General features: G+C 53.1%; 54 protein-coding genes, 1 tRNA gene, 1 pseudogene and 1 riboswitch (2 of these 57 running past the window's edge). Of the genes and pseudogenes, 33 read left to right on the forward strand and 23 right to left on the reverse strand.

Annotation, left to right across the window (positions count from 1 at the left end; genetic code table 11):
• The 3 genes from KJB30_RS05750 to KJB30_RS05760 form a co-directional block, all read right to left on the reverse strand.
• Nucleotides 1–124 carry the 5' portion of a GGDEF and EAL domain-containing protein gene (locus KJB30_RS05750; RefSeq protein ID WP_214296988.1) on the reverse strand. 2,750 nt of this gene lie to the left of the window's left edge, so the window shows 124 of its 2,874 coding nt (coding positions 1–124); it begins with the start codon at nucleotides 122–124; its stop codon lies off the left edge, out of view.
• Nucleotides 125–189: 65 nt separating this feature from the next.
• The gene (locus KJB30_RS05755; protein ID WP_214296989.1) at nucleotides 190–1,089 is read right to left on the reverse strand and encodes a phosphate/phosphite/phosphonate ABC transporter substrate-binding protein; all 900 of its coding nucleotides are present in this window, start codon (nucleotides 1,087–1,089) and stop codon (nucleotides 190–192) included.
• Nucleotides 1,090–1,289: 200 nt separating this feature from the next.
• Entirely contained in the window at nucleotides 1,290–2,441 is a 1,152-nt protein-coding gene (locus KJB30_RS05760) for an alpha/beta hydrolase (protein WP_214296990.1), read from the reverse strand.
• Nucleotides 2,442–2,801: 360 nt separating this feature from the next.
• Here KJB30_RS05760 and KJB30_RS05765 point away from each other — a divergent pair, with 360 nt between their 5' ends.
• From KJB30_RS05765 to KJB30_RS05800, 8 genes are all read left to right on the forward strand, one after another.
• Nucleotides 2,802–3,539 carry an SDR family oxidoreductase gene (locus KJB30_RS05765; RefSeq protein WP_214296991.1) on the forward strand — a complete coding sequence of 246 codons (738 nt, stop codon included), beginning with the start codon at nucleotides 2,802–2,804 and terminating at the stop codon, nucleotides 3,537–3,539.
• Between the two features lie 77 nt (nucleotides 3,540–3,616).
• The gene (scpC, locus tag KJB30_RS05770; RefSeq protein WP_214296992.1) at nucleotides 3,617–5,179 is read left to right on the forward strand and encodes a succinyl-CoA:acetate CoA-transferase ScpC; all 1,563 of its coding nucleotides are present in this window, start codon (nucleotides 3,617–3,619) and stop codon (nucleotides 5,177–5,179) included.
• A gap of 100 nt (nucleotides 5,180–5,279) precedes the next feature.
• Nucleotides 5,280–6,578: an acetate/propionate family kinase gene (locus tag KJB30_RS05775; protein ID WP_214296993.1), complete on the forward strand. Its 1,299-nt coding sequence runs from the start codon at nucleotides 5,280–5,282 to the stop codon at nucleotides 6,576–6,578.
• 97 nt (nucleotides 6,579–6,675) lie between these two features.
• The gene (locus tag KJB30_RS05780; RefSeq protein ID WP_214296994.1) at nucleotides 6,676–7,170 is read left to right on the forward strand and encodes a PaaI family thioesterase; all 495 of its coding nucleotides are present in this window, start codon (nucleotides 6,676–6,678) and stop codon (nucleotides 7,168–7,170) included.
• Between the two features lie 263 nt (nucleotides 7,171–7,433).
• Nucleotides 7,434–7,898, forward strand: a complete 465-nt coding sequence (locus KJB30_RS05785; protein WP_214296995.1) for a MarR family winged helix-turn-helix transcriptional regulator — start codon at nucleotides 7,434–7,436, stop codon at nucleotides 7,896–7,898.
• On the forward strand, nucleotides 7,895–9,889 hold the full coding sequence (locus KJB30_RS05790; RefSeq protein WP_214296996.1) for an FUSC family protein: 1,995 nt from the start codon (nucleotides 7,895–7,897) through the stop codon (nucleotides 9,887–9,889). The genes KJB30_RS05785 and KJB30_RS05790 overlap by 4 nt, the downstream gene beginning before the upstream one ends.
• Nucleotides 9,877–10,218 carry a DUF1904 family protein gene (locus KJB30_RS05795; RefSeq protein WP_214296997.1) on the forward strand — a complete coding sequence of 114 codons (342 nt, stop codon included), beginning with the start codon at nucleotides 9,877–9,879 and terminating at the stop codon, nucleotides 10,216–10,218. The genes KJB30_RS05790 and KJB30_RS05795 overlap by 13 nt, the downstream gene beginning before the upstream one ends.
• A gap of 17 nt (nucleotides 10,219–10,235) precedes the next feature.
• Nucleotides 10,236–11,438 carry an MFS transporter gene (locus KJB30_RS05800; RefSeq protein ID WP_214296998.1) on the forward strand — a complete coding sequence of 401 codons (1,203 nt, stop codon included), beginning with the start codon at nucleotides 10,236–10,238 and terminating at the stop codon, nucleotides 11,436–11,438.
• A 14-nt stretch (nucleotides 11,439–11,452) separates the two neighbouring features.
• Here KJB30_RS05800 and KJB30_RS05805 read toward each other — a convergent pair whose 3' ends face one another.
• From KJB30_RS05805 to KJB30_RS05820, 4 genes are all read right to left on the reverse strand, one after another.
• The gene (locus KJB30_RS05805) at nucleotides 11,453–12,085 is read right to left on the reverse strand and encodes an SOUL family heme-binding protein (RefSeq protein WP_246545521.1); all 633 of its coding nucleotides are present in this window, start codon (nucleotides 12,083–12,085) and stop codon (nucleotides 11,453–11,455) included.
• Nucleotides 12,082–12,507, reverse strand: coding sequence for a DUF1499 domain-containing protein (locus tag KJB30_RS05810; RefSeq protein ID WP_214296999.1), 426 nt, complete (start codon nucleotides 12,505–12,507; stop codon nucleotides 12,082–12,084). Before KJB30_RS05810 ends, KJB30_RS05805 begins: the two co-directional genes overlap by 4 nt.
• 29 nt (nucleotides 12,508–12,536) lie before the next feature.
• Complete coding sequence (locus tag KJB30_RS05815) at nucleotides 12,537–12,746, reverse strand: hypothetical protein (protein WP_214297000.1); 210 nt, start codon at nucleotides 12,744–12,746, stop codon at nucleotides 12,537–12,539.
• 286 nt (nucleotides 12,747–13,032) lie between these two features.
• Nucleotides 13,033–13,108: transfer RNA gene (locus KJB30_RS05820), tRNA-Asn, on the reverse strand.
• Nucleotides 13,109–13,428: 320 nt separating this feature from the next.
• On the opposite strand from KJB30_RS05820, the gene KJB30_RS05825 reads away from it, so the two are divergent.
• The 12 genes from KJB30_RS05825 to KJB30_RS05880 all read left to right on the forward strand — a co-directional run bounded on the left by KJB30_RS05825 (nucleotide 13,429) and on the right by KJB30_RS05880 (nucleotide 27,218).
• A complete protein-coding gene (locus tag KJB30_RS05825; protein ID WP_214297001.1) occupies nucleotides 13,429–13,845 on the forward strand; it encodes a cation transporter in 417 nt (138 codons plus the stop codon).
• 16 nt (nucleotides 13,846–13,861) lie between these two features.
• Complete coding sequence (locus tag KJB30_RS05830; RefSeq protein WP_214297002.1) at nucleotides 13,862–14,323, forward strand: DUF2318 domain-containing protein; 462 nt, start codon at nucleotides 13,862–13,864, stop codon at nucleotides 14,321–14,323.
• Nucleotides 14,323–15,483 (forward strand): ABC transporter permease, encoded by a 1,161-nt coding sequence (locus KJB30_RS05835; RefSeq protein WP_214297003.1) that lies wholly within the window; start codon nucleotides 14,323–14,325, stop codon nucleotides 15,481–15,483. The genes KJB30_RS05830 and KJB30_RS05835 overlap by 1 nt, the downstream gene beginning before the upstream one ends.
• 257 nt (nucleotides 15,484–15,740) lie before the next feature.
• Entirely contained in the window at nucleotides 15,741–16,412 is a 672-nt protein-coding gene (locus tag KJB30_RS05840) for an ABC transporter ATP-binding protein (RefSeq protein ID WP_214297004.1), read from the forward strand.
• 21 nt (nucleotides 16,413–16,433) lie between these two features.
• Complete coding sequence (locus KJB30_RS05845) at nucleotides 16,434–17,552, forward strand: two-component system sensor histidine kinase NtrB (RefSeq protein ID WP_214297005.1); 1,119 nt, start codon at nucleotides 16,434–16,436, stop codon at nucleotides 17,550–17,552.
• Nucleotides 17,549–18,946, forward strand: a complete 1,398-nt coding sequence (locus KJB30_RS05850) for a sigma-54-dependent transcriptional regulator (RefSeq protein WP_214297006.1) — start codon at nucleotides 17,549–17,551, stop codon at nucleotides 18,944–18,946. The genes KJB30_RS05845 and KJB30_RS05850 overlap by 4 nt, the downstream gene beginning before the upstream one ends.
• 205 nt (nucleotides 18,947–19,151) lie before the next feature.
• Nucleotides 19,152–20,537 (forward strand): TolC family protein, encoded by a 1,386-nt coding sequence (locus tag KJB30_RS05855; protein ID WP_214297007.1) that lies wholly within the window; start codon nucleotides 19,152–19,154, stop codon nucleotides 20,535–20,537.
• A 23-nt stretch (nucleotides 20,538–20,560) separates the two neighbouring features.
• Complete coding sequence (locus tag KJB30_RS05860; protein ID WP_214297008.1) at nucleotides 20,561–21,931, forward strand: efflux RND transporter periplasmic adaptor subunit; 1,371 nt, start codon at nucleotides 20,561–20,563, stop codon at nucleotides 21,929–21,931.
• An 80-nt stretch (nucleotides 21,932–22,011) separates the two neighbouring features.
• Entirely contained in the window at nucleotides 22,012–22,446 is a 435-nt protein-coding gene (locus tag KJB30_RS05865; protein WP_214297009.1) for a GxxExxY protein, read from the forward strand.
• Nucleotides 22,443–25,580: an efflux RND transporter permease subunit gene (locus KJB30_RS05870; protein ID WP_214297010.1), complete on the forward strand. Its 3,138-nt coding sequence runs from the start codon at nucleotides 22,443–22,445 to the stop codon at nucleotides 25,578–25,580. The genes KJB30_RS05865 and KJB30_RS05870 overlap by 4 nt, the downstream gene beginning before the upstream one ends.
• A gap of 177 nt (nucleotides 25,581–25,757) precedes the next feature.
• A complete protein-coding gene (locus tag KJB30_RS05875) occupies nucleotides 25,758–26,225 on the forward strand; it encodes a hypothetical protein (protein WP_214297011.1) in 468 nt (155 codons plus the stop codon).
• A 138-nt stretch (nucleotides 26,226–26,363) separates the two neighbouring features.
• Complete coding sequence (locus KJB30_RS05880; RefSeq protein ID WP_214297012.1) at nucleotides 26,364–27,218, forward strand: GerMN domain-containing protein; 855 nt, start codon at nucleotides 26,364–26,366, stop codon at nucleotides 27,216–27,218.
• Between the two features lie 153 nt (nucleotides 27,219–27,371).
• Here KJB30_RS05880 and KJB30_RS05885 read toward each other — a convergent pair whose 3' ends face one another.
• The 3 genes from KJB30_RS05885 to KJB30_RS05895 form a co-directional block, all read right to left on the reverse strand.
• Nucleotides 27,372–29,648: a heavy metal translocating P-type ATPase gene (locus KJB30_RS05885; RefSeq protein ID WP_214297013.1), complete on the reverse strand. Its 2,277-nt coding sequence runs from the start codon at nucleotides 29,646–29,648 to the stop codon at nucleotides 27,372–27,374.
• An 83-nt stretch (nucleotides 29,649–29,731) separates the two neighbouring features.
• On the reverse strand, nucleotides 29,732–30,244 hold the full coding sequence (locus KJB30_RS05890) for a BCAM0308 family protein (protein ID WP_214297014.1): 513 nt from the start codon (nucleotides 30,242–30,244) through the stop codon (nucleotides 29,732–29,734).
• A 28-nt stretch (nucleotides 30,245–30,272) separates the two neighbouring features.
• Complete coding sequence (locus KJB30_RS05895; protein WP_214297015.1) at nucleotides 30,273–30,926, reverse strand: hypothetical protein; 654 nt, start codon at nucleotides 30,924–30,926, stop codon at nucleotides 30,273–30,275.
• 139 nt (nucleotides 30,927–31,065) lie between these two features.
• On the opposite strand from KJB30_RS05895, the gene KJB30_RS05900 reads away from it, so the two are divergent.
• The 7 genes from KJB30_RS05900 to KJB30_RS05930 all read left to right on the forward strand — a co-directional run bounded on the left by KJB30_RS05900 (nucleotide 31,066) and on the right by KJB30_RS05930 (nucleotide 40,902).
• Entirely contained in the window at nucleotides 31,066–31,719 is a 654-nt protein-coding gene (locus KJB30_RS05900) for a DUF5752 family protein (RefSeq protein ID WP_214297016.1), read from the forward strand.
• Nucleotides 31,716–32,954, forward strand: coding sequence for a glycosyltransferase (locus KJB30_RS05905; protein ID WP_214297017.1), 1,239 nt, complete (start codon nucleotides 31,716–31,718; stop codon nucleotides 32,952–32,954). Before KJB30_RS05900 ends, KJB30_RS05905 begins: the two co-directional genes overlap by 4 nt.
• Before the next feature lie 217 nt (nucleotides 32,955–33,171).
• Complete coding sequence (locus KJB30_RS05910) at nucleotides 33,172–34,212, forward strand: vitamin K epoxide reductase family protein (RefSeq protein WP_367618932.1); 1,041 nt, start codon at nucleotides 33,172–33,174, stop codon at nucleotides 34,210–34,212.
• A 389-nt stretch (nucleotides 34,213–34,601) separates the two neighbouring features.
• A complete protein-coding gene (locus KJB30_RS05915) occupies nucleotides 34,602–35,921 on the forward strand; it encodes a radical SAM family protein (protein ID WP_214297018.1) in 1,320 nt (439 codons plus the stop codon).
• 91 nt (nucleotides 35,922–36,012) lie between these two features.
• Nucleotides 36,013–39,054, forward strand: coding sequence for a PAS domain S-box protein (locus KJB30_RS05920; RefSeq protein ID WP_214297019.1), 3,042 nt, complete (start codon nucleotides 36,013–36,015; stop codon nucleotides 39,052–39,054).
• An 81-nt stretch (nucleotides 39,055–39,135) separates the two neighbouring features.
• Nucleotides 39,136–39,528 carry a bacteriohemerythrin gene (locus tag KJB30_RS05925; RefSeq protein ID WP_214297020.1) on the forward strand — a complete coding sequence of 131 codons (393 nt, stop codon included), beginning with the start codon at nucleotides 39,136–39,138 and terminating at the stop codon, nucleotides 39,526–39,528.
• A 230-nt stretch (nucleotides 39,529–39,758) separates the two neighbouring features.
• Nucleotides 39,759–39,835: riboswitch (cyclic di-GMP riboswitch) on the forward strand.
• Between the two features lie 161 nt (nucleotides 39,836–39,996).
• Nucleotides 39,997–40,902 (forward strand): C1 family peptidase, encoded by a 906-nt coding sequence (locus KJB30_RS05930; protein WP_214297021.1) that lies wholly within the window; start codon nucleotides 39,997–39,999, stop codon nucleotides 40,900–40,902.
• Nucleotides 40,903–40,990: 88 nt separating this feature from the next.
• Here KJB30_RS05930 and galE read toward each other — a convergent pair whose 3' ends face one another.
• From galE to KJB30_RS05945, 3 genes are read right to left on the reverse strand one after another with little or no spacing between them, the layout of a single operon-like run.
• A complete protein-coding gene (gene galE, locus KJB30_RS05935) occupies nucleotides 40,991–41,977 on the reverse strand; it encodes a UDP-glucose 4-epimerase GalE (RefSeq protein WP_214297022.1) in 987 nt (328 codons plus the stop codon).
• 59 nt (nucleotides 41,978–42,036) lie between these two features.
• Entirely contained in the window at nucleotides 42,037–42,807 is a 771-nt protein-coding gene (locus tag KJB30_RS05940) for a sugar phosphate isomerase/epimerase family protein (protein ID WP_214297023.1), read from the reverse strand.
• Nucleotides 42,800–43,852 carry a potassium channel family protein gene (locus KJB30_RS05945; RefSeq protein ID WP_214297024.1) on the reverse strand — a complete coding sequence of 351 codons (1,053 nt, stop codon included), beginning with the start codon at nucleotides 43,850–43,852 and terminating at the stop codon, nucleotides 42,800–42,802. The genes KJB30_RS05940 and KJB30_RS05945 overlap by 8 nt, the downstream gene beginning before the upstream one ends.
• A gap of 227 nt (nucleotides 43,853–44,079) precedes the next feature.
• Between KJB30_RS05945 and KJB30_RS05950 the strand changes: the two genes are divergently transcribed.
• The 5 genes from KJB30_RS05950 to KJB30_RS05970 are packed head-to-tail and all read left to right on the forward strand — an operon-like array spanning nucleotide 44,080 to nucleotide 48,600.
• Nucleotides 44,080–44,805, forward strand: coding sequence for a GntR family transcriptional regulator (locus KJB30_RS05950; protein WP_214297025.1), 726 nt, complete (start codon nucleotides 44,080–44,082; stop codon nucleotides 44,803–44,805).
• 2 nt (nucleotides 44,806–44,807) lie between these two features.
• On the forward strand, nucleotides 44,808–46,214 hold the full coding sequence (gene selA, locus KJB30_RS05955; RefSeq protein ID WP_214297108.1) for an L-seryl-tRNA(Sec) selenium transferase: 1,407 nt from the start codon (nucleotides 44,808–44,810) through the stop codon (nucleotides 46,212–46,214).
• Nucleotides 46,211–46,933, forward strand: a complete 723-nt coding sequence (gene ispD, locus KJB30_RS05960; RefSeq protein WP_214297026.1) for a 2-C-methyl-D-erythritol 4-phosphate cytidylyltransferase — start codon at nucleotides 46,211–46,213, stop codon at nucleotides 46,931–46,933. Before selA ends, ispD begins: the two co-directional genes overlap by 4 nt.
• Nucleotides 46,930–48,093, forward strand: a complete 1,164-nt coding sequence (locus tag KJB30_RS05965; protein ID WP_214297027.1) for an ATP-binding response regulator — start codon at nucleotides 46,930–46,932, stop codon at nucleotides 48,091–48,093. Before ispD ends, KJB30_RS05965 begins: the two co-directional genes overlap by 4 nt.
• Nucleotides 48,094–48,114: 21 nt before the next feature.
• Nucleotides 48,115–48,600 (forward strand): thioredoxin fold domain-containing protein, encoded by a 486-nt coding sequence (locus KJB30_RS05970; RefSeq protein WP_214297028.1) that lies wholly within the window; start codon nucleotides 48,115–48,117, stop codon nucleotides 48,598–48,600.
• Between the two features lie 288 nt (nucleotides 48,601–48,888).
• Here KJB30_RS05970 and KJB30_RS05975 read toward each other — a convergent pair whose 3' ends face one another.
• The 6 genes and pseudogenes from KJB30_RS05975 to KJB30_RS18625 form a co-directional block, all read right to left on the reverse strand.
• Nucleotides 48,889–49,737, reverse strand: a complete 849-nt coding sequence (locus KJB30_RS05975) for an FAD/NAD(P)-binding protein (protein WP_214297029.1) — start codon at nucleotides 49,735–49,737, stop codon at nucleotides 48,889–48,891.
• Nucleotides 49,738–49,819: 82 nt separating this feature from the next.
• On the reverse strand, nucleotides 49,820–50,854 hold the full coding sequence (locus tag KJB30_RS05980) for a 4Fe-4S dicluster domain-containing protein (protein WP_214297030.1): 1,035 nt from the start codon (nucleotides 50,852–50,854) through the stop codon (nucleotides 49,820–49,822).
• A 139-nt stretch (nucleotides 50,855–50,993) separates the two neighbouring features.
• Complete coding sequence (locus KJB30_RS05985; RefSeq protein ID WP_214297031.1) at nucleotides 50,994–51,917, reverse strand: ferredoxin family protein; 924 nt, start codon at nucleotides 51,915–51,917, stop codon at nucleotides 50,994–50,996.
• Nucleotides 51,918–52,131: 214 nt separating this feature from the next.
• Nucleotides 52,132–52,632, reverse strand: coding sequence for a hydrogenase iron-sulfur subunit (locus KJB30_RS05990; RefSeq protein WP_214297032.1), 501 nt, complete (start codon nucleotides 52,630–52,632; stop codon nucleotides 52,132–52,134).
• A gap of 57 nt (nucleotides 52,633–52,689) precedes the next feature.
• Complete coding sequence (locus KJB30_RS05995) at nucleotides 52,690–54,153, reverse strand: 4Fe-4S dicluster domain-containing protein (RefSeq protein WP_496198527.1); 1,464 nt, start codon at nucleotides 54,151–54,153, stop codon at nucleotides 52,690–52,692.
• A gap of 9 nt (nucleotides 54,154–54,162) precedes the next feature.
• Nucleotides 54,163–54,561, reverse strand: a pseudogene (locus KJB30_RS18625) (FAD-binding protein); the annotation flags it as partial.
• On the opposite strand from KJB30_RS18625, the gene KJB30_RS18630 reads away from it, so the two are divergent.
• Entirely contained in the window at nucleotides 54,466–54,684 is a 219-nt protein-coding gene (locus KJB30_RS18630; RefSeq protein WP_496198528.1) for a hypothetical protein, read from the forward strand. The pseudogene KJB30_RS18625 and the gene KJB30_RS18630 overlap by 96 nt on opposite strands.
• A 52-nt stretch (nucleotides 54,685–54,736) precedes the next feature.
• Here the strand turns inward: KJB30_RS18630 and KJB30_RS06000 are convergent, their stop codons facing one another.
• The 4 genes from KJB30_RS06000 to KJB30_RS06015 form a co-directional block, all read right to left on the reverse strand.
• Entirely contained in the window at nucleotides 54,737–55,132 is a 396-nt protein-coding gene (locus KJB30_RS06000) for a GxxExxY protein (protein ID WP_214297034.1), read from the reverse strand.
• A 31-nt stretch (nucleotides 55,133–55,163) separates the two neighbouring features.
• Nucleotides 55,164–56,051, reverse strand: a complete 888-nt coding sequence (locus KJB30_RS06005) for a CoB--CoM heterodisulfide reductase iron-sulfur subunit B family protein (RefSeq protein ID WP_214297035.1) — start codon at nucleotides 56,049–56,051, stop codon at nucleotides 55,164–55,166.
• A gap of 73 nt (nucleotides 56,052–56,124) precedes the next feature.
• Nucleotides 56,125–56,709, reverse strand: coding sequence for a 4Fe-4S dicluster domain-containing protein (locus tag KJB30_RS06010; RefSeq protein ID WP_214297036.1), 585 nt, complete (start codon nucleotides 56,707–56,709; stop codon nucleotides 56,125–56,127).
• Nucleotides 56,710–57,025: 316 nt separating this feature from the next.
• Nucleotides 57,026–57,671, reverse strand: partial view of an ammonia-forming cytochrome c nitrite reductase subunit c552 gene (locus KJB30_RS06015; protein ID WP_214297037.1) — the final stretch only. Its footprint extends 989 nt past the window's final position; the window shows 646 of its 1,635 coding nt (coding positions 990–1,635); its start codon lies beyond the right edge, outside the window — the gene reads right to left on this strand; its stop codon occupies nucleotides 57,026–57,028.

A 57,671-nucleotide genomic window follows, 5' to 3' on the forward strand; every position in this document is an offset into this window, starting at 1 on the left:
GGTGGAGTTGGATCAGCCTGCTGAGCATGGAAGTAACGTTTCCGGCGTACATCGTGGCAAAACACGCGCCCATAATAATCAGCAGGAAAACAGTCAGAAAGGACAGAATTATTTTCCGTCTCATAGCAAGGCCACCCTTTCACCAAATCACATTAAAAACACAACGCTTTCCATCCAACTCTGTCAGCCTTATTTGTTGCTGTTATCATATGTTTTTATGTCAATACCTGCTTTTGCAGCCATCTCGAAAACCGGCTTGTAATCTTTGGTGGTAGTCTCAATAAATTTTATTGCGCCAAACTGCTTCAGGACTTGTCTGCCCTCAGGCTCCTCATGCAGACGGAGCAGCACTGCCTTCAGTTTCTTCTTGAGCCCTTCATCGAGATCTTTCCTGACGCAGAGGCCATTTGACGGTACCCAGGCCGATCTGGCCAGAATCGTCAGTTCGCTGTCCACTCGGGGATCACTTTTTCTCATCCCCTCATAGATACTGTGCTTTGCTGCCCCCACCTCAGCCTTCCGGTTCAGTACCGCGCTGACAGCCGCGTCGTGGCTTCCTGAGAAAAACGTAGTACTGAAAAAATGAGTCGTGTCGGAAATACCGTTATCCCTCAAATATGCCAACGGGAAAAGGTATCCGGCAGATGTCGTCTTGTCGACATAGACCATTTTTCTGTTTTTCATATTCTGAATACCGTTAATTCCGCTGTCTTTTCGGACGAATAGGTAGCCTTGATAGGTAGAGGAACCATCGAGATTCATCGGCCGCGCAAGCGGAACAACGCCCAATTTACGAATTGCCAGGGCTCCTGTAAAAGACCCGAAAAACGCACCATCCATTTTTTCAGAGGCAAAAGAGTTGATGATGTTGCCGTATCTGCTCAGGATTGTGAACTCAATCCTGGTGCCGGTCTTTTTGGAGAGATATTCGCCGAGCAGTTGGAAGCGCTGTTTCTGCTTGAAAACATTCATCTCAGGCACGATACCGATCAGAAGTTTTTGCTGGCTTGGTTGTGCGAAAGAAGGGTGAGCTATGGAAAGAACAAAAGCGAGGAGACAGAAGAGCACAATGCTCGGAAGTGTTCTCATGAGTTATTACCTCTTTTGGAGTTTCCTGACCTTACCACACTTTAGATAAAGACCAAAAAACATTAAAGTTAGATTTTATAAATCAAAAGGGGTTGTTTTAAGGGGTTTTTTTAGCTTTGAGGGGGGAGTGGGATCTGGCAAGAAGTCATACTAAAAAGGGCAGGCTGATAACCCTGCCCTTTTTTAAGAAATTGAACAAGTCAGACCGTCAACTCCCACAGATTCAACCACTCACCCTTTTTCTTCCTCATGCGCCTGGTATCGTCAAAGGCCAGGCTGTCGGTGCTCTGGCGGATATCGTCATTGATATATCCGTTTAAATAGTAGCTGTGTTCGATCAGCCCTTCCCCTCTCACCACTGACGTGCAGTCGATTGTCTGGACTTTGGAGTTGAGCAGTGCCGGCCTGGCCACACCATCGGACCCCAGGCGTTCGGGATTTCCTTTCGTGTAATCCGATACATACATGGCCTTGTCCTGTCGATTGTAATAAATGGAAACAGTGCGCGCCAGTTCGGGAAGGCGCGCCAGTGGTTTGCCATCTTCAAAGCCATCTGCATCCACATCCGGAGCACACATGAAGATGTTTTCGAATATACGTGGCAGAGCCCTGCCACCTGAATTATCGGCAATTTTAGGCAAAGCTTCCTGCAGAGCGTAATTCCCCATGGAATGACACAGCATATGGATGTCCTGCCCACACGGATTGCCGTTTCGTTTGCAGATCTCCCGCAAGTAATCACGAAGTTTCAGAACGCCCCGGGCAAATGCCTTGCCGGATGCCTCTGCTTCCGTACGATCGGATTTGTAGGAGACAAAGGGTAGCGCCATGCCATCAGAGGGCCAGGAGAAAAGTACTACCCTCAGGCTCTGGGACTGGTCCCCAAGGGACGATGCATTCAGCCTGATCTGCAGGGCCAGCGCCGCCCCCACCGCCTCACTCCAGGAAACGTTGAAGCCATGGATGTACACCACTACATCAGTGGTTTTATCCATGAGCTGCTTCAAGTCTTCGAACATGGCACGGGAGCCGAGTTGAACCCCTGCCTGATGATCCTGATAAACCTCCTTGTCCGGTATGACCTCCTGATAGGCATCGATGATCATGTTGCCTTTGCTGCCGGCCTGCTTCCCAAGATATTCCGAAAGCGCAATGCCATCACCGACCCCATAGTCACCCGCAGCAGCCAGATGGTTCGCAACCGTTGCTCCATCAGCCTTCAGCTTCAGCTTACCGAAACGCAGGTTCTCCACTCCATCGTCGCTGAACTTCCTGCCATATCCGTTGGGATGCCAGCGGTCCTTGCCTTCGTGACTTCTGTTTGTGGCGAAAAATAACTCATAGGTTTCCATGGTCTGCTCCTGGTGGATAAGATGCCTGCTCTGGATATAAACAGGTAAAAAGAGTCTGACAGCCTTTTTTCGTCGAAAAAACATACAGGCAGTTTAAGTGACTGTAAATTAAAATTTTCAATAAATGGAACGCGATGCGCAGCGATTGCCGGCAGACTTTATGGCTTCAAAAAAACAACTCTTTGCTTCTCCACAAAAACTAATAGCAACATAATAGTTAGTATGCTATCTATTATATGTGAACATATCCAACACGAAAATTGATCGCAGTAATCTTCTCTACCATCTTGGACTCCTGACACTGTGCCGGCGCCAGGAGTTATTATTGGCTAATCGTTACAGAATAAAGGAGTTAAAGGGATGAATCTCAAAGATAAGATCGTTTTGGTGACAGGTGCCAACGGAGGTATCGGCGAAGCTTTGGTTAAGGCGCTGATCGATAAAAGCGTCGCGAAGGTCTATGCAGCAACGCGAAGCACCGCTGCGGTTGCGAATCTGGTTCAACAGCATGAGGGCCGGGTCGTCGCGCTCAGACTGGACATCACTGACGCATCCAGCGTTGCGGCAGCAGCGGAGCAGTGCCGGGACCTGGATCTGCTGATCAACAACGCCGGCGTCAACGGGTGTGAGAGCTTAATGGCGCCCGCCGGGATGGAAAGCGCCCGTGAGGAGATGGAGGTCAATTTTTTCGGCACCTTGGCAATGTGCCGGGCTTTTGCACCGCTGCTGGCCTCTCGTGGCGACGGGGCAATAGTGAATGTCTGCTCCATCATCGGCCTGGTCAATCTTCCGATAAATGGGACCTATTGTGCCTCCAAGGCTGCCGTCCACTCCCTGCTGCAAGGCATACGGGCCGAACTGGCTCCCCGGGGAGTCCGGGTTGTTGGGGTATATCCAGGACCTGTGGATACGAGGATGACAGTCGGCCAGGAGATGTCCAAGGCAACACCGGAACAAGTTGCAGCCGCTATTGTCGCAGGACTGGGAAACGGCGATGAGGATATTTTTCCCGATCCCATGTCGCTTGGTGTCCATGCCGGGCTGCAAAAGGACCCCAAACGGGTCGAAAAAGAATTTGCAGCAATGATTCCGGCCTGAGGGAACACTGTCATACGAAAGAGTCACCATGCTTTTAAAGCGCTGGGCAGGACAAAAAAAGATAAAGGAGTAAACACGTGTCTGTACTTCATGAGAGAATCAAAAGGACCAGTCTTCACGCAAAAATCAGAAAGGTTGAAGATGTCATCTCCATGTTTAAAAACGGGATGAATCTTGGGTGGTCGGGATTTACCCCCGCCGGTTATCCGAAAGCCGTGCCGATTGCCCTGGCGGATCATGTGGAGAAAAACAGCTTGCAGGGAAAACTGAAATTCAACCTGTTTATCGGCGCCTCCGTCGGTGTTGAAACCGAAGACCGCTGGGCCTCGCTCGACATGATCGACCGCCGCTGGCCGTACCAGACCGGCAAAAACATTCAAGCCGGCATCAATTCAGGTCGTATTCGCATGGGAGACCGGCATCTCTCCATGTTCGCCCAGGACCTGGGATACGGTTTTTATACCAAGGACAATGGCGGGCGCCTCGATATCGCCATCATCGAATGCTCCGCAATCATGGAGGACGGCAGCCTGGTTCTGACCGCCTCCTGCGGAGCAGTCCCGGAAATCGTCCAGATTGCCGACAAGATTATTATCGAACTGAACACTTCGCTCCCCAATTACGAAGGGCTGCACGATATCATCGAACCGATCAACCCGCCCCGTCGACTACCGTACCTGATCAGCCGTGTTGACGATCGGGCCGGCTCCCCCTACGTCCGCATCGATACCGATAAGATCGTTGCTATTGTGGAATCAACACTGCCGGACAATGGCCGTTCCTTCAGCGAATCAGACGAGACGTCCGACGCCATCGCCAACAACATCCTTGAATTTTTCCAGTTTGAAGTAAAGAACGGCCGACTGCCAAAGAATCTGCTGCCCCTGCAGTCCGGTGTCGGCTCGATTGCCAACGCGGTCATCGGCGGTTTAGCCAAAGGGCCCTTCAGCGGTCTGAATGTCTGGACCGAGGTACTGCAGGACACCATGCTCGATTTTATCGATTCAGGCAAACTCGACTTTGCCTCAACGGTCTCCCTGTCATTCTCGGTCGAAGGTTTCAAGCGCTTTTACGCAGATTGGGATAAATACAGCAAGAAGGTGATAATGCGGCCGCTCTCCATAGCCAATCATCCCGAACCAATCCGGCGTCTGGGCTGCATCGCCATGAACACCCCGGTCGAGTTCGATATCTACGCCCACGCCAATTCAACTCTGGTAGGCGGCACCCGGATGATCAACGGGATCGGCGGCTCGGGCGACTTCCTGCGCAACGCCTATCTGTCCATCATGCATACACCCTCGGCTCGGCCAACCAAAACCGACCCGACCGGTATCACCTGTGTGGTGCCGCATGTACCGCACGTTGACCATACCGAACATGACCTGGATGTGCTCGTCACCGAGCAGGGGCTGGCCGACCTGCGCGGTCTTGATCCAAAATCCCGCGCCCAGCTGATTATCGACAAGTGCGCCCATCCCGATTACAAACCGATCCTCCAGGAATACCTCGATATGGCAACCAAGGATTGTTTGGCAAGGAAGGCTGGACATGAACCGCAGCTGCTCGATCGGGTCTTCAAGATGCAGGTCAACCTGGCAAAGAATGGCACCATGAAAATCGATAATTGGGATCTGTAGCAACCTGCACATCATTCCCGCATGTCATTCCGGCTGTTTCGAGGGACATGCGGGAATGCACCCCCGTTTGTTCAAGAGCTGTGGGAACGCCAAAGAGTTTATGAAAATACTGACACTCAATTGTTGGAGTCATTCGATAAAATACCACCTCTTTTCCTGGGACGACAGAGCGTTGCTGGCCATGGGAACAGTCGAGCGGGTAGGCCTGGGCAGCTCGTTCATCAGCCAGCAGATTCCGGGCCGCGAGCTTTTTTGTATGGGGACGGAATATAACGACCACCAGAGTGCCCTAGCCCTGATTATCGCCACCCTGACAGACCCGCAGCAGGGTGTCATTGCAGACAGAGGGGAGATTTCAGCCGTAAGTCACCGGGTAGCGCATGGCGGCAGCCAATTCCGGCACTCGCTGCGTATTGACGACCAGGTCCTCGACTCCATCCGGAACCTGCAGCATCTGGCGCCGTTTCACTCGGTTCCCAACATCGCGGGCATCGAGGCCGCCATGTTTCACCTGCCTGCCATTCCCCACGTAGCGGTCTTCGATACCGCCTTCCACCTGTCCATGCCGGGCTGCGCTTACATATATCCTCTGCCATATGAATGGTACGAAAAGCACGGCGTCCGCCGCTACGGTTTCCACGGTCCGTCACACCTCTACCTTTCGCGGCGGGCGGCGGTACTTCTCGACAAACCGGTCTATACCTGCAACCTGATCACTGTCCACCTCGACCGGGGTGTCTCGCTGTGCGCCATCAGGAACGGCTTCTCCATGGATACCAGCATGGGAATGACACCTCTCGAGGGAACGGTCATGGAGACACGCTGCGGTGATATCGATCCCGGCATCCAGTTCTATATCATGCAGAAGATGAACCTTTCGGCGTGTGAGCTGGAACAGATCCTCAACAACAAAAGCGGCATATTCGGCATAACCGGACGGCACATGGAGCGGCAGCACTTTCTGAAGGCAGCCCTGGACGGGGACTCCCGCTGCAGATTGGCTCTCGATATAGAAACCTACCGCATCAGGAAATACATCGGATCATACCTGGCGATTGTCGGACCTCTGGATGCAATCGTTATTACCACGGGTTCAGGTGTGCCAGAATGGCCGGTAAGGGAGATGATGCTGGATGGACTTGATTGCTTCGGCATACAGCTCGACCGGGAGAGGAATCGGACAACTGGCTCGAAGCGGGAAGAGGTGGAAATCTCCGCTACCGACTCCCGGATAAGGGTCTTCGTCATTCCAACCAATGAAGAGCTTGTCCTTGCCGAGGATGCAGCAGCCATTCACTCCGGAGACTGTCACGACCACCTGCATTATGATTATTCCTTTGCCTGCGGCGACTTCGTTCCTTCTGTTTCCCTGGGGATAGGCACGGGTCTACCGTTATGAGACGTAGATGTGCATGCACGCCGGTATTGGAATCAGTACACCGTCAGACCAGGGAAGACAGTCACTTATCACATCACATTCATACGGAGCATCAGCAATGGATAAGACACATGCAAACAGTACATGCAGCAACAGACCAGATCTAAGGGGAGAAATTAATTGGATCCCATTCGATGCCGCTGCATTCGTCGGTTCTTCACTTCGTTTTGTTTCCGGCGATCCCGAAGGCAATCGTTTTAGAGTCAGCTATTATCTGGACTCAACTCAACATCTCAAGGCAAAGGTATGGTTCGGTCCTGAGACTGAGGGGCCTCCCGGCCACGCCCACGGTGGGGCAATGGCCGCTGTGGTGGATGAGGTACTGGGGCTGGCCGCCTGGGCTGCCGGGTATTCGATAGTGGTCGGCAATCTGAGCGTCAGTTTCCGAAACATGCTGCCGTTGCATAAGGTTGTCAGTGTGGAGACCAAGGTCGTATCCGCAGAGGGACGTAAAATAATGGTTCATGGCCGCATTTATTGCGAGAAAACTACGTATGCAGTTGGGGAATGTCTCTGTATCACCATTCAGCCCAAAAATATTAATATCAGATAGGTAAGGGAGTGGATTCGTGAAGTCGGAAAATTCATATGAATTTGAATGCGTTCATTGCGTCCATTCCAGCTTATTTCTCCCTTGTGGAAGAGCCTTCTTCTGGCTGGCCACAACTTGATTCACCTGCTGGTAAAACATTAATGTTTACGAGGCTAATCTAATGTAGGTGTTTTCCAGGAATTGATCGTAGAGCGGTGATCCACGCGATTGCGAGAACAGATAAACTAATAGCAACACAATAAATAGAGTGCTATCCATTATATATGAACATATCCAACACTAAAATCGATCGCAGCAACCTTCTCTATCATCTTGGACTCCTGGCACGGCGCTGGCGCCAGGTTCTGGATAGTGAATTGAATGCCGCCGGATTGACGGATGCCACCTGGCGTCCCCTGCTGCACCTCCACATCCTTGGTGACGGCGTTCGCCAGAAAGACCTGGCGGCATCTGTCGGCATTGAAGGCCCCTCCCTTGTCCGCCTTATCGATACCCTGGTAACCAAGGGGCTGATCCAGCGCTCTGAAGATGGTACGGACCGTCGAGCGAAACAGCTCTGCCTGACGCCGGAAGGACAGCTGATCGTTGCCAGGATCAAGGGAATCGTAATGCCTCTTGAAAACGAACTTCTCAGCTCCTTCAGCGACAGTGACATCGCCCGCTTCGGACATTTCATCCTCTCCCTGGAATCAACCCTAAATGACGTGCGGAGTCGTGTGAAGCGATGATGCATCGCAACCTGCAGCTGCTTTTTCGCCGCGAGTGGCCACACCTGGTCCTTGCCGCCCGCGGGACCGTTGCCGCCATTGCCGCCCTGGCAGTGGCAGTCCTGCTGAAACTGGAGTGCCCTTACTGGGCGGCAATGACTGCGCTGATAGTCATCCAGCCTACTCGCGGACTGCTCCTGGAAAAGAGCTTTTATCGGCTGATCGGCACAGCCGCCGGTTCAGTGGCGGGAATGATGATGCTCCTTTCCTCCCGGTCGCCGGCCATGCTAACGATCCTGCTCGCCCTCTGGCTAGGGGCATGCGTTGGTGCCGGCAACCTGCAGTACGGTCTCCGTTCCTATGGTGCCATGGTGGCCGCCTGCACCGGCGCCGTCATTGCCATGGCCGGCTACAACAACCCACCCCACCTGCACGACCTGGTTTTCGGAAGAATCGCCTGCATTGTCATCGGAATCGTCATCTCAACGACGGTGACCCTGCTCTTTTCCCATGGCCGCTCGAAACGCGAACTGCTGGACCGCCTGCGCAGGGTTACCATTCAGAATATCGAATGGGTGGCGCTGCTTGTGCGTGGAGGGAATGACAAGGAATTGATTGCCCTGCGGCAAGAGCTCCTTGTAGAGATCGCTGACATCGAAGGCACCGTGGATGCCGCCTGGGCCGGCTCTCTGGACCTCAAACGCAGGAAGCGCCATATCAGAGATCTGATCGTCTCGCTGCTGACCCTTTTGGAAGCCGGCAAACTGGCCGGTGATCATCTGGTCCGGCAGGATTCGCGCCTCGCACCCTGGCGAGGATCCCTTGCCCGGCACCTGGAAGACGTTGCACTGCACCTGGCCGAACAGGGATCAACCAGACCTGATATTACCGAGATGAGACTGGTTCTGTCCGAAACAAGTATCCGCGCCCCCCTGCTGGGTGAGACATTGGGTGAACTGATCAATGCACTACAACTCGTCATGGATGAGTGGGACACAACAACACCTCAAATCGAAAGACCGGCCAGTACCAGGTTCGTACGACACCGCGACTGGCAGGAGGCAGGGCGTGCGGCAATCCGGGCTGCGGCAGCCATATCCGCAGTCGGTATTGTCTGGCACATGACCGGTTGGGATGGAGCCCCACTCATGATGATGGCAACATCTATCATGGTCAGTATTTTCTCCACGCATGACCGCCCGTCAGTCATGCTTTCTCATATTTTCCGGGGGGCCTCGCTCGGCGTTGCAGCGGCCTTTCTCTGCCGACTGTTCCTGCTACCGGGAACCAGTAACACGCTCACCCAGGCGGTCATCATCGTTCCCTTTCTCATGGTCGGCATTGTTGCCCTCTCCCATCGCCGGACAGCTCTTGGGGCCATGGACTACCTGCTCTTTTTCCTGTTTGTCATGCAGCCGGGATTGCCCGCCGTCCCTCCACCTAGCAGCTTTGTGGCGGGCGGGTTCGCCTGCCTGGGAGGAATCGCTGTTGCCATCCTTGCTTTCCGCTTCCTCTTGCCGATCGATCCTGCCAGACGGCTGCGTTCAATCATGATCGCCATAGTCCACGATCTGAACAGTATGGCTGCAGCGGATTCACTCCTGCTGGTGGAGAAGTGTAGAGCCCGGACGCACCACAGGGTCCTGCGCATGCTCGCCAACGCCAGAAAACTGGATGAGGATCTAAATCCTATCGTGGAGGGGGGACTCGCAACCCTGGCCATCGGCAGGTACCTGCAACGGTTGAGAGAAGCCGAAAGGGCCGATGGAATTCCCCCGGAGGCATTGGGCGCCATCCGGGAATCCATGCTAAAGCTCATCGCGGCTATTCCGCAAACAAGAGAAATATTGTCGATACTGGAAGATGTCTCCACAACCCTCAGCAGGGCAGTGGAAGCCAATCACGCAAATTATGACTCATCAGTTCAGGCAGCCCTCCTGCACATTCGTGATGAACAACCTCCGGCGCAATTGCCGTTTGTTACGAGGAAAAATTGTCAATGCCATACCTGAGATTCAAAGGATTTGATGAAGAGTTTGTGCGACAGCAGGCACCGCTGTTCGTGGAGGAATTTTCCCGTGCAGCGGCCGTTCCACGGGAAATTGTAAAAGTTGAGCTGCTCAGCATCACGCAGATAACGCCTACGCCCCGCTCGCTCGAAATATATATGTTTCCGCGGACACAGGAAAAACATGACGCCATTGCTGCAACACTTCATGCCATTCTCAGCAGGCACGGTTGTGGGGATGTTCACATCTTCTTTGTTCTGCTCGCTCCCTCCCTGTACTACAAGGAAGGAATGCCTTTACAGGACATCAGCTGGCTGCCGGCAAGTTCTTGAACAGGAATGTTTACAACATGAATTCACGTAGAAATTCAACTGGCGGCTTGCTCCTGACCGCATGCATCATCAGCTTCGTCTGCTTCTTCGGTTCCTATATGCGGATTCCGATCGTCCCGCTGTTCGCCACGTCGCTCGGCGCCGACACGGTGCAGGTGGGAATGATAAACGGCGCGTTCATGCTGATGGCGGGTGCGCTCTCCATACCGTCGGGACTCATCTCGGACCGGCTTGGGCGCAGACTGCCGCTGCAGGGAGGAATGATCCTGCTAGCCGGTTCATCGTTTCTGCTCTACTGGTGCAGCAGCCCGTTACAGATGGCCGTCATTTATCTGCTGTTTGGTGTGGGGCTTTCAGCCTTTTCACCCACCCTCATGTCCTATGTGGCTGATGTCACACCGCCTGAGATGCTGGGGCAGGCCTACGGCTGGTATACCATGGCTTTGTACGGCGGCATGACACTCGGTCCGGCTGCCGGCGGCTTCCTTGGGACGGCACTTGGGCTGCGGCCGGTGTTCCTCGTTGCTGGCGGGTTGGTCTTCATCATGTTTTTCGTTGCGCTCTTCTTCCTTCCTACCCACCCGGCTCACGATCGTGATGGCCTGGCTTCGCCTGCCATCATGCCTTTACTGAAAAGCCTTATGAGCAATCGCCCGCTGGTGGCCTGTCTGGTCGCCACACTCGGCGGTTGTTTCGGCTTCGGTATGTTTGTCACCTTCATGCCTCTCTACATCCGGAGCCAAGGCATGACTACGGGGGCGGTGGGGTTCGTTTTTGCAACCCAGGCCCTGGCCAATGCACTTTCGCGTCTGCCTGCCGGTCGGCTCTACGATCGGGTAAAGAACCGGAGTCTCCTCGTAACCGGCGGGCTGGCTGTTTTTGCCCTGGCACTGGCAGCCTTCGGGCTCTGTCACTCGGTGGTGTCGCTGATGGCCGCTGCGGCAGTGATGGGGGTCAGCATGGGAGTAGCCTTCACGGTTATCTGCGCACTGATTGCCGATGTTGTACCGCGGGAAATGCGGGGACTCGCCATGGGATGCTACAACACCAGCGTCTATGCCGGCATGATGCTCTGTTCGGTTGGCATGGGGATGGTCATCAAAGGGGAGGGTTTTCGGGCCGGCTTTTTCCTGAGTGGTGCAGTGGGGATGATTGTACTATTGCTGTTCAGATTTCTTTATCGCCAACCTGCATCGGTCATATCCTGCATTCGATCATAGCGACTTTGGCAGTATCACTTATCACCTGCAGTCACCGGAATCATGATTTCGTTGCGACGCATAAACCAAAGAGTAAAAGGTGGGTTGTAACGAGCCCAGATCGGTTCACCGGTAACGGTGTAGCGGTTATCTTTGATCCATTTTTCCAGTTTGTCTTTGTTGAGCAGATACTTCTCCTCACTCCAGGAACCGGAATATCGAACGGCAGCCACCCGGCGACCGGGAACCTGCCGCAGCTTAATCTTTGGATCATCTGGAACAGGCAGGGTTTCCATGGTGAATGAGGCCGGCATCATGAAACTGACGGCCCACTTTCCCTGTATACTCTGCTGACTGACCGGAGCGGTCATGGCTATTTTCTCTCCCTCCTGTTCCTGCGAAACAGGAGCCGTCATAGTAATCTTTTTGCGAGATTTGTTGTCACCGGATATGTAGCGGAAAAGCGGTCTGAATGCCTTGTTACCGGCACCTTTCAAGTCGCCGTCGACAATGATCTCCGCCAGGATCTGGGGCGGGTAGTCGCGCAACTCGAAGATATCGTCGCTTTTCAGCAGAGTGTAGGGGGCTTCTTCAGTTGCCATGGCAATGGTCGCTCCTGTGAACAGCAGTAATAGTATGGCCGTGATCAATCCGATCAGTATATTCATGGTTTTACCTCCACCGGTGAAAATCCACGACGGATATTCTCCATACGGCTGCGGTTTTTGCCCAGATCCGAATACCCCAACCGCGATGAGGATCGGACGTGTATGACTCGCCCAGCCCTGTCCAGCAGAAATTCTCCATCGTCAACAAACAACATCGTTCGCAACTCGACCCGCAGATAGCCCGAACTTTCCTCGATAACAACAGTGTCGTTGCGCTGCACCAGAATCTGCTTCAGCCGTGCAAATGCGGCATCAGGATCGCCATTGAATGCCAGCGGTGCAATACTGTGCCGCTCATCGGAAGCCTGACTGGACACACAGTTGGGCGACGACGGACAGGAAGACAAACTCTCGCCCCGCACCCCCAGATTGCTCGGGCGTTCCCCGGCGCAGGCTGCCAGTAGGCCTGAAAATGCACACATGACGATGCCCCTTCCTCGCAACCTTACTATCATTGACTGCCTCCACGTTTCAATTCAGCCATCAACGTTACCACCGCCAGCTCTGGGTGATGACAAATGGCAGTATTGCTCACGACTGGATATATGCCAGGTTTCTGCTGCCAGGACAGGTTGAGCAGCTGCTCGCTACGGTTCATGGCGAGCAGCGCTTTGGCGGTGGTCGTGCGGAAGGAAATTTTTTCCTCTTTAATTGGCAACACAAACCAAAGCGCATCAGTCCTCACCCCATCATTTTCTAGAAGCAGACTTTACTCAGCTATTATAATGTAGCGGCTATTATAGATGGTTACTATAGTTTGTCAGAGAAACATTTACAGTTAAAAACTCTGCCGCGACAGCACCGGATACAGCTCAGGGAAAACAGCTGGCGGCATGGAGGGATGCGGAGCAATGTGACCTGCAATCTGGTGGCAATAAAGGGTACTTTCACACCAGACAAAACAAAAAAAGGGAGCTACGAACTTAATCGTAACTCCCTGTTTTTTCTGGCTCCCCAACCCGGACTCGAACCAGGGACAAGGTGATTAACAGTCACCTGCTCTACCGACTGAGCTATTGGGGAATATGATCTTTTGGAAACCTGTCAAGACGGGCCGTCCAAAAGGTAAGCGGGTTTATACCATCAGTTCCAAAGAGCTGTCAATACCAAATAATCATAGTTGCAAAAAGTCGGGAGAGTTTTTTCTTCACCCCCGAATACACTGCCCTGGCAGCAGACCGTGGAATACTCAACAGTTTTGTTGAATATTCTCCTGTTATTTTCTCACGCTGAGATCCACGTTTCTATTATACTGCAATTACAGTAGAATTCTTGAAGACCGACTTGGCATAGTACTTGATAATGTAGGAAACACATCCTGAAATACAGAAAAAGAGGACCCAATGAAAAACAAGATAATCAATGCCATTCTGATCCTGCTGGTGGGCACCCTGCTGACGGTATTGGCGTTATATGTCAGAACAGGCGCAACTATCGATTCAGTTGCTGTCCTGAAAACAGGGGGCATGACCTGCAGCAGCTGCTCCAGCAAGATTTCCAAGGCACTGGAAACAGAAAAAGGCGTTGCCGCTGTTGAAGTAGACGTGCCGGGTGGCTGGGTGATCATCGGCTATGACTCCCATGCTGCGAAACCGGAGCTATTGTCCGGCCGGGTGAAGGAAACCGGCTTTACCAATGTTGTTCAAACCGTCCTGACCCCGGAACAGTTCAAGCAGATCACAGGCCGAAACATCGGGCAGAACGTACCACGATCCGGCTGCTGCGGTAGCGGCGGATGCAATACAAAAAACAGAAGTTAACCAAAAGGAGCGAGTAATGGCACGGAATACTCAGAAGTTCGGAATAGCAGCAGGTGTTGTCGCTTTAGTGCTGGTCAGCATCATCAGCGTATTTGCTTTTTCTTTGGGCAAATACGAAAAGGTCAAACCCACAGGGAATGTAGTCTCATTGCCGGTGGCCCAGGTGAATGACGGCAAGGCTCACTTCTACAAGTTTACCGACAGCGGCAAGGAGATCGCCTTTTTCGCGGTCAAGGCTGCCGACGGCACTATCAAAACCGCCTTTGACGCTTGCGACGCCTGCTACAGGGACAAAAAAGGCTATGAGCAGCAGGGCGACAAGCTGAACTGCAAGAACTGCAATCAGAAATTTGCCATTAATCGCCTTGGCCCCAACGCGACCGGTGGCTGCAACCCCGGCTACCTGCCCAACCAGATCAGCGGCACCACCGTCACCATCAACGTAAGTGACCTCAAAAACGGAGCGAGATACTTCTGATGAAGCTGCACACTATCTCCATCAACAACCTTAAACGCCGCAAGGCAAAGATGGCGTTTCTGACCATCGGATTAATGGTGGGCATCGCCACGATTGTGATCCTGATGACTCTGACCAGCTCCATGTCTCGTGACATTGAGCACAAGATGGAGGAATTCGGGGCCAACATCCTGATCACCCCCCAAAGCAACGGCCTCTCCATGAACTATGGCGGCATCGGCCTGGGAGGAGTGACATTTGATCAGCGCGAAATCCGCGAAGAGGACCTGGCAGCGATAAAAACCATCGCGAACAACAAAAACATTTCCGCCATAGCCCCCAAGGTTCTGGGAGGGATTCAAATTGGAAAGCACGATGTGCTGCTGGTCGGCGTTCATTTTGACAGTGAACTGAAGATGAAACAGTGGTGGCGTATTTTCGGGGAGGCGCCTGCAACAGACAATCAGCTGCTGCTGGGAAGTGATGCTTCCAAGGTACTGAACGTCAGCTCCGGAGACACACTTCAGATCAAGGGAGAAACCTTCAAGGTATCCGGTGTGCTTGAACAGACCGGATCACAGGATGACGCCCTGGTTTTTGCTTCCCTGAAAAAGGCTCAGGATCTGCTCGGCAAACAGGGCAGGATCACACTGGCCGAAGTGGCGGCACTCTGCTCGGGCTGTCCTATCAGTGACATGGTCACCCAGATTGCCGAGAAGCTGCCTGACGCGAAAGTGTCAGCCATCCAGCAGGTGGTGGAGGGGCGCCTGAAGACCCTTGACCAGTTTAAACGCTTTTCCTACGCCATGGCCGGTGTTGTGGTGTTCATCGGTTCCCTGATAGTTTTTGTCACCATGATGGGGAGCGTCAACGAGCGCACCACCGAGATCGGCGTGTTCCGCGCCATCGGCTTCCGCAAGAAACATATCATGCGCATCATCCTGTTTGAGGCGGCCCTGGTCAGCCTGTTGGCCGGTTGCCTGGGGTACCTGATCGGCATGGGGGGCGCCGCGCTCGCACTGCCCTTAATGGCAGAGAGCAAAAACGCTCACGTTGCCTGGGATGCAACCGTGGCAGGCGGTTCAGTCGGCCTGGCATTGTTGCTGGGGCTTCTGGCCAGCCTCTATCCGGCACTGCATGCGTCCAAAATGGATCCTACCGAGGCATTACGGGCGTTGTAGAAATTCAAACCTTTGAAGGCTTTTGAAATACTCAGGTTGTTCAAAAATAGTCAGATCGTCGCCCCCGGAGAAAGCCCCGCGGAGGCCCCTCACCCGGCTTTTGGCCACCCTCTCCCATAAAGGGAGAGGGAACTGAATGCCCTCCCCTTTTATGGGGGAGTGATAGGGAGGGGGCCAGCGCTACGCCGCACAAGGTGGCTTCCGAGGACGGCGGCGAGATGGCTGTTTTTCAACAACCCATCTTGGAGAGCAGCACAATGGCACTTATCGAAATCAACAACCTGAAAAAACATTACACCAGTGGCGAAGACACCATAGAAGCCCTTGCAGGAGTGGACATTTCCATCGAAGCGGGCGAATTCATTACCATCATGGGACACTCCGGCTCCGGCAAGAGCACACTTCTGTCGGTGTTGGGGGGGATGAACCATCCTACAGCCGGCGAAGTCGAGATGGCCGGAGTAAAACTCTACGATTTACCGGGAGAAGAACTGGCCGACTTTCGGGCGCAGCACCTCGGTTTTGTGTTCCAGTCGTTTCACCTGCTGCCCTACCTGACTGCCGTTGAAAACGTGATGCTGCCCCTGGCCATTGTCAAAATGAGTACGCACGACAAAAAAAGTGCAGCCTGCAAGGCGCTGGAACAGGTGGGACTCGGCGCAAAAACAGACCGTCTGCCCAACCAGCTTTCCGGCGGCGAACAGGAACGTGTCGCAATCGCCCGGGCGATCGTGAACAATCCACATATCCTGCTGGCAGACGAGCCGACCGGCAATCTTGATTCCACCACAAGCGAGCATGTCATGGCTCTCTTCCGGGAGCTCAATGACGCCGGCCAGACAATTGTCATGGTCACCCACAACGCAGAAAACGGCAGGTATGCGGACCGGACCATTGCCTTGAGGGATGGGAAGGTTGTGAACTCTTGAACTCTGGGTTATAACGTTCACATGAAATCCACCATCATACGCATCGGGCTTCTGGCCCTTTCCATCCTTGCGATCAGTCTTTTGCACTACCTGACCCCCCTGCACCTCCACTATCTCCATGACATCTTTCAGCGCTTCTATTACCTGCCCATCATCCTGGCAGCCATCTGGTTCGGCCTCCGCGGGGGGCTGATCTGTTCCCTGGCAGTCAGCATTGTCTATGCCCCGCACATTCTGTTCCAGTGGGGGGGCGGACTAACCCTGGAAATGGAAAAGTACCTGGAAATCGTCATGTACAACGTGGTCGGCGGCATCACCGGACTGCTCTCCCAGCGCGAACGGGAGCGTAGCATCGAGCTCGAAAAAACCGCACATGGCCTGGAGGAATCCTACAATGCGCTTCGGCTTCAGTCGGAGCGGATCATCACCATCGAAGAGCAACTGCGGCGGGCAGAAAGACTTTCAACATTAGGAGAAATGGCGGCGGTTCTGGCCCATGAGATCAGGAATCCGCTCGGCTCCATCCGCGGAACAGCAGAGATCCTGCGGGACGACTATCAACCGGGCAACCCCAAGTTTGAGTTCATTGAGATCCAGATTAAGGAGACCGATCGGCTCAATCATGTGGTAGAGGATTTTCTGCGCATGGCACGGCCCCAGGCGGTTGAAATGCGCCGCTGCTCCTTGCGCGAAGAGCTGGAAATGATCGTGACCCTGACCGGCAGCGATGCCAGAGATCGCCACATCAAGCTCGTACTGGAGCCTTTCAAGGGGGATGCCCTGGTACGGGGCGACGGGGAAAAACTGCGCCAGGCGTTCCTGAACATCATCATGAATGCGCTGCAAGCCACTCCAACCGACGGCAACGTCATCATCTCCCATCGGCAGACAGCTTCCGGCGAAGCGCTGTATTATGAAATCTGCTTCAGGGACAGCGGTCCCGGTATTGACGAAGAAACCGTTCAGCATATTTTTGAACCTTTTTTCACCACCAAAGCGGACGGCACCGGCCTGGGACTGGCCATTACGAAGAAGATCATCGAAGGTCATGGCGGAACACTGGAAGTAAAGAGCGGGATCGGCGCCGGCACGGAAGTAATCGTACAACTGCCGGTGCTGGCGGAGGGACAGGAACAATGAAGCCCAGGATTCTGATTATCGACGATGACACCTCGCTCAGACGGGTGCTGGAATACAACCTCCAGGAGGCCGGCTACGCCGTGGCCACCGCCGCTTCCGGCGAAGAGGGATTGGGGCTGTTCGACCAGGTCAACCCGGCACTGGTCATCACGGACATGAAGATGCCGGGCATGGATGGCACCCAGGTGCTGAAGGCGATCAAGGAGCGCTCGCCCGAGACACTGGTCATAATCATTACCGCTTTCGGCACGGTGGATGTGGCTGTTGAGGCCATGAAACTGGGAGCCTACGACTACATTACCAAGCCTTTCAATCGTGAAGAACTGCGCATGACAGTAAACAAGGCGCTTCAATTCACCGGACTGGCTGCGGAGAACCGGCGCCTGAAGGACGAGCTCTCAGACCGGGCCGACTTCCGCACAATGGTAGGTACATCCCATGCCATGGAGAAAGTTTTTCAGGTAGTGGACAAGGTGGCTGACACCGAAGCGTCGGTGCTGATTACCGGTGAATCAGGCACCGGCAAGGAACTGGTCGCCCGCTCGATCCATACCCGCAGCGGACGCAGAAACAAGGCTTTTGTCGCCATCAACTGCGCGGCCATACCCCGTGACCTGCTGGAGAGCGAACTTTTCGGCCATGTCAAGGGCGCCTTTACCGGGGCAATCAAGGATAAGACAGGCAAATTTCTGATGGCTGACGGAGGCACGCTGTTTCTGGATGAAGTCGGCGAACTGCCGGTTGAGTTACAGCCAAAACTGCTGAGAGCCCTGCAGGAGCGCGTGATCGAGCCGGTGGGAGGCACAACGGCGCACAAGCTGGATGTGCGGGTGGTTTCAGCAACCAATCTGGACATGGAAAAAGCGCTGGCAGATGGTCTTTTTCGAGAAGATCTCTATTACCGCCTGGCGGTGATCCCGATCCACCTCCCCCCGCTGCGGCAGCGGCGCGACGACATCCCCCTGCTGCTGCGCTACTTCTGCGGGAAACATGGTGCGGACCAGGTAACCTTTGACAAGCAGGCCTTGAACAAGCTCGTCTCCTACAACTGGCCCGGAAACGTACGGGAACTGGAAAACACGGTGGAGCGCCTGTTGATCATGCGCAACGGTGCCACCATAACGTTGGAGGATCTGCCTGAAAAGATCAGCACCGGCGCTGGCCAAGCCTCCGCCGGCGAAGCGGGGACTGTGATCAATCTGCCGGAAGAAGGCTACTCGCTTGAGCAGCTGGAACGTGAGGTTGTGGTGCAGGCTCTGGAGCGTAACCAGTGGAACCAGACTGCGGCTGCGCGATTTCTGCGCATTCCGCGGCACACCCTGATCTACCGCATGGAAAAATACGAGATTATTCCGCCCATCAAATCAACGGGTGAGATGCCTAGTCAGCAGTAACCCTGCATGTGGAAGAAGTAATGTAATCACAGAAAAAGAACATTGAAGTATAATTACACATGATTAGTGCAGAATATTGATCCATACTGAAGAATATTCTTCACAATTATTGAGGGCTATGCATGTTAGTCCTTTGCTTTTTAGCAACTTAAAACTTTGGCATGATCCGTGTAATCCTGTTCGACACTACCTTCAGGAGTTACTTATGATAAAAAACCTCGCATTTGCCCTGATGCTGTTTTCTTTTTCTGCTGCCGTGGCATGGTCAGGCGAACAAAAATTACCTGCCGAAGACCTGTCGCATCTTATAGCTACTGCTGTGGCGAACAATCCGGAATTAAAGTCATCCCAGGCCCGTTGGCGGATGTTTGCCAATAAGGCTCAACAGGCTGGCAATCTTGAAGACCCGATGTTCATGTTCAAACTCCAGAACATGCTTGCCCGTGAGCCGCTCGTTTTCAACAAGGACCCTCAGTCCGCCAAGGTGATCGGCATCTCACAACAACTTCCCTTCTGGGGCAAACGTGCTCTCCAAAAGGAAGTTGCCAAATATGAGGGGGAGTCTTACAAATGGGCCAATGAAGAGCGCAAGCTTGAGCTGATTCGTATGGTCAAAGAGACGTACTACCAACTTTGGGCTGTTGAAAAATTTTCAGGGATTGTTGACAAAAACCTGAGGATTCTGGGCGACTTCGTGACTATTGCCGAGTCGAAGTATTCGGTTGGCCAAGGGGTACAGCAGGACATCTACAAGGCCGGCCTGGAAAAATCGAAGATGCTCGACATGCAGATCAACCTGCGCCAGCAGCGCAAAAGCCTGGAAGCAAATCTCAATTACCTGCTCTCTCGCCCCGGCACGACTGCGATTGGTCCCATTGCAGACTTTGAACTGCCGCAGCCCCCGCTCTCCGTCGAACAGCTGAATCAGGCGGCCTATGAAAATCGCCCCCAGATCAAAAGCCTTATCAGTCTCGCAAACAAGGGAGAAGCGTCTCATCGTCTGGCGAGAAAAGAGTTCTATCCTGACTTTAACCTGTCCTTCGAGTATATGTTCAAGGAAGCCGTTTCGACAGAAATGGTAAGTGACCCCGGCTATAACATGTTTACCGTCGGCGTGACCTTCAACCTGCCCTTCCAGCAGGCACGCCGCCGGGCGATGCTGGCCGAATCAACATCGGAAACGAACATGGCCATGGAAGAACTGAACGGATTGAAGAATAACATCTCGTACACCATCAATGACACCCTGGCCCAACTGGAACGACGCAGCAAGCTGATAGAGCTCTACAAGGGGGGCATCATCCCACAGGCGGAGCAATCTTTGGAATCCGCCATCATCAGCTATCGAGTGAGCAAAGTCGACTTTCTGACCCTCCTCGACGGCAGAATGAGTCTGTTCAACTATGAACGGGAACTGTACGAGTCGCAGGCTGAGTACATGATGAAACTGGCGCAACTAGAAGCGGCCATCGGAACCGATCTTGTATCTATGCCGGCAATGCAGACGGCAGTTCCGCCGGCGGCTGCGTTGGATCAGCCACAAACAGCATCACCGGCAGCACCTGCACCCGAGCATCCACAACATCATTAAAATTACCGCACCGAGGTACGATCATGGCTCTGAACAAAAAAATCGCAATCCCCCTGCTGGTACTCATTCTGGCTGCGGCAGGGGGTGGTGGCTGGTTCCTGTGGCAACAGAAACATCCGGGCACGGCAACCGACCAGAAAGTGGCTCAGGGCAAACAGCTTTACACCTGCTCGATGCATCCCTTTATCATCAAGGACAAGCCGGGAACCTGCCCGATCTGCGGCATGGAGTTGATCAAGAAGATCGATGGAGCCGCAGGCGGTGCCCAGACCGCAGAACAAAACCAACAGGGAGAAATGCTTGGACAGGTCTCGATGTCGGCAAACCAGCGGATCATGGCCAACGTTGCCACCATCGAGGCAAAAAATGGCACCCTGAACAAGGAAATCAACGCAGTAGGTATCGTACAATTCGATCAGTCACGCCAGGCCAAGGTTACCGCCTGGATCGCCGGCCGCATTGACAAACTGAACGTCGATACGGTAGGGGCGCAGGTAAGCCAGAACAGGCCGGTGGCAGAAATATACTCGCCCGACCTCCTGGCAACCCAGCAGGAATACCTGCTGGCGGTAAAGAGCCGAGACCAGTTAAAAAATTCACCGATTTCCTCCATATCGCAAAACGGTGATAGCCTGGTAGCTTCTGCAAAACAGCGGCTGGTGCTGTACGGTGTCAAGGAAAAACAAATCGCCGAACTGGAAAAAGCAGGAAAGCCCAATATTCGCTTGCCGATTTATACGCCGCTATCCGGTGTTGTCATCGAAAAAATGGTCCAGCAGGGACAATATGTCAATGTTGGTGAGGTGCTCTTCAATATCGCCGATCTCTCAAAAGTCTGGGTAGAAATAGATGTCTTTGAAAATGAAGTTCCTTTTGTGCGGGTCGGGCAGCAGGTGGAAATACGCTCCGCAACAGAACATGGCGCAGTATCCAACGGCAGGATCAGCTTCGTCTACCCCTTTCACGACCCCAAAACCCACACAGTGAAGGCTCGCGTGGAACTGTCCAACCCGGGCCACAAACTGAAGCCGGATATGTTCGTCAATGCGATCATCAGAATGCCGCTGGCAAAAGGAATCGTCGTCCCGGTAACTGCGGTGATCGACACCGGTAAACGCCAGCTGATCTGGGTCGAAATGTCTCCAGGGATATTTGAACCGCGTGAGGTACAAGTTGGCGAACGTATTGACGATAAAGTGCAGATCCTGTCCGGCATCAAAGTTGGTGACAAGGTTGCGGTTTCAGGTTCCTACCTGATTGACTCGGAATCCCAGTTAAAAGGTGGCGGTGGTCAGGACCACAGCAAGCACGGTGACAAACCGGAGACGAAGGGACAAACCCCTGCGACGCCAGCGAAAAAGGATTCATTGAAGATGGATGATATGAAGATGTGATGTCAGAGGCAATAGAACGCGGATCAAATCTGATTGGACGGATTTTCGCGGATTATTTGCTAAAGGGAAGGGAGGAAACCATGCTTCAGAAAGAGTTGACAGATATAATAATCGGGGCGTTCTACACCGTGTACAATACTCTAGGGTATGGCTTTCTTGAGAAAAATTATGAAAATGCCCTGCTTATTGAGTTGCGAAAACAGGGGCTTAATGTAGAGCAGCAGAAACCTTTGGCCGTTCATTATGAAGGGATCGTAGTCGGTGAGTACTTTGCCGATATCGTTGTCAATAATTCTGTAATTATTGAACTTAAGGCAGCTGAAGCCGTGCGTAAGGAACACGCGGCGCAACTAACTAATTATCTGAAAGCGACTGGTATAGAAGTAGGCCTTCTTTTCAATTTTGGTCCTAGTGCCGAGTTTAAGAGGGTAATCTTTACACAGAACAAAATCTGCGAAAATCCGCTCAATCCGTCTAATCCGCGTTCTATTGCCTCTAAGGTGTTCCCAACATGATCGAAAAAATTATTGAATACTCCGCCCGCAATCGGGTCATTGTCCTGATGATCTTCGGACTGATCATCGCCTGGGGGGGATGGTCGGTCTACAAGACACCGGTGGATGCCATACCGGATCTGTCCGACAACCAGGTAATCGTCTTTACCGATTATCCCGGTCGTTCACCGCAGGTGGTTGAGGACCAGGTCACCTACCCGCTGGCGGTCAACCTGCAGGGACTGCCACAGGTCCGTGCCGTACGGGCCTCTTCAGCCTTCGGCTTCTCGATGATCTACGTCATCTTTGAAGACAAGGCCGACATCTACTGGGCAAGAACCCGTGTCCTTGAGCGGCTCAATTATGCAGCCTCGCTGCTGCCACCCGGTGTAGTCCCTACTCTCGGCCCTGACGGCACCGGCGTGGGCCATGTCTTCTGGTATACCATCGAGGGCAAAGGCTACGACCTGGAGCAGCTGCGCACTTTGCAGGACTGGTTCGTGCGGTATCAGCTCAACACCGTCCAGGGTGTGGCCGAGGTGGCCTCCATCGGCGGCCTGGTGCGCGAATACCAGATCGACCTGGACCCCACCAAGCTCTTTTCCTACAAAGTCACCTCCGGAAAGGTCATGGAAGCAGTCAAGGCGGCCAACAAGGATGTTGGCGGCCGCCTGATTGAACAGGCTGACGCCGAATACCTGATCCGCGGACGCGGCTATGTCAAATCCAAGCAAGACCTGGAGAACATTGTAGTCGGTGCCGACATGCGCGGGACACCGATCTACGTCAAAAACCTCGGCACGGTCCAGATGGGGGGCGCCATCAGACGTGGCTTGCTGGAGATGAATGGCGAGGGCGAGGCCGTGGGCGGCATCGTGGTCATGCGCTACGGCGAGAACGCCAAGGAGGTCATCGACCGGGTCAAGACCAAGATCAAGGAACTGGAAAAGGGACTGCCTCCGGGCGTAAAGATCATGGTTTCCTACGATCGCTCCGACTTGATCCAGCGGGCGATTGACACCCTGAAACACAATCTGGTGGAGGAATCGGTCGTCGTTTCGCTGGTGATCCTGATCTTCCTGCTGCATTTCCAGAGCGCGCTGGTCATCGTGCTAACCCTGCCGATCTCCGTCCTGATCGCCTTTATCACCATGAAACTGATGGGGGTCAGCTCCAACATCATGTCCCTGGGGGGCATCGCCATCGCCATCGGGGTGCTGGTGGATGCCGGGGTAATCATGGTGGAGAACTGCTACCGCCACCTGTCCGAGATGCCGCCCGAGGAACGTGCCGGCAAACGGCTGGAAGTAGTGATTACTTCGGCCAAACAGGTCGGGCGGGCTATCTTCTTTTCCCTGGCCATCATCGTGCTTTCCTTTGTGCCGGTTTTTCTGCTGGAGGGACAGGAAGGCAAGATGTTCCACCCCCTGGCCTTCACCAAAACCTTCTCTATGATGGGCTCGGCTATTATTGCCATCACGCTGGTGCCGGTGCTGATGTACTTCTTCATGCGGGGCAAGATGCCGCCGGAGAGTTCCAATCCGGTTTCGACCTTCTTTATCAAGCTGTATTCGCCAGTCATCCGCTGGGTACTGGTCTGGAAGAAAACAACCATTGCCCTGAACATCGTGGCCCTGCTGATTGCCGTTCCCCTGTTCATGCAGCTGGGCAGTGAATTCATGCCCCCTTTGGATGAGGGATCCCTGCTCTACATGCCGGTCACGCTCCCCAATGTCTCGATTACCGAGGCCAAACGCATCATCCAGGTACAGGACACCATCATCAAAAGTGTCCCCGAGGTCGAGCATGTACTCGGCAAGGTGGGCCGGGCCGAAACATCCACCGACCCGGCGCCGGTTTCAATGTTCGAAAGCATCATCATCCTCAAGCCCAAGGACAAATGGCGGGCAGGGATGAAGAAGGCCGACATTGTGGCTGAGCTGGACTCCAAGCTCCAGCAGATCGGCGTCCGCAACGGCTGGACCCAGCCGATCATCAATCGCATCAACATGCTCTCCACCGGGGTGCGAACAGACCTGGGAGTCAAAATTTTCGGCAATGATCTGAATGTGCTGAAAGATCTGGCGCTGCAGACCGAAACAATCCTCAAACCGATTAACGGCGCAGCTGACGTGGTGGCAGAACGGGTCACCGGCGGCAATTACATCGACATTGACATCGATCGGGAAGCGGCGGCCCGTTATGGTGTGAATGTCGGTGACATCCAGGATGTGATCGAGACCGCTCTGGGGGGCGAGATGCTCTCCACAACGGTTGAAGGCAGAAACCGCTTCCCGATCCGCATCCGCTACCTGCGCGACTACCGGGACAACATCCCGGCCATCCGCCGCATCCTTGTATCAGGGATGGGAGGCACCCAGGTACCACTCTCACTGGTAACAAGATTGAAAATCTCCACCGGCGCGCCGGAGATCAACAGTGAGGGTGGACTCCTGCGTTCACTGGTATTCCTCAACGTCCGCGGCCGGGATATGGGTGGCTTTGTCACCGAGGCCAAGCAGGTGCTGGAAAAGAATCTCAAGCTGCCGCCAGGCTACTATGTGGCCTGGTCCGGCCAGTGGGAAAACCAGATCCGCGCCAAAGCACGCCTGCAGATGCTGGTGCCGATCGGCATCCTGATCATCTTCATCCTGCTCTACTTTACCTTCCACTCGGCCCTGGAAGCCTCCATGGTCATGCTTTCGGTACCATTCGCCCTGGTGGGTGGGGTCTACCTGGTTTCGGCACTGGGGTATAACCTGTCGGTGGCAGTGTGGGTCGGCTTTATCGCTCTGTACGGCATCGCCGTGGAAACCGGTGTAGTAATGGTCATTTACCTGCACGAGGCCCTGGACAAGAAACTGATCAACGGTCCCTGCACGGAGCAGGATATCTACGATGCCGCCTTTGAAGGGGCTGTACTCAGGCTCAGGCCCAAGCTTATGACTGTAGCAGTGGCTCTGCTGGGTCTGTTGCCGATCATGTGGTCTTCCGGTACCGGAGCCGATGTGATGAAGCCGATTGCCGCGCCAATGATCGGCGGGATGATCTCTTCGGCGGTGCATGTATTGATCATGACGCCGGTGATCTTTGTAATGATGAAAAAACGGGATTTAAAGAAAGGGAAGCTGCATTATTCAGGAATGAAGCATTGAACCCTCGTATCAGGCTTAAAAGATTGGGAGGATATTTCACCATACATGTTGAATATTCTCCACCACCATCCCGGCAGGCATTAAATTAACCTCTTTTACAGGTAGTTATGCTGTGGCACGACAAATGCTTTAGCAAAAGCTACGTAATTACCACTTAACCCAAAGGAGAACAGTAACATGAAAAAAATGACCGTATTAATCGCAGCACTCTTTGCCCTCACAGCGCCGATCTCCTCTTTCGCTGCAATGGATCATGGCTCCATGAATATGGGACATGGCGCCCATCATGGCGATGTCGCCCATGAAGAAGTTGTGGATGGCGTAAAGGCCACCTTCAAGGTCATGAGCATGAAGGAGCACATGAAAGCGATGAAGATGGAGATGCCCAAGGAAATGAAAGAGACCCATCACATTGCGGTTGAATTCAAGGATGCCAAAACAGGCAAGGCCCTGACCGAAGGCGAAGTCAAGGTCAAGGTACAAAACCCGGACAAAAGCGAGCAGGTCAAGGACTTGATGGGCATGCAGGGACACTTCGGAGCAGACTTCGACCTTTCCAAAAAAGGTAAATATGGCGTGATGTGCAAGTTCCAGCTGAAGGATGGCAAAACCCGCCAGTCCAAATTCTGGTACACAGTCAAGTAGCCCAATCGATTAATCAGGGAAGGATGAGAGCATCTGCAAAAACCTCACTAGCAACAAACCTTTCGATGACATTTCAAGGATCAGCATGAAGTGGTGAGGCGGGCTTTTTAGCCCGCCTCACCATTCTCATCCACACACATGAAAAGAATACTCTCCATCATTACAGCAACGGCATTGTTCGGCTTTCTGATCTATGCCGTCACCTTTCAAAAAAAGGAAATTCCAGTTCAGAAACCTGGAGAGGTGATCTCGACAGCCGCGTATGCCAGGTATTTTGGCGCTGTTCCGCCGGTTGACAAAGGCGTGGCATATGCTTTTGTGATTTACTTTCCATCACGTAAAGAACCGGGCAAAGTTGTGCCTTTCCCGTTTTTCACCTTCGACGAGGGAAGTATCAAAAAAGTAGCCGTCGAGCGTCTCCTCGTCGGCATGGATACCGGCAGCTACCAGGGAGATTTCCTGAATGCGCCGGCCGGTAGCCGCATCGTCGGCCTGCAGGAAGCCCAGGGGACAACAACCCTCACTTTGAGTAAAGAGTTTGGCACCACGTCAGATGCATCGAAGTTTGTAAAGGCATTTGACCAGACCCTTCGCCAGTTCAAAGGAGTTTCGGCTGTCGGCGTTCGAATCGACGGAAACGCAGCTCCGCTCCCGGTCCAGTCCAGCGAGAGTGACATCCTACAGCCGGGCCCGCCCCGTCTGCTGGGTGTAACGGCCATGAAAGACAAAGGGGTCAAAGAAGTTGAGGAAGTGGATGCGTTTTTTGATCGACCGGTTGATGTCAAGGAGCTTAAGCTAATGGCCCACGACGGGCAGCAGTATGAAGGTGATCTGTATCATTCAGCTTTCGATATGGCAGGGGTGCTTAAACCCAGGAACCGGTCTCAATTTACGGAACGCATGCCGATCAAGGTACGCTGGAAGGTTGTTGATAAGCTGGGACGCCAGGCAGAAGGGAACGATGTCGTATCTCTTGAGGTAAAGGTACACTGAGCAATGATGACGGTGGAACCACGAAATACAGAATCCAGATTTCGGGAATTAGCATTTAGCGGACCATGGATGGACGTGAATATGCTTTTCCCTGCCGACTACCACGAAATGTAAAACCCGCCCAACCTCTCCCCTCCTCTATTTTCGTACATTTCACAGCTTCAAATTCCGCAGCCGCAAGGCGTTACTGATGACCGAAACAGAGCTCAAACTCATCGCGGAGCCGGCAATGATCGGACTGAGCAGCAAGCCGAAGAACGGGTACAGCACACCCGCCGCCACCGGGATACCCAGCGCGTTGTAGAGAAAGGCGAAGAACAGGTTCTGCCGGATGTTCCGCATGGTGGCGCGACTAAGACGAATGGCCTTGGCAATGCCGCGCAGGTCACCGCGTACGAGGGTAATGCCGGCACTTTGCATGGCCACGTCAGTGCCGGTGCCCATGGCAATGCCGACTTCCGCTTCGCTGAGGGCAGGCGCGTCGTTGATGCCGTCGCCGGCCATCGCAACATGTTTACCTTCCTCGTGCAGTTTTTTGACATGGGCGACTTTTCCTGCAGGCTCAATCTCTGCTTCCACCGCATCCAGGCCGATTTGTCTGGCCACCGCATCGGCAGTGCGCCGGTTGTCTCCGGTGAGCATGACAAGTTCCAGTCCGAGTTCATGAAGCTCGCGAATGGCTTCTATTGTGGTGGCTTTGATCGGATCAGCAACGGGCAGGATTCCGGCCGGTTTCCCATCGATGGCTACGAACATGACGGTCTTGCCATCTTCCTGAAGTTTCACGGCCGATGCTTCGAGCTGTTCCAGGCCGGTGATCTTTTCATTCCGCAGAAAATCCGGTTTTCCGATCATCACCGCACGACCAGCGACGGTGCCGATAACACCACCGCCTGTCACCGAAGAGAAGTCTTTCGCGGGCTCCAAAACAATTCCTTGTTCCTTCGCACCCTGTACAATTGCCGCGGCCAGCGGGTGTTCGCTGCTCTGCTCCAGTGAGGCGGCGAGCCGCAGAAACTCCTTCGCATCAATACTATCGCCGGGCAGTACATCCATGAGTTTGGGCTTGCCTTCGGTGAGAGTGCCGGTCTTGTCCACAACCAGCGTAGTAATTTTCTCCAGCCGTTCGAGCGCCTCGGCATTTTTTACCAGCACGCCTTCCTGCGCACCGCGTCCGACGCCTACCATGATCGACATGGGTGTAGCCAGACCGAGAGCGCATGGACAGGCGATGATGAGGACCGCAACGGCGTTGACGATGGCGTGGGCAAGTTTTGGCTCCGGACCAAGCAACAGCCAGATGACGAAGGTGAGCACCGAAACAGCCAGCACAACCGGCACGAAGATGCCCGCGACCTTGTCGGCAAGACCTTGAATGGGTGCGCGGCTGCGCTGGGCCTCGGCAACCATGTTCACAATCTGCCCCAACAATGTGTCGTTGCCGACCCGCTCGGCGCGCATGATAAAACTGCCGGCGCCATTGACGGTGCCGCCCGTCACCTTGTCCCCGACGTTCTTTTCCACCGGAAGCGGTTCGCCGCTGATCATGGATTCTTCTACGCTGGAGTGTCCTTCAACTACCACGCCGTCAACCGGCACCTTGTCCCCCGGAACCACGCGCAGCAGGTCGTCGACTTTCACCTGATCAAGCGGAACTTCCTGATCGCCCCCTTCTGCAACGTGCCGTGCCGTGGGTGGTGCCAGGTTCAGCAGCGCTTTGATGGCGCTGCCCGTACGGCTTCGGGCACGCAGTTCGAGCACCTGACCGAGGAGCACCAACACAATGATTACCGCTGCGGCCTCAAAGTAGATGGCAACCTTGCCTTCGTGCTGCATCGTGTACGGAAACAGTTCGGGCTTCAACATCGCCACAGTGCTAAAGATGAAGGCCGCGCCTACGCCGATGGCGATCAGGGTGAACATGTTCAAGTGACGCGTCATGATGGAACGCCAGCCCCTGCGAAAAAAGGGCCCGCCCGCCCAAAGTACAACTGGTGTGGTGAGTGCAAATTGCAACCAGCGCGAGATATGGCCATTTGCCCAGGATTGCCGGGCCAATGCAGGAACCATGTGAGCCATAGCCAGGACAAACACAGGAAACGTCAGCGCTGCCCCAATCCAGAGGCGCCTGGTCATGTCATCAAGTTCAGCATTTTCCTCTTCATCCGAACCCGCTGTCAGTATCTTCGGTTCCAGCGCCATGCCGCACTTGGGGCAATCGCCGGGATAATCCTGCTCGATCTCTGGGTGCATCGGGCAGGTGTAAATGTTTTTGCCATGCGGTTTTTCTTCAGACTTCGCGGTGGGAGGCTCTGACAAAAACTTCTGCCGGCAGTGGGCGCTACAAAAGTAGAATGTCTGGCCATCACGCTCGACAGGCAAAGCAGACGATTCATCTATCTCCATGCCACAAATGGGGTCAATGGCCATGTCAATCCTCTTAATTATGTCGGCACACAATATGCCACTTTAAAATCATCTGGGTGAGCCTCTCATTCTAGTCAGGTTTTGCCTCACCGGTTCCAGTTGACCCGCACAAACCTGTTTTCCCTGCTCCACTGGTATTCCAGGCTGCCGCTGTAAGCCTTATAGATGTCCCTGCCCAGTTTCTGGGCCAGCTTGTCATCAGTGGTACTGACGGTCATGCTGCCACCCTCCTGCTTTATCTCCATTATCCGCGCCAGGGGATTCTTTATGCGGGCTCTTTCCTCGGTGTTTTTAATGGTGCTGAGAATCTCCCTTTCGTGGTCGTGCAGATATTCTCCGCTGTAGGTGACAATGCCGGCGGGATTGTTATCCTGCATGCGATGACAGGCCGGACAGAGCACCTCGCTTCTGATCATGTCATTACTCAAACCGGCGGAGGCACTCTCATCCGGATACCAACGCTTGTTCCAATAAAGTGCCTTGCACCCGGTGCACACCGCAACCTCTTTCATCCCCGCATCGCTGATATATACATCGGTACTGCGGGCAGTTCTCTGCCCCTTTTCTTCCATGGAAATCCTGCTGCCTCGTGGTGTCATGGCTGATGCCTCCTTTCCTGCTCTTAACTTATGAGTAGTTAACCATACTTCGGCCTGATGTTTTCGATTCAATCCAGGCCTCCAACAGGCGTATGAGTTCAAGCTCATGATGGACAAGCGTCTGCATTCGATCAAGAATACTGAGAAAAAGTGGTGCTGAGGCTGACAGAAGCCCTTCCACCAGACGTGATTCATGCTGGGTGGCAAAAAGAAGACAGTGCTGTCCCAACCAGCTGCAGATTCGGCTGATTTCCCTGGAGCGCGTCGTTTCGCCGGTACTGACCATACCGGCGATAGAATGCAAAAGCATCTCCTGGCGCCCCAAGAGCAGATTAACCTGCTCCATCATCTTGTCCGAGAAGGGTATTCTATCCCCTATCTGGCGACGGAGGACCTCGGCTATTCCCTCCAGATCCCCGGCCAACAGCTTCAGGTGCCTGAGGATATCCTGATATTCTATAATCGGTTCGCGATCACGCCACAGCCGACCTACCATCAATTCATCCGCTTCTGCGGCTGTAAAAGCAGTCTCCTCCGCAATATCTTTCCGCTCACTCCCGACTTTATTGAGTAAATGCACCTGCTGGCGCACAAAAGCTTCCCTGATCTCGACAAGCATTGCCTGAAGCATCCGGATTATGCTGACCACCTGTTCCCTCTGTGTGCGCACTTCAGCATCCATAATCTTCTCCGAAACTGCGAATCTCTTCCTAAAATGTGACAGATAATATGAATATGGCAAGATGGCGCCCCCGCTTGCTCTTGATCGATTATTGGCTATGCTTTCGGATAGAGTAGAAAATGATCATAAGGAAGTGCATATGAAAAACTTCCGGATTTATGACTGCGCCCTGTTGGCCAGGACGAGCGGATTGCCGACAGCACTCAACCTGCGGGAGCTGCGCGAACGACTCGCTTCCTGCAGCAGCAATGTGATCTATCATCATTTCTGTGAGACCCCAATGGTAGCCTCCTTTGACAATCCTGATTATCGCAACGACGTAGCGGTCTGGATTAAACTTCACCTGGGGGATCGGGTACTGGCTGAGCGGATTGGCATAATCGATCCATATTCGTTTTTTGACATGGAGGAGCTGCGCGTCCTTACCCTTGATCTGATCGACGAACGCCTGAGTGAACTTCCATTTGTCCCCAGTGCTCCCCCCGGGTCTGAATTTTACTTCATGGAATCGACAACTGTGGTGTTCGATACCGGACGGGCCATTGAACATCCGCGTGATCTGGCAAGTTCAATTCTGACCATGACAGGCAGCAGCATTTATTTTCATTTCCTTGAAGCGCGTCGCCGTCACCCCGAGAATATCGATGATTTCTCCGCATGGCTTTTAGACTCTCCTGAAGAATTCAAAATGGAGGTCAACGCACTGCACTCGATCGATTTTACCTTCTTCACCCTTTCAGAGCTCAGAAATGAACTGGCAAAACTGCTGTCGCATGCAGGAGGCATCCCATGACCATTCATCTTGATATGTATGAGGGAATCGTGGGGGCTCCGGTCATCGGCCAGCTCAGACAACTGGCCAAGGGACTTCAGGGCAAGCGGGTGGTGCATGTCAATTCCACCCGCGAAGGGGGCGGGGTAGCCGAAATTCTAGACTGGATGGTGCCGCTGATGTGCGACATGGGCATCGACGCCCGTTGGGAAGTTATCCAGGGAACCAACGAATTTTTCAATGTAACCAAATCCATTCACAACGGCCTCCAGGGGTACCCGGCACCCATTACCACCCGTGGATGGCAGACTTATCTCGATGTCAATGTTGCCAATTTCGAGACGCTGCGTCCGATTCTGGAGGAAGCGGAAGTGGTGCTGATCCATGACCCGCAACCAGCCCCACTGCTGAAGCTTTGCCAGAACCGGAAGGGCAAGTGGATCTGGCGCGGACATATCGACATCAGCCATCCTTACCGCCCGGTCTGGAAGGGTCTGAAGCCTTATGTGGCGGGATACGACGCGAGCATCTTTTCCATGAATACCTTTGCCCATCCCCTGCCCCACCCGCAGTTCATTGTCCCCCCCAGCATTGATCCCTTAAGCGATAAAAACTGCGATCTGGAATATTCTGAGCTGGAGCAGGTACGAGCCCGTTTTGGCCTGGATCCTGATCGTCCGCTGGTGGTGCAGGTTTCCCGATTTGACCGCTTCAAGGACCCGCTTGGCGTGATCGCCGCATGTCGACTAGTGCGGACAGTCACCCCCCTGCAGCTTGTTTTGGCGGGCGGCGGAGCCACTGATGATCCGGAAGGCAAGGCCATGCTGGATGAAGTCATGGAAGAGGCGGCAGGTGATCCGGATATTCATGTGCTTCTGCTGCCCCCCAATGACGACCGCACTATCAATGCATTGCAGAGATTGGCAGATATCATCATTCAAAAATCCACCAAGGAAGGCTTCGGACTGACAGTCACGGAAGGTCTCTGGAAAGGGAAACCGGTAATCGGTGGCGACGTGGGGGGCATCCGCCGTCAGGTGGTCAACTATCACACCGGCTTCCTGGTCAATACGCCGGAAGGTGCGGCTCATCGGATCAGATTTCTGTTGCATCACCACGATCTCAAGAAGGAAATCGGTATCAAGGCAAAGGAATTTATCAGGGAAAACTTCCTGCTTACCCGGCAGTTACGTGAATACCTGACCCTTTTCCACGAGGCACTACAGGGAAGCGGAGAACGAAGGTTCTACGTATAGAAGTCCACTTTGCCAGAAGAACCTTCCACTGCTTCGGGATGTGACGTGATGCAAGGCAATTTTTGAATAAAATTTCATACCTCAAAAAAGAGCAATTATGCTAATATGCACACGTTTAAATCGCTGATCGGTAAGGTGCAACAGATCAAATTCTGGCCTGCTGCCCCCTGAAATTTTCCGCAAATCCCAGGCGATCCAGAGGAGCAGGAGACTGTTGGTGATATCGAACAACATCAGCCGGAACAAGCCGGGAGCAGGAATAAATGCACCGGCCATACTTGTTTGGCTGTCATCTATGGCAGGACTTATTTTATCGGTGGTTTCTCTTCTCAAGATCTGTTCAGCCTGCAGTGAAACCGGACAATACCGCATTTTTGGAATGGATTTCGGCTGGTTTGGAATAGCTTTTTTTATTGCCATACTATGTGCTTTAATCCTGAGGCAACGGTACCGCTGGTGCAATTGGATCATTGCCTTGATGATGTTTAGCGCCGCCGGAGCAGAAGCTCGCTTCATCTGGATCCAAAAATATGAAATCGGCCAGTGGTGTCCAGTCTGCCTCGGATTGGCAGCGACTGTTTTTCTGACCTGTACAGCCATCAGCTGGGAAACCTTACGAAGTTCAACGACACAAGGAGCACCCATGAAATCAAGAATTCTTTTTATTATTGTCGCCACTCTCTGCTTTGCCACCGGTCTGGGTGGTTCTATCCTCGGTGTCAAAAAAACTGCCGATGCTGCCGACCTGGACCTGTTCCTTGGCAAAAAATCCAGCCCTACCACCGTCTATTTTGTCAGCGACTGGTTTTGTCCGGCCTGTAAAAAAGCAGAACCGGCCATCGAGAAGATGGTGCCGGAACTGGCAAAATCAGTTAAAGTCGGCTTCGTGGATATGCCAATTCACAAGGAATCCCTCAACTTCACTCCCTATAATCTTCAGTTTCTTGCTTTTGAAAAAGAAAAGTACCTGAGTTTACGCAGTGCTTTGGCCAAGCTCGCGCTTAAAACTAAGAGCCCTGGTGAAGCCGAGGTTCAGGCAGCCGTAAATCCTCTGGGTGTCAAACTGCGCCAGATGAATTATGCCGACACTCTTTTCGGGATGCAGTCAAATCTGACCGTATATCGCGGTTTTAATGTCACAGCCACTCCCACCGCGATAATTACCAATTCCAAAACAAAAAAATCGAAACTGCTGGTGGGTGATCGGGATATCAATGAGCAGGCGATAAAAGCCGCTATCAATGAGGTCGGACGCTAGTATCTCTTTTCTTAAAGAATTGCTTTTCTTAGCGTCTTTGCGGCTTCGCGAGAGAAAAGGTCTTTCAAGTGCTCTCGCTCGCTTCGCTTAAGACGCCCAGGCGCGGAGCAAACCGTTTCAGGAGCCTGTCGACCTACTTAGGGCAAATCCACTCGGATCTTTATTTTCAGCTTCTCCCCAAAGGCGGCTTAAAGACGCAAACTCATAAGCCGCCATTGAAACTATAAACTCTCTCCGAAAGCACCTCCACATTCTGCTGCGCATTCCCAGCATATAAAATATTCGTTCCGCCCTGCACAACGTTTTTCAAGATACTGCCTGTCGAAAAACGCTGAACTTGTCAGGCACTCCGGCGTATAATGGCTCTTCAACAATAGAAAGGATTTCCCATGTCTCAACGCTTACCCAAGATGCTGTACGCCGATTCCACCGGGAACATTTATGATCATCCCGAACTTTGTATGACAGGGATGAATGGAAACGAACCGGTGCTGCCGGATCACATGGAACTGATTCCCCTGCCAGAGGACAGCAAGCTCTTTACCATGCCGGATATGCCGCCAATTGCCTGGGATGCCCGCCAAAAACGGTTCACCATTCTGAACGAAATCCGCGAAGGGCGCAGAAGCCAAAAGATTCAGGCTGTGGCCGCCTTTATGGCTCCCGGATATATGCGTACCCTGCTGCCAGCCTGTGATTATTCAAAAAAGAAGGAGCACCTGCCACTCTGGTCCTACACTGCGGTGGGATGGGACGAGGAACGAGACTGCTTTGTCGTTGCGGCTACCAAGGTGGATGCCAACAGCAACTGGGATCCGGCCAATTACGATGACCGCACTCTGGACCCTCTGGTACGGGCGATGCTGAAGGAAATGCCGGGAAATCGCCTGCTCGAGCAGCTTTCCCGCTGTGCAGTCGATTATCACTGCTTCGCTGCAAAAAACTTGTTTTATCGTCGGTGGGAAGCGCCACTTCCCACGTCGCCGGTCTGCAACTCCGCCTGCCTGGGGTGCATCAGCCTTCAGCCATCGGAATGTTGTCCTTCAAACCATGAACGCATCTCTTTTGTCCCCACTCCGGAAGAAATCTGTGAAATATCGCTACCTCACCTGGAGCAGGCTGAGCAGGCAATTGTTTCCTATGGCCAGGGATGTGAAGGGGATCCGATTCTACAGGCAGATACTATTGCCGAGGCCACCCGAAGACTGAAGCTGGCGACTGTGCGCGGCACGGTCAATTTCAATTCCAACGGCTCATTACCTGACAAAATCCAGCTATTGTGCGACAGCGGCATGGACTCCTTCCGCTTTTCCATGAACTCGGTGCGCGAAGAGCTCTATAACCGCTACTATCGTCCTAAGGGATATACGTTTTCCGACGTGAAACGTTCGGTTCGCACCGCCAAGGAAGCCGGCCGTTTCACCATGATCAACTACCTGGTTTCACCAGGTGTCAACGATGCGCCGCAGGAGGTAGAAGCTCTGCTTCAATTTATTGCCGACACAGGTATCGACATGATCCAGCTGCGCAACCTCTCCATCGATCCGGACTACTACAACAGGGAAATGGGCGCCAATACCAGGGGAATCGGTATGTACTGCCTGCTGCAGCAATTGAAACAGGAATTCCCGCGCCTGCAGTTCGGTTACTACAACCGTACAAAAGAGAACTTCTACCCGCCCGATTATGAAACCGGTTGGCCCCTGTAAAAGTTTTGCAGCGTTCCATATCTGCTCGCCCGCTAAACCTTTGCAGACAAATGCCGATCAGCTTGCTAACACATCGGGAAAAAAGGCCTCAATGTCCACATCAAATTTATCCATAGAAAAGCTGAAATCACGGGTAAAGATCACCATTGCACTGCTTGTTGCGGCGGTGATCGGCATTTACGGCTGGAGTATCTTTTCGCAATATAAAGATGTCATCAAAACCGCCGAACATCAGGCCAAGGGATATGTCAGGGCGCTGTCGGAACACAGCGAAAGCGCATTTGCAGAATCCGATCGAGTGCTGCGCGACGTGCTTCACGACCTGCAGAGAGCGGGGGGAATAAAAAAAGAAAAGCACCTGCAACTGTTTCAGGAACTGCAACGCCAGGTGGGTAATTCCCCGCAGATCGGATCCCTGTTCATCGTCGACAAAAGCGGCACAATGTTCATCAGCTCAGTGGATTTCCCTGGAAAACCCATTTCAGTATCAGATCGCGATTATTTCCACTATTACATGACCACACCCGGCGCTGATCTTTCTATCAGCAAACCGGTAATGAGCCGCCTGGTCAAACGCTGGCGCTTCAACCTGATGCGTCCGCTTAACGATCCTGAAGAGCAGTTTGCCGGCCTCTTGGCAGTCGCCTTTGAAGTTGATTATTTCAAGCGGTTTCTCAGTGAGGGAAGCCTGGGACCCAATGGCCGGATAGCCCTGATCCGTACAGACGGGGCTCCCCTGATGTTTGAACCATACGTCGATAAAATCTACGAGACCAATTTCAGTAAGACGATTCTTTTCCGCGAAAAGTTACCGCGCGCATCATCCGGCACCTTTCATGTCGGTCAAAAGCACAATCCTGTTGACAAAGCTCCACGCATTATCTCCTACCAGCGTTTGTCGCGCTTTCCCGTTGTAGCCGTGGTCTCGCTGGATAAAAGTGAGGTTCTCAAACCATGGAGGAACAAGGCACTCTTACAGTCGGGCCTGACCCTCGGACTCTGCCTCTCAATTATCCTGCTGATGCAGTTGCTGATACGCCATCTTGACCGACTGCAGTCGGCACAGACGGCGCTTGGTGCTCAACAGGAACAGGCACGCATCAAGGCTGCACAGATAGACGCCGCCCATGACGGCATTCTGATGGTTGATATGGATGGCCGGCTGATACAGTCAAACCACGCAGTCTGCAGACTGACCGGCTATAACCAGGAAGAACTGGTGAATAAGCAGCTAGGCGATCTGGAACCACCCGAATACGGCGCGCGCGTAGCATCTAATATTTCCATGATCCAAGAGCACGGCGAGGCGACCTTCGAATCAGCCTACCTCACCAGGAACGGCTCGGTACTGCCGATAGAAGTCAGTGCTCGAATCATGGAAAGCGACGGTAAAAACTTCATAATCAGCATTGTCCGGGACATCAGTGAGCGTAAACGAAGCGAACGCCGTGAACGGACCAAGGCCAATATTCTCGAGAAACTCGCCACCGGTGCAAATCTGCCGGAACTGCTTACGCATATCGTACAATATGTCGAACAGGAGCGGGAGAAAGCGATCTGCTCAGTACTTCTTGCAGATGAAGATTGCCAGCATCTGCATCACGGCGCTGCGCCAAGCCTGCCGGACAGCTACAACAAGGCCGTGGATGGCCTGAGGATTGCCAATGGCATGGGTGCGTGCGGCACCGCTGCCTATCTGCGGCAGCGGGTAATTGTTGAGGACATTGAAAATGATTTTCGCTGGAAGGGCTTTCAGCCGGTACACGAGGCAGGGCTACGTTCCTGCTGGTCTGAACCGGTGATTTCGGCGTCAGGTGAACTGCTTGGCACCTTTGCTATTTATCATCGCGAACCTTGCTTCCCGGAAAAAGATGAAATCCAGCTCATCGAATCTGCTGCTCATCTCGCCAGTATTGCCATTGATCGGTTCCGCAATGATATGCAGAAAAAGAAACTGGAATTACAGCTGCACCATATTCAGAGGGTTGAAGCGATCGGTCAGTTAGCCGGAGGAATTGCTCACGACTTCAACAATCTTCTTACTCCCATTCTTGTGTACTCAGAAATGATCCAACATAAACTGCCTCAAAATGATCCAATGCTTGAAAAGACCCAGGGCATCATCAAAGCGGCATGGAAGGCCCGTGATCTGACCCAGCAACTACTCAGTTTCGGTCGCAAGCAGATCCTCTCCCTCCAGCAACTGGATCTCAATGAAATTATCAGCAGTTTCCATGACATTCTGCGCAGAACCATACGGGAAAACATTGCCATATACCTTCAACCCGCACCAGGTGGTGTAATTGTCCAGGCCGACAGAGGCCAGATCGAACAGATCCTCCTGAATCTTGCCGTCAATGCACAGCATGCCATATCGGGCAACGGAACGATTGTCGTGGAAACCGGGCATGTTGTACTGGACAACGAATACACGCGACTGCACCCCGGCCTGCAGGCTGGTCACTATGCAATGCTCGCCTTTATCGACAGTGGCTGCGGGATGGATGATGAAATCTTAAGCCACATTTTCGAGCCTTTTTTTACCACCAAACAGGTCGGCCATGGGACGGGACTTGGTCTTGCCACCGTGTATGGAATCGTAAAACAACATGAGGGCTACATTGCTGTCAGCAGTCGTGTCGGAGAGGGAACTACCTTCAGCATCTACCTGCCTCTCAGCAACGGCCAGCCAGTAAACCTGTCGAACATGACACCAATCGCGTCCGACTTACAACATGGAGACAGCACTATCCTCGTGGTCGAAGACAACGAGATGGTGCGCACCATGGTAATAGAGCTGTTGAAATCTTCCGGATACCAGGTTTTTTCTGCAGAGACTCCAACTCTTGCACTTGAAATGGCTCTGGAACATGGCACCAACATCAATCTGCTGGTCACCGACGTGATGATGCCTGAAATGAATGGTCAGGAGTTATATGAACAGCTACTTGACTCGCTCCCGGAACTACGAGTCCTTTACATCTCCGGTTATGCTAACGAAACTTTCGTGCACAAAGGATTGCTCGAAGAGAGCATTGAATTTCTGCAAAAGCCTTTTACAGCAGAGAAATTTCTTGAAAAAGTCCGTCAGAGTATAGGCAGAAAAAGCCCAGATCCCACTGTCATATCCTGACACCTGATCTAAAAACTTTCAGCCCCAACCACTCGATTTCTTTGGTACACTTTTATACTGATCCTCGATGGAGGTATGACCATGACATCGTTTACCCTGGAAGCGAGTTACCATCTGAATCTGGCTACTATTGACCGGCAGCATCAACAGATTCTGGACCGCATGGCCGCAATCGATCAGGTTATTACCGGAGCAGAATCTGCTGAGGATATGAACTCCGTGGTCAATGTTTTAGAGATCTACTGCAAAAGACACTTTTTCGATGAAGAGCGCTTGATGGAACGCAGAAGTTTCCCGACTACCCTTGAACATAAAATTCAACATGACCTCTTCGTACAGCACCTCGACCAGCTTAAATCGAGTGATACTTCGCCCCGCAGTTCCGAAAAAGTAATCTTGCTCAGAGACTGGTTTCTCAACCACATTCTTTCCGAAGATATGCGCTATGCTGAATTTTTTCTAAAAAAGGGCTGAAGAAATACTAGCAAAACTACCCACCGCAGCATTCACCTGCAGTCCTACTTTTCTCCTCTCGGCACATCTTATAGAACAACGATATCATGATTACGATGCAACCACTTACGCTACGGCACGCGGTAGAATCAACTTCAGCAGTGGGTCTTGTGACCCTTCTGATATTATTATTGACAGATTATAAATAAAAAGCATTAATCAAAACAAAAACATCTTTATATTTAAACTATCCCAGAAAAAGCCAAACCTGTCGCAAGCAGGTACGGAAAGTAACGGATCTTGATTTCAAGATGGCCGAGCTGCCAAAGGATATTCCCTTGGTACGCCCGGCTTTTTTATTGATCAGTTCCTGGTCTTTTTCAAATACTGCTCCACTCTGGATACTTCACTCGCATTTTGCGGGAGAAAGGAGGCGTTCCACGACACCGGCAAATAGACATCCACCAGTACAATGCCAAGGAGGATAGTATGATCATGTCATGCAAAGCGATAGAATTGGACAGTTGCAGTATGGCTGTTGGAACAGGTTGGCTCCCACCGCTGCCTGATCTGCGTGATTACAGCACAGCCACCCCCCAGGTCGCTGAACTTGCGAAGAAACTGAAACTGGCCACAAAGCTTCCAAAAGCACCGGCCTCTGTCGATCTGCGAGCATGGTGTTCCCCGGTGGAAAACCAGGGTTCTCTCGGTTCATGCTCGGCACATGCCGGTATGGGTATCGTGGAGTACTTTGAAAAGCGCGCCTACGGGAAACATTGTGATGGGTCGCGTCTGTTCCTGTACAAGACCACTCGCAATCTCATGCAAGTAACGGGAGACACGGGAGCCTGGCTGAGAAATGTAATGGCAGCCCTGGCAATCTTCGGGGTTGTTCCGGAAAAGTATTGTCCCTATAACATTGCTGCATTCGATACTGAGCCAACAGCATTTCTGTACAGTGTTGCAGATAACTGCGAAGCTCTGAATTATTTTTGTCACGATCCGCAAGGAGCCAATGTACCGACTGCCGCGGTTCTCAGCAGTGTAAAGAACTATCTGGCTGCAGGTGTCCCGGCCATGTTTGGTTTCTGGGGTTTCCCTTCCTTCGATAAAACAGATGTGAAGGGGGGTATTCCCTATCCTGCCCCCAATGAACAGGCCCAATGGGGGCATGCGATTGTGGCGGTTGGTTACGATGATGCCAAAAAGGTAACCAACACACTAAGCAAAAAACAGACTACAGGGGCACTGCTGATCCGCAACTCCTGGGGAACATCCTGGGGCGATGCCGGATATGGCTGGCTGCCTTACGACTATGTCCTTAATCGCCTTGCCATTGATTTTTGGTCTCTGCTGTCAATGAAGTGGATAGACACGAAACAGTTCGGCCTCTGAGTCAACAGAGTGCCATGCACCGGCACACAAAAAAGCCCACCAAGAGGTTGCTCTCTTTGGTGGGCTTTTTGAAAAAGAAATTGAATTTCTACCTGGCTGCCAGCGCGCTTTCCCAGCGCCAGGCATCTTCCACAATTGTTCGTAAACTATCAAATCTCGGTTTCCAACCGGTCAGATTGCCGATCTTGTCGGCTCGCGCAACCAGCGAGGCCGGATCTCCGGGACGACGCTCCGCCTCCACAGTCTTGAAATCCACCCCACTGACCTCTTTTACCATCTTCAGCACTTCGCGGACACTGCTGCCGCGACCATAACCGACGTTCATGGCAGTTGGTTCTCCGCCGGTTTCGAGGTATTTCAGAGCATTCAAATGGGCTGCAGCCAGATCCTCGATATGGATATAATCGCGAATGCCGGTGCCGTCAGGAGTCGGGTAATCCGTACCATAGATCCCGACGCTCTCACGCATTCCCAATGCTGCCTGACAGGCAACCTTTATCAGATGAGTCGCCTCAGGAGTACGCTGTCCCATGCGGGCTTGAGGATCAGCGCCAGCCACATTGAAGTAACGCAGGGCAACATACTTCATCCCATGGGCAGCAGATGTATCACGCAACATCCACTCGCTCATCAGCTTTGACGTGCCGTAAGGATTGATGGGTGATAAGGGACTTTCCTCCGCAGCCACTCCACCATCAGGAAAACCGTAGACCGCCGCAGTGCTGGAAAAGATGAAACGCGCCACACTGTGCTGCACACATGCCTCAAGAAGCCCAAGAGTATTGCGCGTGTTGTTGCCATAATATTTCAACGGCAGCGATACAGATTCCGGTGCAACGATGGATGCTGCAAAATGCAGCACAGTCGAGAAGGCATGTTTTTGAAAGGCCGCATCCAGGGTTTCCCGATCCGAAAGATCCCCTTGAATCAGCTCTTCACCATGGACCAGGGCATCGGGGAAGCCGGTGGAAAGGTTGTCGTAGACGACTACTGTACGCCCCGCCTCACTTAGTTGACGAACGACATGGCTGCCGATGTACCCGCAGCCGCCGGTAACAAGAATCTTCTCGCTCATGTACTCTCCTTTAAAAATAAAAAAGCCACCGTCCGGAAGGGCGGTGGCTTTGCGCATCACTATTTCAGGTATTTATCTATATTTTTCAGTGCCCGTTCAAGGCGCTCGGCTGTATGGGCCTCAATGGTTTTTACCGCGTGGGGGGCATAGTGTCCCGCAAGACCAAAAAGCAGATCAAAATCTATAACTCCCTCCCCCAGCGGAAGGTGTTCATCAGCATCCCCATGATTATCATGGATATGGAATTCCGCGATGTAGGGTCCCAGTTCAGCGAACCATTCCTCCAAGGTAACCTTTGAAAACATGTGCCAGTGCCCAACATCAAAACAATGGCGGAATGAGGGATCATCAACCGCCTCCAGCAGCCCGCGCAAGGTGGAGGGTTCCTTCTCAAAGATGTTTTCCACTGCAATGATGCACCCGACACTTTTGGCAGTAGGGAGGAACTCGCGCCAGAAATCGATGCTGTTCTTCAGCCAGGCCATGCGACTGTCGCCGTAACGCAGTTCATCATACCCGGGATGAAATACAATTACCCTGGGTTGGAGAATTTCCGCTGCCTTGAACAACTGCTCAAAACGGCGACGGGTAGCATCTCGGATGGTGCCGTCCAGCGCCCCCGGATTCAGATCAAGAAAAGGGGCGTGAATGGTTGTGGCCAATCCTGCCTCTTTCAGCAGATTTGACTGGGCATCAAGTTTTTCGCAAATAAGCGTGTCCAGGGCTTCAGCCGAAAAAAAGATCTCTGGATTAAGCCGATTGTGCAAAATATACTGCAAGTGTTCTGAAAGACGCAGATATGGAACGTGGACGTGCAAATTGCTAGGCATGAGTGAATTGTTCTTTCCTTTGAAGTTTGGTTAAGTCATCCGTAAGGGGCCGATCAACAAGCCCCTCCAGTTTCAGGATTGCCGCGGGTTCTCCCAGCACGATAAGAGTATCTTTCTCTTCGATCATTGCCTCTGAGTGCGGATTAAACACCATTTTCCCATTGGATTTCTTGATGCCGATAATGATTACTCCGGTTTCCTTGCGAAATCCGGAGCTAATCAGCGTTTCACCGGCAAATGCAGAATGCGGGGGTATGGTAATTTCTTCCATCTGCAGATCAATATGGTCACTCCCTGTTGCGATTTCAATAAAGTCTACCACATTAGGGCGCAAAATCGACTGTGCCATCCTGGTGCCGCCAATAATGTAGGGAGAAACCACTTTGTTGGCCCCTGCCCGTTTTAATTTGATGTCCGAACCTTCTTCACCTGAACGTGCCAGGATATAAAGGTCGGGGTTGAGTCCACGAGCGGTCAGGGTGATATAGACATTTTCAGTGTCCGAAGTAACTACCGAGATCAACCCCTTTGCCCGCTTGATACCTGCCTTAAGCAATGTCTCGTCAAGGGTGGCATCACCCTTCATATGAAGGTATCCTTCGTCTTCCAATCTCCCTGTAGTTTCAACGTCTTTTTCAACAACAACAAACCCAAGTTTATTCGCTGAAAATTCCCTGCAGATCAGTGAACCTATCCTGCCATACCCACAAATGATGTAGTGACCATTAAGCTTTTCAATCATTTTATCCAATTTCTTCCTCCCCATCACCCGCTGAATCTGACCTTCAAACATGATCTGTGCCAAGCTGCCCACGATGTAACCAATTACGCTGACTCCAACTACAATCAGCATCATCGTGAATATTTTTCCGCCGTCGGAGAGATCATGGATTTCCTTAAAACCAACGGTTCCAAGGGTGATGACGGTCATGTAGAGGGCATCAAGAAATCTCCAATGCTCAATAAAAACAAATCCGATACTGCCGGCTGAAACCAGCAGCATCAGGACCGCCATAGAAATTTTCAAATGTCTGACTGGATCCATGTTTACCCATCCCGCAAAGTGCCCGCAGATTACCTGTTGAAGCCATAAATTTCAAGGCTTGTTTGCCATTCTACCTCCGGCTCCCAACCAGATCCTCAGCTGTGTTTTAAAAAACCGATCAATACCTCTGGGGAGATGTATAAAAATGTTAAAATCTAAAAGGTTAGAGTTGACAAAAGTTGCATACTGTATACAATGGGCCAAATTTTTTGGAGCGGAGTCCCAGAATGAAAAAACCGATGGAAAAACATCTGACACTGCGTGAAAAAATCCTCGAAAACATACGGGATGCAATCATTTCCGGATCGCTCAAAGCAGGCAGCCGTGTATCTGAACCGGAGCTGGCCGAACGCTACGGCATCAGCCGAACTCCCATTCGAGAAGCCTTTCGCCAGCTTGAGTCAGAAGGCTACCTGACGGTTATTCCTCGACGGGGAGCTGTAGTGAGCGAATTCAACCAGAAGGATGTGGAAGAATTCTATGCTATCAAGGCCATTCTGGAAGGTTACGCGGCCCGCTGTGCATGCGACAAGCTGACCAACAAAGAACTTGACCGACTCCAGGCCATCAATAATCGTCTTGCTGATTTGGCAAGCCATAATGACGTCAAAACCTTTTTTAAGATCCACAACGATTTCCATGATCTTTTCATTAAAGCAGCTGACAATGAAAAACTTCGGGAACTGATTACCAGCGTGGTTAATCGTTTTCAGCGCCTGCGGCTGATGTCACTCAGCCTGCCCGAAAGAATGACGATATCCGTACAGGAACATGAAAAAATAATTGAGGCCTTTCGTCGCCGAGATGCGGCAACTGCCGAGGCGCTAGTCCGCCTGAATGCCGAATATGGCGGCCGGGTTCTGGTGGATGGACGTACACCGACGGCACTGCCCGCCCAGGCAGGCGACAAAGCGGTCAGCCCTCAACTGGTCGGTCAGGGGTGGCTGCACTGAATCTGAAAACCTTAAAAGACATCCCTAAAGTAGATCGATTACTGGAATGGCCTGAAATGGCGCTCCTGCTGGCTGACCATCCGCGATCAGAAGTACTCAAGGCGGTGCGCACTACCCTGGACCACCTCAGAGAGCAGCTCCTCAATGGCAAGGAAGGTGCGCAGACCGGTCGTACCGCGCTAATTGCAGCAATAGGTTTGCAGCTTGAGCAGCGCAGCGCACAGAGTCTCAAACGAGTGATCAACGCAACCGGCGTTGTGGTCCATACCAATCTGGGACGAGCCCCGCTGGCCCGTGCAGCCGAGATTGCTGTCGAGTCTGTCTCACCGGGCTACTGCAATCTGGAATACGATCTGGAAAGCGGCAATCGCGGTCGCCGCAACTCCCATGTGGAGGGACTGATCTGCGAATTAACCGGGGCGGAGTCAGCTCTGGTTGTTAACAATAATGCCGCTGCCGTAATTCTGGCTCTCTCTTCACTTGCCGGCAACCGCGAGGTAATCCTCTCCAGAGGCGAACTGGTCGAAATCGGCGGTTCCTTCCGCATCCCCGATGTAATGCGCCAAAGCGGAGCCACTCTGGTAGAGGTCGGCACAACCAATCGCACTCACCCCCGAGATTTTCAAAGCGCCATTACCGCCAACACTGCACTCCTCCTCAAGGTCCATACCAGCAATTTTGCGGTGGTCGGCTTCACTGCGGAAACAACGATTTCCGACATGGCCGGCATTGGCCAGAAAGAGGGAATTCCTGTGATGCTGGACGCCGGAAGCGGTTGCCTGGTAGATCTCAGCCCCTATGACATTCATGGTGAACCAACCATTCGGCAATATTTGCAAGATGGCGCCGATGTAGTTACCTTCAGCGGCGACAAGCTCCTTGGCGGACCACAGGCCGGTATCATTGCCGGCAAAAAGCATCTGGTGGACCCGATGAAACAGCACCCACTGCTGCGCGCCTTCCGCATGGACAAATTATCCCTTGCTGCCCTGGAAGCAACACTGCGGCTCTATCGCGACGAGCGCCGTGCACTGCAGGAAATCCCTGTCCTGCGAATGCTGACCATGTCAGCCGCAGAGCTGTCCCGGCGCGCAGAGACCATCCGCCGCAAACTCAGGCAATCCCTCCCTCCGACAGTATCGCTCACCAAACATCAGGGAGAATCCAGTGCAGGGGGCGGTTCTTTCCCGCTACTCCAGCTAAAAACGACCCTTCTTGAAGTAACCATCGCCGACAACTCTCCCCAGAGAGTTGAAACTGCATTAAGGCGGGCATCCACTCCGGTGATCGGCCGGATCCACAAAGGCCAATTCCTCCTGGATGTGCGCACCATCATGGATCAGGACATCCCTGCACTGGCCCAGTCTCTGACAGAAGCAGCCGGTTCTCTGGCTACGGAGCATCCATGAACGCAGTAAAAGCATTTGCACTGATCCCTGCAGCAGGCATGGGCAAACGCATGGGTGCGTCGATCAACAAGCAGTACCTGTTGCTGGACGGACGCCCCATCCTGGCCCACACACTTTCGGTCTTTGAAAAGTGTCCTTTGATCACTGGCATTTGCCTGGTCACACCCGCCGATGAGATCCCCTATTGCAGGGAAGAGGTAGTGAAGGCTGGCAACTTCAGCAAGGTAATCGAAATAGTACCAGGGGGTAAAGAGCGACAAAACTCAGTGATGAACGGCCTGGTTGCTCTTGAGCGCCATGCTTCGGCTGGCGATGTCATCCTCATACATGATGGTGTTCGGCCGTTTATCTCCGCTGATCTGCTGCAACAGTCGATTGATGTTGCCCGTTCCAATGACGGGGCGCTGGTGGCCGTACCTGCCAAGGACACCATTAAAACCGTCATAAACGGCATCGTTGTCGACACTCCTGCAAGAGAAACCCTCTGGCAGGCCCAGACTCCGCAATCCTTCCGCTTCAGCGTCATACATGAGGCCCATCGCAAAGCTGAACTGGATTGTTTCCTCGGCACTGATGATGCTTCCCTGGTCGAGCGGAGTAGTGGTAAAGTACGTATAGTTCGGGGCGATTACCACAACATCAAGATCACAACTCCCGAAGATCTGGTTCTGGCTGAAGCATTTCTGGCCGCACAGGTTCAAAATGGAGCACCTTCATGAAAACTCCTGTCAAGATTCTTATCACCGATGACGAAGCAGATATCGCCCTGATTCTCAAACTGCATCTTGAAGATCAGGGATACGAAACCGCCTGGGCAAAAGACGGTGAAACCTGCCTGGCAATGCTGGCGAAAGATACTTATTCGCTGTTGCTGCTGGACATCAGAATGCCAGGGATGAGCGGCGTCGAGGTTCTGGAAAAAACCCGCCAATCAGGCTGCGATACTGCAGTCGTGATGATGACTGCCCACGGTAGTGAAAGCCTGGCTGTTGATTGCATGAAAAAGGGTGCGCAGGATTATGTTGCTAAACCCTTTGATCTGAACGATTTACTTCAACGCGTGGAACGGGCCGTTGAAAACCGGATCACATTGCTGGAAAAACAACGCCTTGAGCAGGAAAAAGATGATTTCGTTTCCATGCTTTCCCACGACCTGAAGAATCCAATCACCGCTGTCATCGGCTCAATTGACATCATGAGAGAAGGACGCTTGGGCGCAATCAACCCGGAACAGGCCGAGTACCTTCAATCAGCAATTGATAGTTGCAACGAAGTGGTATCGATGATTGACAACCTTCTGGACATTCATCGCTTCGAAGCGGGAAGAATGCCGATGAAGATCCGGCCTGAGAATATTCACGAAATAATATCTTCGTTGACTGGCCGACTGACCATGCTGGCACAGCGTGAAGAAGTCAAGCTGACTGTGCAATTAGGCTCTGATCTGCCGACCATGGATGTGGATCGCCGCGCCCTTACACGAGTCATCGGCAATTTATTAGGCAACGCATTCAAGTTCACGCCCGTGGATGGTGAAGTCAAACTCTCCTGTCATACCATCAGCAGCAGCTCTGTTGAAGAGCTGGAGATCCCTCCCTATGCGATCAGTCAATCACCGACTTTGCTGGACTCTGATCGTCTCCTCTGCCTGAGTGTCAAGGACACCGGCAGCGGCATTCCTGAAGAAGACCTGGAAAGTATTTTTGATCGCTTCGTACAGTCAAGGCAGAGTTCACGTGCACAAGGCGGAGCTGGACTTGGCCTTGCTTTCTGCAAGCTGGCCGTACAGAACCTTGGCGGAATAATCTGGGTTAAAAGCGCCATCGGATCCGGAAGCGAATTCATGATCCTGCTTCCCTGCAAAGAATTCCAAGCATAACCGCACACGAAAGAAAAACTCATGCCGACCTACAAGCAGCTTTACTTTTGCACTATCGCAACACTCCTGTTTCTCGCCACCGCATTGCCTGCTGCCGCTCTGGATTTCAGCAAAGCGGTGACTGTCGGTTCCGGGCCAAAGACTGTGGTTGAGTTTACCGATCCTGACTGCCCCTTCTGTCGCCAGGCCTCCCTTTATTTTGATAAGCGGCCTGACGTTACGCGCCAGGTTTTCTTCTATCCCCTGCCCCGTCACCCCAAGGCAAAAGAAAAGGTGCAGTTCATCCTTTCCCAGAAAGACAAGGCCAGTGCCTATCACCAGGTAATGTCAGGAAGCATGGATGGAGTACAGAAGTTTGATGCTTCTCCAGATGGAATAAAATTGCAGGGTGCGCAAATGGAAATTGCCAAAAAGGCCGGAGTGCGTTCCACACCGACCTTCATGATCTCAGGCAGAATTATAGAGGGATTGGACTTGAAGAAGATTGAGGAAGCTTTGGGAAAATAAACATAAGCACGGCTATTCAGATCTCTCCGCTTTACCGCCTCCCAGTATCTTTCACGATTTAACCTTTAACAAGCTGTTGAAAAACTCAGGTTGTTCAAAAATAGTCAGATCGTCGCCCCCGGAGAAAGCCCCGCGGAGCCCAGCCCTCTCTCTATCTCTCCCCCAGAGGGGGGAGAACATGCATTGCCCTTTCCCTCTGGGAGAGGGATTGGGTGAGGGTCTGCAGCGCTACGCCGCACAAGGCGGATTTCGAGGACGGCGGCGAGATGGCTGTTTTTCAACGACCTGTCAAAACTCCATCGGCATAGCCTTGACCTGAGCAGCGGTAAACACCGGCCCATCCTTGCAGACATATACATTACCCACGTTGCAGCGGCCGCACTTGCCAAGGCCGCATTTCATCCTGTTTTCCAGGGTGGTGTAGACCTGATCGTCGCCGAAGCAGAGCTTTTCCAGTACCGGCAGGGTGAACTTGATCATCACCGGCGGACCGCAGACCAGGGCAATGGTGTTGTCGGCTGAGGGGGCTGTCTCTGCCAGAATGGTCGGCACGAATCCTACCTGGCCGTCCCAGTCAGGTCCGTTTCCTCCCGGATCAACGGTCTTGACCAGCCGCACATCACCTCTTTGTTCCCATTCTTGCAGCTCCCGTTTGTAGACCAGATCGGCTTGAGTCCGTGCTCCGTAGACAATGGTGATCTCGCCGAACTTGTCCCGCAAGTCGAGACAGTTCCAGATCAGGGTTCTCAAGGGGGGCAGGGCTATGCCTCCAGCCACGAAGACCAGGTTCTTGCCGAATAATTCTTCGATGGGATAGGAATTGCCGTAGGGCCCGCGTACGCCCATGGTGTCACCTGGTTCCAGGCGGCGCAGTTCTTCGGTCACCCGTCCCACGGAGCGGAAGCAGCATTCGATGTATCCTTTGCGTGTCGGCGAGGAGGCAATGCAGAAGGTGGATTCGCCTGCTCCAAAGGCGGAGTATTCGGCAAACTGGCCGGCCCGGAAGCTGAAGTTTTCCCTGACCTGCTCGTCCTGAAAGACCAGCCTGAGGGTACGCACATCCGGGGTTTCGTCGATGACTTCTTCAACAGTAGCCAGATACGGGAGGTAGATGTTTTTGTTGGTATTTTCACACATATATAAACCTCAGGTTGAGGTTGAGGTTGAGATTAAGGTTTAGGGGGTTCCTCAAACTTAATCTCAATCTCAACCTTTCTTTTTAAGAGTTTTCCTCAACCTTAACCTTAACCTCGATCTTGTCGATATCCTGCAGGATATCGGCAATATCGATCCCCACCGGGCAGAGACGAATACATCTGCCGCAGCCGGTGCAGAGGGTCTGGCCGAATTTGTCGTCATAGTATTTGAACTTGTGCATGATGCGGTTTCTGTAGCGTTTGGGCTGCTGGTCGCGGGGGTTGTGCCCCGAGGCGTGGTGGGTGAATTTCCAGAAGCCGCAGGCATCCCAGTTCTTTCTGCGCTTGCCCTGCTTTTCGGTGCCTTCGTCGACGATATCGAAACAGTGGCAGGCAGGACAAACAAAGGCGCATGCGCCGCAACCGACGCAGCGGGTGGCGATGGAGTCCCAGGCCGGGTCTTCGAAGTGCTCGTCAAGCCAGGCTTTGACCTTCTTCAGATCGAATTTCCCGGTCTGCGGTTCGGCCAAGGGAAGCGGTTTGTAACCGTTCGGTTCTGCGAAGAGCTCTTTGTTGTTGGCGACCAGCGCTTCACCTTTTTCGCTCTGGGTTTCGCAGGCATACCCTCCCCCTTCCAGGGGAGTCAGGAACAGGTCGGCTCCTTTGGGATCAGCCGGCGTAAGTCCTACGGCGGTGCAGAAGCAGGCATCATCCGCCTGGGTACAGGCCAGGCCGATGATGGTGGTCTTCTTTCTGCGCTCCAGGAAGAACTCATCCTTGTAGTCCCAGGAGAAGACCGCATCCAGCACCGGAATGGCGGCAGCGTCGCAGGGACGTACCCCGACCAGCACGGTTTCCAGAAAGCGGGTTGGATCGATGTCCTGCAGTTCGATCTTCTGTCCTTCTTTCTGGTAGGTCATGATGTCTTCGCAGAGCGGAAAGAAGGCTTCCTTGCCGGATCTGCGCGGCAACTGGTCGATGACCATGTCTGCGGCATTGGCGAGCGGTTCGTAGAGCACGGTGCCGGCGTTGGTGCGCGGAGCCACGACTCGTTTCCCCTGGGAGATCAGACTGTCCAGCAGGGCATTAAAGTTTTGTTGGGAGATGTAGTTTTGCATTCGACAACCTTTTCTCACCACAAAGGCACGAAGACACAAAGAAAAACAAAAAGCTTTTGGTGTTAAATCATTAAAAAGATTTTCATTGTTTCAGTCCTGCTGTTCTTTGTGCCTTTGTGTCTTTGTGGTTTAACAACAATCATTTTATGAAGCTCTGGTCATCCTTGTCGGTGAAGCTGTTCAGCGGTCCTTTTTCCTGCACTTCGAAACCGGCTTCGTGTTCAAACAGTTCTTTGAGCTCTTTGGCCATCTTGCGGTTCAAGAGATTAAGGGGAATGTCCATGGGGCAGACCCGTTCGCATTCGGCGCAGCCGGCGCATCTGCCGGCCAGGTGCATGGCACGCACGATGTGCCAGGCGAAGTTGCCTGCCGGACGGGGGGTGGTTTCGACCATCTGGGGTTTGTTGCGGTCACACAGGCACTGTTCACAGAAGCAGAAAGGGCAGACCTGGCGGCAGGCGTAGCATTTGATGCATTTGGAGAACTGCTCTTTCCAGTAGGCCCAGCGCTCTTGTGGAGTCAGGGCTTCCAGGCGGGCGATTTCTGCGGCATATTTCTTCTCCAGCCCCTGATTGACCGGTACCTGGACGGCAGGCACAAAGTCGCACTCCGGAGGCATGCGCTCGTTGCACTCGGTGCATTTGGGGGCAATGCTGTCACTGGTCAACTCTGTATCCGGCTGAATGGTAGAGCCGAGTACTCCGGCGCAGGGGACGCCGATCAGGTACAGGTTCTCCCGTTTCAGCTGCGACTCACCCATCAGTCCCGCCAGCGCTTTCAGGTCGCACCCTTTGACGACGATGCCGATCTTGCCGGTTTTGGGAATCTCTTTTTTGGCTTTGGTCAGGTACACGGCCAGGTTGTTGACGCAGGCTGGTGTGAAGATAAGTTTTTGGGCATCGTCAGGTTGGCTGATGACGATCGGCTGGGCAGAACCTTTGCGGCGGGCGGCGGCGTAGCCGACGATGGCAGTGACCTGGCCTTCGGAGAGGATGCGTTTGGCTTCGCCTTGGATGGCTGCGGTGACAGCGGCGTAGATGGATGTATCGATTGGTTGGGTCATTTCAGAACCTTTAGCTGCACAGAATCATTAAAAACTGAAAGGCGGTCTCGCGCAAAGCCGCAAAGACGCAAAGAAGTGCAAAGACAAAATCTGAACCCCTAGTAATCGGGGTAAAACAAAATCATTTATGCCGTTTATTGCTGTTGATCAGATTTTCAGCCTTTCTTTGCGGGCTTTGCGCCTTTGCGAGAGGCAAGCTTTTGTTGTTTTGCATTTAAATCTGCTCGTACGCTTCCTTCAATTCCGGTGTGTCGATCGCACCGGACCACTGTTCTTCCAGGGCCAGTTCCTTGAATTCCACCATCGGCCCCATGCTCCGCACCTTTTCGGTGAGTTCGGTGACGACTTCCACCCATTTGCCCCCTTCGGCTGCTGAAACCCAGGAAAACTGCAGGCGGTTAAGGTCAACGCCTACGAATTCGAGCAGTTTCCTGAAAGCGGCGAAACGTCGTCTGGCGTGGAAGTTGCCGGCGATGTAGTGGCAGTCGCCGGGATGGCACCCGGAGACGAGCACGCCGTCGGCACCTTGCTGGAAGGCTTTGAGGATGAAGACCGGGTCGATACGGCCGGTGCAGGGAAACTTGAGCACCCGCACGTTGGGGGGGTACTGCATGCGTGATGTTCCGGCCAGATCAGCCCCGGCATAGGTGCACCAGGTGCAGACAAAGGCGATTATTTTGGGTTCGAAGTCGTGTTTTGGTTTTTCAGGGTGCATTGAATTTCCTTGATCGGACCGATCCGTCGGATCCGACCGATCGGTCCGATCTTGTTTTTATAATGCCTCTATCATTGCAACTATCTGCTCATCAGTATACCCATCCAATTCAACACTCTTCGAGGGACAGGTGGCCTGGCAGGTGCCGCAGCCTCCGCAGACGCCGGGGTTGACGTAGGCTACGACTTTGATCAGGTTGCCCTGGCGGTCTCTGATTTCCTTTTCTTCTACTGCTCCGTAGGCACAGACTTTTTTGCAGGCAAAGCAGCCGACGCAGCCTCCTTCCTTGACTCTTGCGACGATCGGTTCCCGCTCGAGTTTGTCTTTGGCAAAGAGGGTCATGACTTTGGCGGCGGCGGCACTCGCTTGGGAGACGGCGTCGGGGATGTCTTTGGGACCCTGGCAGGCGCCGGCCAGGTAGATACCGGCGGTGGCGCATTCTACGGGGCGCAGCTTGGCGTGGGCTTCGGAGTAGAAGTTATATTTGTCGTAGGAGATGCCCAGTTTCTGGGCCAGGCTGTCGGCACCTTTCTGGGGCTGGACGGCGGTGGCGAGGACGACCATGTCGGCTTCGATTTCAACCTGGACGCCGACGGCGATGTCGCTGCCCATGACGACGATCTTGTCACCCTTCTGGTAGAGGCGCGAGACCATACCCCGGATGTAGACCGCTTCTTCCTCTTCGATGGATCTGCGCCAGAATTCATCGTAGTTTTTGCCCGGTGTCCTGGCATCCATGAAGAAGACGTAGGCTTGTCCGTCGTGGACTTTGTGATGGTAGAGCATGGTGTGTTTGGCGGTGTACATGCAGCAGACTTTGGAGCAGTAGGAGATGCCTTTTTCTCTGGCTCTGGAGCCGATGCATTGAATGAAGACGATCTGCTTGGGTTCTTTGCCGTCGGAGGGGCGCAGGATTTTGCCGCCGGTGGGGCCTGATGCGGAGGCGAGGCGCTCGAAGGTCATGCCGTCGATGACGTCCGGGATTTTGCCGTGGCCGAATTCGCCGTAGCCTTTGATGGCGGAGCCTTTCGGTTTTTCGTCGATGGTGTAAAGGTCAAAGCCGGTGGCTACGACGATGGCGCCGACAGGTTCGACGACGAGGGTGTCTTCCTGTTCATAGTCAATGGCGCCGGGGCCGCAGACTTTCTGGCACAGGCCGCATTTGCCGGTTTTGAATTTGGTGCAGTTGGCCCGGTCGATGACCGGGGTGTTGGGCACGGCCTGGGGAAAGGGGACGTAGATGGCCGGACGCATTCCCAGGTTGCAGTCGAATTTGTTGGGAATCTTCTTGATCGGGCATTTTTCCATGCAGACGCCGCAGCCGGTGCATTTGTCTTCATCAACGGAGCGGGCTTTTCTGCGGATGGTGACCTGGAAGTTGCCGATGTACCCTTCGACCAGTTCGACTTCGGACCAGGTGTAGAGGGTGATCTTGGGATGGTTGGCAACGTCGACCATTTTGGGGGTCATGATGCACTGGGAGCAGTCGAGCGTCGGGAAGGTTTCGGAGAGCTGGGCCATGTGGCCGCCGATGGATGGTTCCCGCTCGACGAGGATGACTTCATGGCCGCAGTCGGCGATGTCGAGGGCGGCCTGGATGCCGGCGATGCCGCCGCCGATGACGAGTGATCTTTTGGTGACCGGTACGGTGATGGTGGGCAGGACGCGGTTCTTCTTGACCCGCTCGACCATCATGCCGACGATTTCGATGGCTTTGGCGGTGGCCTCTTCTTTATCTTCGTGGACCCAGGAGCAGTGCTCGCGGATGTTGGCCATTTCGCACAGAAAGGGATTCAGGCCGGCGGCTTCGACGGCTTTGCGGAAGGTCCGTTCGTGCATGCGGGGAGAGCAGGCGGCGACGACGATGTGGGAGAGTTTCTGCTCCTGGATGGCTTTCTTGAGCAGGTTCTGGCCCGGATCGGAGCACATGTATTTGTAGTCGGTGGAGAAGGCTACGCCGGGAAGTTTGCCGACCTGGGCAGCGACCCGTTCGACGTCGACGGTCCGGGATATGTTTTCGCCGCAATGGCAGATGAATACGCCTATTCGTGACATTTAAACCTCGTAAAATTGTTCACCACAAAGCCACAAAGGACACTAAGGTTCACAAAGTCTGACCATTGACTATGCGTTTGATCCCGTCTTTAAGAAGAGGGACATTAAAGTTAATCACAAGACCCAGCCAAAGTTTCGTAAGCTTTAAATAAGTTAGCAATTGAGATTCGTGAATCGGTTCAATTGCTGACACTGATTTCAGTTCAAGGATAATGCAGTCTTCAATGATGAGATCGAGACGATATGCTGAGTCGATCTTTATTCCCTTGTATTCGATGGGCAGCATTACTTGCCGTTTTACCTTGATTCCTCTGAGCTCCAGTTCCCTTGACATGCATTCTTCATATGCGGATTCGAGCAGACCTGGGCCAAGCAGGCGATGAACCTCGATAGCAGCCCCGATAATCTTGTTTGAGAGAAAATCAATTTCTTCCTTTGCGCTCACTTCGTGTCCTTTGTGGCTTTGTGGTGAAGCTTTACAGCAAATGTTTTTCTTTCAACAGCGGCAGGGGGTTGACGATCAATGCGTCCAGGCCCAGTTGGTCGGCGGACAGGCCTGCAGCCAGGCCGACCAGCTGGGTGAGGTAGAAGACCGGCATGTTGTAAGTGGTCTTGTAGACCCCTTCGATTTCTTTTTGCCGGATGTCCAGGTTGCCGTGGCACAGGGGGCAGCCGACCATGACGCAGTCGGCGCCGGCCGCTTTGGCCGATTCGAGGATGGCGTTGGTCAGCTGGATGACGACTCCGGGGCGCGAGAGGGTGAAGTTGGCTCCGCAGCACTCCATGCGGTGGCTCCAGGCAACGGTTTCGGCACCGACCGCTCCCAGCACATCTTCCATTATGGTGGGCGCTTCGATACAGTCCAGATTGGGCACATCGGGTGGACGGGTCAGCAGGCAGCCGTAGTAGCAGGCGACCTTGAGGCCTGAGAGCGGTTTCTTGACCGAGGCGGCCAGTCGCTCGAGACCCAGATCGCGGGCCAGGATTTCCAGCAGGTGCTTGACTTTGCCATCCAGTTTGACAGGTGCGTCGATGGCTGTTTCGACCTGTTTGCGCTTGGTGCTGTTTTCTTCAAGGGTGTGCTGGGTGAACTTAAGCCGTGAGAAGCAGGCGGCGCAGGCGACAGCCAGATCACCTTCGACCTGTTCGGCCAGTTCCAGGTTCTTGGCGCACAGGGAGAGGGACAACAGTTCGTCAACGTTGTGGGCCGGTGTGGCGCCGCAGCAGAACCAGTCCGGCACTTCGGTGAGGCCGATGCCGAGCGCTTTGAACAGTTTGCGGGTGGAAAGGTCGTATTCGCCGGCTGAGGCATGCAGGGAACAGCCGGGATAGTAGGCGTAATCAAGAGAGTTTTTTGTCGGCACTAAGTTTCTCCGAAAGTTGTTTGATCCGTCGGATCGGTCCGATCGGTCGAATCCGACGGATAAGTATGATGTTTTACAACGCTTCGCCCTTCTTCCGCATCTCTTCAATCCGGGCAAAGATCTTCTCGATTTCGTTCATGTTCCTGTTCTTCTTGTGGAACATTTTCAGCTTGCCTTTGGTGATCAGCTTGGGGCCGAGCATGAGGTCTTTCAGAAACTGGCCGCTTTTTACGTTGAAGACGGCGGCGAGGCGCATTTCGTACTGGCGGCCGTAGGTGCGGATGTTCTGCAGGAACAGCTTGTTGGCCAGCTGGACGTAGCTCTCCTTGGAGGGGCCTTCGGCATCCCAGGAGAGTTTGCGCAGGGCGTCCATGATCGAGGCCAGGTGAACTTTGTTGGGACAGCGGGTGGAGCAGGTCTCGCACGAGGCGCAGTACCAGATGGAGCGGCCGGCCAATATTCGCTGCCACTGCCCCAGTTGAAGCAAGCGCACCACACGGTTGGGTGGATGTTCCATGAAGGTGGCCATGGGGCACCCGGCAGAACATTTACCGCACTGGAAACAGCGGCGCACAGAGGTTCCGGATAAAGCTTCAACCTTGCGAACAAAGTCAATGTCCATCGTCTCCTGGGATATCACCATCTTCTTCTTTTTCACGGCACCACCTTTAGCGTGAATAAAATTTCATAAATAGAACGCAGTTCTTAAGCAGATCAATTAATGCACAACGCCTTATAAAAATGCAAGCAATATTGCATGCGCATATGTACATACGTATTTTTTAGTGACACTAAAATTATAAACAAAATATGGGGGATTTACCGCGGATAAAGGAGGGAAGATGTAACATTTTTCTATGCGTAGACACAATCTGGGGAAGCGGAAAGAAATACATTCTCCAGACAAAAACGTGCCCCACTCCTTACGAAATGGGGCACGTTTTTGTTGCTGCCAAGTTACTCAAGAGACAAGCTTACTTCTTTGCTTCATCCTTCCTGGCAACTGCCATGGCATCGGTAAGAATCTTTACAGCCGCCTTGGAGGTCGCGATCGAAGCTCCCAGACTTTCCCGCGCAAGGCTTGGATTGTGGAAACCGTCGGAGTTTTCTGCCGTCCACCACTCCCACAGCACATGGGCCTCTTCATGCTTGGTACGGGCCTGATCGAGGACAGTCGGGGAAACGCCCATCCGCTGGGCAGCGGCATAATTGTCGATCAACTGCCCCAACCAGTACTCTGCCTTGCGCATCTTGCCGCGGGTATAGTTGATCACGGATTCCATCTCGTTGCGCTTCTTCTCCACACTATCCTTGGTATGGCAGCCAAGGCAGGATTCCTGGATATGATTCTTGGGGCGAACCACGCCGTGGCTGGAGAACATCTTGCCCCCTTTGCCCTTCATCTTTGGCATGTGGCACTGGTGGCACTGCACGCCAGCCTTGTCATGCACGCTGCCGGCATAGGTTTCCGCCTCAGGATGCTGCAGTTTTACCAATTGAGCGCCGGTGACTTCATGTTTGAAATCATAGAAATTGATTTTGCGGTAATGCTCCAGCAACTGCATTACCTGGGTTTGCGGCATATGATTGGTGCGTTTGTCATCGAAACCGACCCCCTTG

This window comes from Pelotalea chapellei (assembly GCF_018531195.1).
GTDB lineage: Bacteria > Desulfobacterota > Desulfuromonadia > Geobacterales > Pseudopelobacteraceae > Pelotalea > Pelotalea chapellei.

Bases quoted from the DNA above. Each gene is read 5' to 3' on its own strand.
- KJB30_RS05755 (WP_214296989.1), bottom strand. From the start codon at position 1,089: ATGAGAACACTTCCGAGCATTGTGCTCTTCTGTCTCCTCGCTTTTGTT.
- KJB30_RS05760 (WP_214296990.1), bottom strand. From the start codon at position 2,441: ATGGAAACCTATGAGTTATTTTTCGCCACAAACAGAAGTCACGAAGGC.
- KJB30_RS05765 (WP_214296991.1), top strand. From the start codon at position 2,802: ATGAATCTCAAAGATAAGATCGTTTTGGTGACAGGTGCCAACGGAGGT.
- KJB30_RS05775 (WP_214296993.1), top strand. From the start codon at position 5,280: ATGAAAATACTGACACTCAATTGTTGGAGTCATTCGATAAAATACCAC.
- KJB30_RS05780 (WP_214296994.1), top strand. From the start codon at position 6,676: ATGGATAAGACACATGCAAACAGTACATGCAGCAACAGACCAGATCTA.
- KJB30_RS05785 (WP_214296995.1), top strand. From the start codon at position 7,434: ATGAACATATCCAACACTAAAATCGATCGCAGCAACCTTCTCTATCAT.
- KJB30_RS05790 (WP_214296996.1), top strand. From the start codon at position 7,895: ATGATGCATCGCAACCTGCAGCTGCTTTTTCGCCGCGAGTGGCCACAC.
- KJB30_RS05795 (WP_214296997.1), top strand. From the start codon at position 9,877: ATGCCATACCTGAGATTCAAAGGATTTGATGAAGAGTTTGTGCGACAG.
- KJB30_RS05800 (WP_214296998.1), top strand. From the start codon at position 10,236: ATGAATTCACGTAGAAATTCAACTGGCGGCTTGCTCCTGACCGCATGC.
- KJB30_RS05805 (WP_246545521.1), bottom strand. From the start codon at position 12,085: ATGAATATACTGATCGGATTGATCACGGCCATACTATTACTGCTGTTC.
- KJB30_RS05810 (WP_214296999.1), bottom strand. From the start codon at position 12,507: ATGTGTGCATTTTCAGGCCTACTGGCAGCCTGCGCCGGGGAACGCCCG.
- KJB30_RS05825 (WP_214297001.1), top strand. From the start codon at position 13,429: ATGAAAAACAAGATAATCAATGCCATTCTGATCCTGCTGGTGGGCACC.
- KJB30_RS05830 (WP_214297002.1), top strand. From the start codon at position 13,862: ATGGCACGGAATACTCAGAAGTTCGGAATAGCAGCAGGTGTTGTCGCT.
- KJB30_RS05835 (WP_214297003.1), top strand. From the start codon at position 14,323: ATGAAGCTGCACACTATCTCCATCAACAACCTTAAACGCCGCAAGGCA.
- KJB30_RS05840 (WP_214297004.1), top strand. From the start codon at position 15,741: ATGGCACTTATCGAAATCAACAACCTGAAAAAACATTACACCAGTGGC.
- KJB30_RS05845 (WP_214297005.1), top strand. From the start codon at position 16,434: ATGAAATCCACCATCATACGCATCGGGCTTCTGGCCCTTTCCATCCTT.
- KJB30_RS05850 (WP_214297006.1), top strand. From the start codon at position 17,549: ATGAAGCCCAGGATTCTGATTATCGACGATGACACCTCGCTCAGACGG.
- KJB30_RS05855 (WP_214297007.1), top strand. From the start codon at position 19,152: ATGATAAAAAACCTCGCATTTGCCCTGATGCTGTTTTCTTTTTCTGCT.
- KJB30_RS05860 (WP_214297008.1), top strand. From the start codon at position 20,561: ATGGCTCTGAACAAAAAAATCGCAATCCCCCTGCTGGTACTCATTCTG.
- KJB30_RS05865 (WP_214297009.1), top strand. From the start codon at position 22,012: ATGCTTCAGAAAGAGTTGACAGATATAATAATCGGGGCGTTCTACACC.
- KJB30_RS05870 (WP_214297010.1), top strand. From the start codon at position 22,443: ATGATCGAAAAAATTATTGAATACTCCGCCCGCAATCGGGTCATTGTC.
- KJB30_RS05875 (WP_214297011.1), top strand. From the start codon at position 25,758: ATGAAAAAAATGACCGTATTAATCGCAGCACTCTTTGCCCTCACAGCG.
- KJB30_RS05880 (WP_214297012.1), top strand. From the start codon at position 26,364: ATGAAAAGAATACTCTCCATCATTACAGCAACGGCATTGTTCGGCTTT.
- KJB30_RS05885 (WP_214297013.1), bottom strand. From the start codon at position 29,648: ATGGCCATTGACCCCATTTGTGGCATGGAGATAGATGAATCGTCTGCT.
- KJB30_RS05890 (WP_214297014.1), bottom strand. From the start codon at position 30,244: ATGACACCACGAGGCAGCAGGATTTCCATGGAAGAAAAGGGGCAGAGA.
- KJB30_RS05895 (WP_214297015.1), bottom strand. From the start codon at position 30,926: ATGGATGCTGAAGTGCGCACACAGAGGGAACAGGTGGTCAGCATAATC.
- KJB30_RS05900 (WP_214297016.1), top strand. From the start codon at position 31,066: ATGAAAAACTTCCGGATTTATGACTGCGCCCTGTTGGCCAGGACGAGC.
- KJB30_RS05905 (WP_214297017.1), top strand. From the start codon at position 31,716: ATGACCATTCATCTTGATATGTATGAGGGAATCGTGGGGGCTCCGGTC.
- KJB30_RS05915 (WP_214297018.1), top strand. From the start codon at position 34,602: ATGTCTCAACGCTTACCCAAGATGCTGTACGCCGATTCCACCGGGAAC.
- KJB30_RS05920 (WP_214297019.1), top strand. From the start codon at position 36,013: ATGTCCACATCAAATTTATCCATAGAAAAGCTGAAATCACGGGTAAAG.
- KJB30_RS05925 (WP_214297020.1), top strand. From the start codon at position 39,136: ATGACATCGTTTACCCTGGAAGCGAGTTACCATCTGAATCTGGCTACT.
- KJB30_RS05930 (WP_214297021.1), top strand. From the start codon at position 39,997: ATGATCATGTCATGCAAAGCGATAGAATTGGACAGTTGCAGTATGGCT.
- galE (WP_214297022.1), bottom strand. From the start codon at position 41,977: ATGAGCGAGAAGATTCTTGTTACCGGCGGCTGCGGGTACATCGGCAGC.
- KJB30_RS05940 (WP_214297023.1), bottom strand. From the start codon at position 42,807: ATGCCTAGCAATTTGCACGTCCACGTTCCATATCTGCGTCTTTCAGAA.
- KJB30_RS05945 (WP_214297024.1), bottom strand. From the start codon at position 43,852: ATGGATCCAGTCAGACATTTGAAAATTTCTATGGCGGTCCTGATGCTG.
- KJB30_RS05950 (WP_214297025.1), top strand. From the start codon at position 44,080: ATGAAAAAACCGATGGAAAAACATCTGACACTGCGTGAAAAAATCCTC.
- ispD (WP_214297026.1), top strand. From the start codon at position 46,211: ATGAACGCAGTAAAAGCATTTGCACTGATCCCTGCAGCAGGCATGGGC.
- KJB30_RS05965 (WP_214297027.1), top strand. From the start codon at position 46,930: ATGAAAACTCCTGTCAAGATTCTTATCACCGATGACGAAGCAGATATC.
- KJB30_RS05970 (WP_214297028.1), top strand. From the start codon at position 48,115: ATGCCGACCTACAAGCAGCTTTACTTTTGCACTATCGCAACACTCCTG.
- KJB30_RS05975 (WP_214297029.1), bottom strand. From the start codon at position 49,737: ATGTGTGAAAATACCAACAAAAACATCTACCTCCCGTATCTGGCTACT.
- KJB30_RS05980 (WP_214297030.1), bottom strand. From the start codon at position 50,854: ATGCAAAACTACATCTCCCAACAAAACTTTAATGCCCTGCTGGACAGT.
- KJB30_RS05985 (WP_214297031.1), bottom strand. From the start codon at position 51,917: ATGACCCAACCAATCGATACATCCATCTACGCCGCTGTCACCGCAGCC.
- KJB30_RS05990 (WP_214297032.1), bottom strand. From the start codon at position 52,632: ATGCACCCTGAAAAACCAAAACACGACTTCGAACCCAAAATAATCGCC.
- KJB30_RS05995 (WP_496198527.1), bottom strand. From the start codon at position 54,153: ATGGCCCAGCTCTCCGAAACCTTCCCGACGCTCGACTGCTCCCAGTGC.